Raw genomic sequence first — 56835 nt, 5'->3', positions numbered from 1 at the left:
GGCGGCAGCTCACCCCGGAACAGCTCAACGGTCAGCTCGCCGGCACGCTGGCCGACCTCGCCGACGACGTGCGCGGGCAGGCCGACCGGGCGACGGACCCGCGGATCAGGAAGCTGATCGCCGGCGTCGCCGGGCGGCTCGACGCGGGCGCCGAGGCGGACAGCCCGGCGACCTGGATGCAGACCGGCCTCGTCGACCTGCCGCGCCGGCTGAACCGCGACTGCCACGTCTGACCGCCGGCCACTCCGCCGCGAGGCAACCGTCCGAGGCGCAGCGTCAGCCGAGCCCCGACAGCCGGGCCGCGCGCAGCTCCAGGTAGCGCTGCTCCGGCAGGCTGGTGGTGCGCCGGGCCGCATCCCGGTACGCCGCCCGGGCCGCCACCGGGTCGCCGGCCAGCTCCCACAAGTGCGCCCGGACGGCGGCCAACCGGTGGTGCCCGGCCACCCGCTCGTCGGCGTCGAGCGGGGCGAGCAGCGCCAACCCGGCGCGCGGACCGTCCACCATGGCCACCGCGGCGGCCTGGTTGAGGGTGACCATCGGGTTGGGCGCGATCACCGCGAGCAGCCGGTAGAGCGCCACGATCTGCGGCCAGTCGGTCCCGGCCGCGGTGGGCGCCTCGGCGTGCACCGCGGCGATCGCGGCCTGCAACTGGTACGGCCCCGGCGGTGACCAGGTCAGCGCGGCGGTCACCAGGGCCACCCCCTCGTCGATCGCCGCCCGGTCCCACCGCGACCGGTCCTGCTCGGCCAGCGGCACCAGCTCGCCGGCCGGCCCGGTACGCGCCGGCCGGTGCGCGTCGGTGAGCAGCATCAACGCCAGCAACCCGGCCACCTCGCCATCGGTCGGCAGCGCCCGGTGCAGCTGCCGGGTGAGCCGGATCGCCTCGCCGGTCAGCTCGGCCCGGTGCAGCTGCGCCCCGGCGGAGGCGGTCCACCCCTCGTTGAAGATCAGATAGAGCGCCCGCAGCACGGCCGGCAGCCGGGCCGCCCGCTCGGCCGGCGTGGGCGCCGAGAACCGGGCGCCGGCCGCCTCGATCCGCTGCTTGGCGCGGCGGATCCGCTGGCTCATGGTGGCCTCCGGCACCAGGTACGCCCGGGCGATCTGCGCGGTGCTCAGCCCACCGACCGCCCGCAGGGTGAGCGCCACCTGCGCGGACCGGCCGAGCGCCGGATGGCAGCAGAGCAGCAGCAGGGCGAGGCTGTCGTCCCGTTCGACCGGGGCGGCGTCGGCGGCCGGGGCGACCGTCGCGTACGCCGGCTCGCGCAGCGCCACCGCGACCTCGCGCTGCCGGCGGGCGCGCTCGCTGCGCCACTCGTCGGTCAGCCGGCGGCCCGCCACGGTCAGCAACCAGCCGCGCGGCTGCTCCGGCACGCCGCGCTCCGGCCAGCCGGTGGCCGCCGCGAGCAACGCCTCCTGCACGGCGTCCTCGCACGCGGCGAAGTTGCCGTGCCGGCGGACCAGGGTGCCGAGGACCTGCGGCGCCAGCTCGCGCAGCAGGTCCTCGACCCGACGGTCGGTCACATCTCGGTCCCGGTCTCGTCCATCACCGGCCGCACCTCCAGCACGCCGAGGCCCAGCCGGACGTCCGGCCAGCCGGCGGCGATCTCGGCGGCCCGCTCCGGGCTGTCGCAGTCGACCATCAGGTAGCCGGCGAACTGCTCCTTGCTCTCCAGGAACGGCCCGTCGGTCACCTCCGGCCGGTCGCCGGCCAGCCGGACGGTACGGGTCTGCGACGGATCGGCCAGCGCCTGGCCGCCGACCAGCTCACCGGAGGCGGTCAGCTCCTTCATGATCTGGTCCACCTCGCCGAAGAGCTCGGTGCGGTCCCGCTCGGAGAGCCCTTCCACGAAGCCGGGCCGGTTCCAGATCAGCAGCATGTACTTCACGTCGGTGCTCCTCGGGTACGGCCACGGCGTGGCCTCTCGGCAGGGGATCGGAGCCGACGACGCGGATCCGACCGGCGTACCGGAGAAATTGTGTCCCGGGCGGTCAGCGCCGGCCGGGCAGCGGGCGCGGCGCGCCGCCGGCGCCCAGCGACGCCCGGTCGGCGGCGGAGGTGCCGGAGTGCCAGCCCTCGGCGTCCCGGACGGTCAACCGGCTCCGGGTGACGCCGGGGAAGAGGTCGGTCATCCGCTCCCGCACCGCGTCCGAGCGGGCGGCCAGCACGGGCAGCAGCCGCTCCGGCCCGGCCGACTCGGCGGCCTGCCGGTTCGCCTCGTCGGCGGCGGCCCGCAGCCGCTCGCCGATGCGCAGCGCGAACGCGTTGAGGAACGACTCGTCGTACGCCTTCGTGCGCCGGCCGCGGGCCTTGCGCTCGGCCCGCCCGCGCAGCATCGCCGTGGTGGCCTGCACCAGCAGCGAGGTGTAGAGCAGCTCGACCGCCTCCAGGTCACCGGCGAAGCCGAGCACGGTGGCGAAGCCCAGGTCGTCGGACCAGACCGACTCGCACCGGTTCGCCGCGGCCACCTCCTGCACCAGCAGCGCCTTCGCGCCCGCGTACGGGGCCTCGGTGCCCAGCCGCACCCCGCCGGGCAGGTCGGGGCGCTCGGCGGTCGCCTCGACCAGCGCCCGGTCCAGGCTGTGCCGGGCGATCAGCTCCTGGGCCTTGCCGGTCAGCGCCTCCGCCTCGGCCGGAAAGGTGGTCGACTCGGCCTTGGCCAGCAGCGCCCGGACCCGGTCCAGGATCCGTGAGCCGCTCGGCCCGGCCGGGGCGCGCCGGCCGGTGACCGGCGCGCCGCCGGGCGGCGGGCGCAGCATCGCCACCGGGGGCAGGCCGTCGAGCAGCGCCAGCACCTCGACCGCGTCGCGCAGCGCGGTGATCCGGTCCTCGCCCTCGCGGGCCACCCAGCCGACCAGCCAGCCCGCGTCGGCTTTCCACCACACCCGGGCGGCCAGGCCGTCGAGCTGCTCGTCCCACCAGGCCGGCACGTCGCCGGCCTGCTCCCGCCGCTGGGCGGCGAGCGCGTCGACCACCAGCCGGCCGGCGCGCGGGCCGAGCCGGCGCGGCACGATCCGGGCCACGTCGACCGGCTGCCAGCCGCGCGGCCAGAGCCGGGCCAGGGCGGTGACCAGGCGGCGGAGCAGGGCGGCGTCGACCGCCGCGGTGCCGTCCGCGGCGCCGGTGCCGACCACCAGCCGGTCCAGCTTCCGCTCCGCGTCGGGTACGTCGGTGCCGCGCACCGCCGCGACCGCGGCGGCGATGAGGGCGTCGGCGTCCGGCACGGGTGGTCCTCTCGATCGGGGTTCGACGGAACCGGCGCTGTCCGGATCGCCGGGGATGTCTGCCGGGCAACGGTACCGGGTGCGGAATCGGTGCCTCGATCGTTCATCCTTTCGGGGCCCGCGCCGCGTACTCCACGGCGGAGTTCGGCGACCGGGAACGGAGGCCAGGAGTGGCGAGCGTGACGGTGAGCGGGGTGGCCGGCCGGGGCCGGCACCGCGGACGGCGCCGCGCGGCGGGTCGCGCCGGCACCCTGACCGTGGTGCTGGTGGTGGTCCTCACGCTGGCCGGCGGCGGCGCCCTGGGCGCCACCCGAGACGGCCGCGACCTGGTCGACGAGCTGATCGGCGACGTTCGGCGGGTGCCCGCACCGGCCCGCCCGGCGGCGCCCGCGCCGGTGGTCGCCGCGCCGACCCGCCCGCCCGTCGGGCCGGCCAGCCCGACGCTGCGCTACGCCGAGCGGGGCACCGGCACCTGGCGGACCGCCACCGCCCGTGGCGCGGTCGCCGGCACCGCGGGTCAACTGCTGCGCTACCGGGTGGCGGTGGAGGGCGGCATCGACGGGATCGACGTGGAACGCTTCGGCCGCGAGGTCGCCGTGGTGCTGGCCGACCGCCGGGGCTGGACGGCCGGCGGCCGGTGGCGGCTGCAACGGGTCGGCCCGGACGTGCCGGCCGACTTCACCGTCATGCTGACCACCCCGGTCACCCGGGGCGTGCTGTGCGGGGACCCGACCGACCACTACACCTCCTGCCGCACCGGCGACCGGGTGGTGATCAACGTGGCCCGCTGGGCGCACGCCGTGCCCGGCTACGGCGACCTGGCCACCTACCGGGCGTACGTGCTGAACCACGAGGTGGGGCACCGGCTGGGTCGGGGGCACGAGCTCTGCCCGGCGGCCGGTGGCCCGGCGCCGGTGATGCAGCAGCAGACGCTCGGCCTGCACGGCTGCCGGCCGAACGCCTGGCCGCGGGTCGACGGGGTGCTGCGTACCGGCCCGGCCGGCGAGTACGCCGACCCGGTCCCGGCCACCGGCTGACCGCCCGGGCGCGGGTGAATACTGGGCGGGTGGAGAGCACCCCGCCCCGCCTGCTGCTCGTCGAGGACGATCCCGCGCTCGCCGGCCTGCTCGTCGACCTGCTGCGGGGCGAGGGCTACGTGGTGGAGGTGGCCGCCGACGGGCACCGGGGACTGCACCAGGGGCTGACCCGGGAATACCAGCTGATGGTGGTCGACCGGGGGCTGCCCGCCCTGGACGGCGTGGACCTGGTCGCCCGGTTGCGGGCGCACGGGGTGAGCTGCCCGGTGCTGCTGCTCACCGCCCGGGGCGGGGTCGCCGACCGGGTGGCCGGTCTGGACGCCGGCGCGGAGGACTACCTGGTCAAGCCGTTCGAGGTGGACGAGCTGCTGGCCCGGCTGCGGGCCCTGCGCCGGCGGCACCGGGCCGACGCGCGGTGGCTGCCGGTGGGCGACCGCCGGCTCGACGTGGCCAACCGCCGGGTGCTCGACGGGCCGGACGAGATCCCGCTCTCCGCCCGGGAGTTCGCGCTGCTGCACGCGCTGGCCGTCCGGCCGGGCCGGGTGTTCAGCCGTGCGGAGCTGCTCCGGGACGCCTTCGACGGGGCCGACGCGCCCGGCACCGTGGACGCCTGCGTCCACCACCTGCGCCGCAAGCTCGGCCGGGACGCGGTACGCACCGTGCACGGCCTCGGCTACCGGCTCGGAACGGCCTGAACCCGGTGGACGAGGCCCGCCTCATCCGCGCCCGCCGGCGCAGCGTCGCGCAGACCGCGGGTGCGCTCGGCGCGGTGCTGCTGCTGGTCGGGGCGCTGATGTTCGTGCTGACCAGCCGCCAGCAGTCCCGGGCGCTGGACGACCAGCTGGGCCGGGTCATCGCCGCGGCGGAGGACGTCGACGACCCGCCGCCCGGGCAGTACCTCGCCCGGGAGCGGCCCGGGGGCGCGGTGGAGGTGACCCGGGGGGCGCCGGCCGGCCTGACCCCGCTGCTGACCGGGGCCCTGGGCCGCCCGACCGGCCGGTTCGACGCCTCGGCCGGCGACGACCGGCCGGTCCGGGTGCTGGTCGACCGGCATCCGGACGGCACCCGGTGGGCGGTGGCGGCCGACCTGAGCCCGCTGCGCCGGCAACGGGACCAGCTGGTCGGCGCGCTGCTCGTGGCCGAGCTGGCCGGGCTCGCCGGTGCCCTGGTGGTGGCCGGGCTGCTCGGCCGCCGGGCGGTGGCCCCGCTGGCCGCCGCGCTGGCCGCGCAGCGCCGGTTCGTCGCCGACGCCTCGCACGAGCTGCGCACCCCGTTGACCGTGCTGCACACCCGGGCCCAGCTGCTGGCCCGGCGGGGGCGTACCGAGCCGGCCGCGGCGCTGACCGACCAGCTGGACCAGCTGGTCGCCGACACCCGGGCGCTCGGCGAGGTGGTGGAGGACCTGCTCGTCTCGGCGGCGGCCGAGCACCGGCCGCTGCCGGACGACGTGGTCGACCTGGCCGGGGTGGCCCGCGAGGTGGTCACCAGCATGGCCCCGTACGCGCGCGACCGGGAGGTCGAGCTGGTGCTGGCCGACGCCGGCCCGGCGGACGTGCGGGGAGCGCGTACCGCGTTGCGCCGGGCGCTCACCGCGCTGGTCGACAACGCCGTCGGCCACGTCCCCGCCGGCGGTCGGGTACGGGTGGGGGTACGCGGCGACGCCGGTGAGGTGCGGGCGGAGGTGGCCGACGACGGGGTGGGGCTGGACCCGGCGGAGGCGGAGCGGCTCTTCGACCGGTTCGCGCACGGCAGCTCGGGTGCCGGTCGCCGCTTCGGGCTGGGTCTCGCGCTGGTGCAGCACGTGGCGTGGGCGCACCGCGGCACGGTCGAGGTGGCCGGCGCGCCGGGCGAGGGAGCGACGTTCACCCTGGTGCTGCCGGCCGCGTGACCGGCCGACGGTGGCGGGTGCCACCGGCGCGGCGGGCAAGAATCTCCCAAGAAACGACGGGCACCGTTGCCGCGGAGCGTCGCACCGACACCGAGGAGAAGGCCGTGCCCGACACCATCAACGGACTGCCCCTGCACCCGCTCGTGGTGCACGCCGTGGTCGTCCTGCTGCCGCTGGCCGCGCTCGGCGTGATCGCGCTCGCCGTCCGGCCGTCCTGGCGGGGACGCTTCGGCATCCTGGTGGCCGCGGTGGCCGCGGTGGCCACCGCGGCGGTCCCGCTGGCCACCTCCAGCGGGGAGGGTCTGGAACGGCGGGTCGGCGACCCGGGTCGGCACGCCGAGCTCGGCGACACCGTGCTCTGGTTCGCGTTGCCCCTGCTCGCGGTGGCGGTCGCCCTGGTCTGGCTGCACCGGAGGGCGGCGGCCGCCGAGCGGCCGGCCCCGACCCGACCCGGCGCGGTCGGCGTGGTCGTCGCGGTGCTGGCGGTGCTGATCGGGGTGGCCAACCTGGTGCAGGTCTACCGGGTCGGCGAATCCGGCGCGAAGGCCGTCTGGGGCGACACGCCCGCCGCCGCCGGCCAGCGCTGACGCTCGGCGCGGCCGAGCCCGGCGCCCGGCGCGGCCGGGGGTCAGTCGCCGGCGCCGTGCCAGCGCACCAGCAGCAGGGTGGCGTCGTCGCGGAGCTTGTCGTCCTGGAAGGTGAGGATGGCGTGCACCAGCCGGCGGGCGGTCTCGGGCAGCGGCAGGTCGTCGGCGAGTGAGCGCAGGGTGAAGTCGATCAGCCGGTCCACGCCGAACGGCTCACCCGCCGGGGAGCGCGCCTCGACGATCCCGTCGGTGTAGAAGAGCACGTCGTCCTCGGGCTCCAGCGACTCCTCGACGACCACCGGTTCGCGCAGCGTTCCGAGGGTCACCGGCAGCGCGGTGGGGGTGGGCAGCACGCTGGCCACCCGGCCGTTGCGCAGCACCACCCCGCCCGGGTGGCCGGCCGAGATCATCCGCAACCGGCCGGTCCGCTGGTCCAGCTCCGCGAGCACCCCGGTGATCAGCCCCCGCTGGTCATGGTCGCGAACCGCGGTGTCGATGTGGTGGTAGGTGGTGGCCAGCTCCATCCCGGCCCGCCGGGCGTTGCGGTACGCGGCCAGCGCCAGGCTGGCCAGCATCACCGCCCGCATCCCGCCCTGCGAGCCGTGGCCGACCGCGTCGAAGAGGGCCAGGTGGGCGGTGTCGCCGTTGACCGCGTAGTCGAACGCGTCCCCGCCCACGTCGTAGCTCGGCTCCAGCACCCCGCTGATGGTCAGGCTGCCGGTGGAGAAGGTCAGCGGCGGCAACTGGGCCCGGAGCATCTCGGCGGCCAGCCGCATCGGGGCGCGCCGGCGGACCCGCTCGACGGTGTCGCTGTACAGCGCCCGGGTCACCACCAGCTCGGCCAGCAGCGAGGCGCTGACCTGGAACTCGGTGTAGCGGTGCTCCGGGATCGGCTCGGCCGAGACGACCTCGACGACCCCCATCCGTTCCAGGCCGTCCAGCACCGGCACCCAGAGCCGGGCCGCGCCGGGCCCGCCCTCCGCCGCCAGCGGTCGCATGACCGAGTACGCCCGGCCGGCCATCGTGCCGTCGACGGCGAGCACGTCCCGGTCCGGGGTCCGCCCGTCCCGCATCGGCAGCAGCTCGCGCTGCTCGTGGTCGACCAGGTAGAGGATCATGTCGGTGGCGCCCAGCCGGCCGGCCGTCCGGCGGGCCAGCGCGGGCAGGTCCTCCGGGCGGGCGTGCTGGGACGACAGCAGGAGCCCGCGGAGCGCTTCCCGTTCGGTCATCGGCGCCTCCTCGACGGGCCTCCGCCCGACCCTACGCGGGGGCGACCGGCGAGGGCGACCTCATGTGCGGGGGAACGCCGCCCAGATGTTCTTGGTGGTCTCGGTGGCGTACCAGCCGACGTCGAGGGAGACCGCCATGGCGATCTGCAGGCCCCGGCCACCCGCGCCGAGCGGCCGGGTGTCGGCCAGCTCCGGAACGGTGCTCAGGTCGTGGTCGGCCACGTCGAGGATGAACCGGTCCTCGGCGACCAGCAGACGGACGATGGTCGGTGGCCGGCCGTGCTTGAGCGCGTTGGTGGCCAGCTCGGTGGCGACCAGGACGACCAGGTCGGGGGTCTCGGCCAGCTCCTCGGCCGCGTCGCCGTGCTCGCCGGCCAGCTCCTTCTGCAGGGACGCGCGCAGGCCGCGCAGGTCGGCCGGGTCGGCCAGCTCCCAGCGCCGCAGCTCGGTGGCCTGCGGCGGTGGCGGCGACGTGCGCAGTTGTCCCATGATTCTGGCTTACCCGCCCGCGCGCCGCGCTAAGCAGGGCCGCGACCCGAGGTGACCGGTCCGTGGTGTCGTCGTCGTGCCGGGGTCGGTTGTTCGTGCCTCAGTGCCGCATTATTCATACGGTCGGTGACGAGCCGCTGTCGGGGCGTCACGCCTGCGGTGACGGGCGTCGATCCCCGCTTACCGCCGAGTTCCCGCCCGGGTCCGGTTGAGATACCGTCGGCTTGTGATGGTCGAGAAGCACTGGTGGAACGGGGACACGTCGGCCCGCGGGCGCCGCGACGTGTACATCCGCACCGATGGCAGCCGCTGGGAAGTGCAGGCGCAGATCGGCGGCGCCTACGGGCAGTCGAAGGTGCAGGAGTGCCCGAGCCGCAGCGCGGCGACCATTCTGGCCGGTGCCTGGCGCGGCGGCAGTTCCGCCTGGCGCGAGCTGCCCAGCTGACCGCCCGTCCGATCCCGACGGCTCGACCGCGCACGCGGCGCCCGGCGGCTCAACCGCCGAGGCGCGGCATCGCCGCGGCCGGCCGTGGTGCGCTCGCCCTCGCCCTGAGGTAGCGCTGCTCCGGCGCGCTGGTCGCGCCGCGGGCCGCGGCCAGGTACGCCGCCCGGGCGGCCTCGGCGTCACCGGCCAGGTCGAGCAGGTGCGCCCGGACGGCGTCCAGCCGGTGGTGCCGGCGCAGCCGGTCGTCGGTCGCCAACTCCGCCAGCCGGGCCAGCCCGATGCGGGGGCCGCGCACCATCGCCTCGGCCACCACCCGGTTCAACGCCACCACCGGGTTGCCGGTGAGCGCCTCGAGCAGGTGGTAGAGCCCGAGGATCTGCGGCCAGTCGGTGTCGTCCAGGTCGGCCGCCTCGGAGTGCACCGCGGCGATCGCGGCCTGCAACTGGTACGGGCCCGGCCGGGACCCGCTCATCGCATGGGTCAGCAGGGCGACGCCCTCGTCGATCGCCGCCCGGTCCCAGCGCCGCCGGTCCTGCTCCGCCAGCGGGACCAGGGTGCCGTCCGGCGCGCTGCGGGCGGCCCGCCGGGCGTCGGTGAGCAGCATCAGCGCCAACAGGCCGGTGACCTCACCGTCGTCCGGCAGCAGTCGGTGCGCGAGCCGGGCCAACCGGATCGCCTCGGTGCACAGCTCCGGCCGCCCGGCGCCGGTGTACCCCTCGTTGAAGATCAGGTAGAGCACCTGGAGCACCGCGCCCGACCGTGCCGCCGCCTCCCGCGGCGGCGGCGTGCGGAAGCCCAGCCCGGAGGCGCGGATCCGGCTCTTCGCCCGGCTGATCCGTTGCGCCATCGTGGGCTCGGGGACGAGGAACGCGCGTGCGATCTCGGCGGTGCTCAGCCCACCCACCGCCCGCAGGGTCAGCGCGACCTGGGCCGGGACGGGGAGGGCCGGGTGGCAGCAGAGGAAGAGCAGCAGCAGGGAGTCGTCGACCGGCGGCCCGGTGTCCGCGGCCGGGGCGTACGCCCGGTCGAGCGGGAGCGCGGTCGCCTCGCGCGCCTCGCGGTCGCGCCGGGCCTGCTCGGCGCGGAGCAGGTCGATCAGGCGGCGCGAGGCGACCCGGACGAGCCAGCTGCGCGGGTCGGCCGGCACCCCCTCCCGGGGCCAGCGTTCGGCGGCGACCAGCAGCGCCTCCTGGACGGCGTCCTCGGCCGTCTCGAAGTGCCCGTACCGGCGGACCAGCGCCCCGAGGACCTGCGGCGTCAGTTCCCGCAGCAGGTCCACCGGGGCGTCGGCGCGCACCGTCCTCAGCCGCCGGCCATCTCGCCCGCGGCGCCGCCGGTCAGCACCGGGCGGATCTCCACCGTGTCACCGGTCGCGGCGACGATCCGGGCGGCGATGTCGCTGGCCCGCTCGTGCCCGGTGGTGTCCAGGATGGCGAAGCTGACCAGCACCTCCTTCGCCTCGGCGAACGGGCCGTCCAGGGCGACCGGCGCGGGCGTGTCGGCGGCGGGCCGTACCGTCCGGGTCAGCGAGGGATGGGCCAGCCCCTCGGTCAGCACCAGCTCACCCGAGGCGGTCAGCTCGTCGGTCAGGTCCGCGTAGAAGCGGCACATGTCCTGGAACTCGGCGCTGGTCACGTCGACCGTGTCCCACTCCGCCAGCTGCGTGTACGCCAGCAGCAGGTACTTCATCGCGTCCCACCCCCTTCGGGCACCCGGGCGGCGGTGGTGCGGTAGCCGCCGCCCGGATAGACCCAGCTGCTGGCCATCGTATTGCCGTCGGCGCCGAATTCGGTGCGGCAGAATGCGGGCGAGCCCTTCTCGCCGCCCCAGATCACCAGCACGTCGCCGTCGAACTCGTACACGTAGCTCAGGGTGTCCCCGGTGGAGCCGTAGAACCGGGAGCTGACGACCTCGCCCGGCGGCTGGCCGAACGGGCGGTCGTGCCCGATCACCTCCAGGCCGACCACGTGGTTGCCGCCGTGCACCAGGTCGACGTGCTGGAGCAGGAAGAAGCCGCCGGTCAGCCACTCGTACCGCACGGTGCCCTCGGCCTCGCCGGTCAGCCGCCAGGTGCCGACCAGCCGGCCCAGCCGGCGCAGCTCCTCGCTCGGCGCGACCACGGTGTCGCTGTCGATGTCGTTCATGTCCGTCCTCCGTCTGCCGTCGGCGCGGTCGGCCGACCGGTCACCGGTACCTCGGAGCCAGCCGGCCGATCTCGACACCGGCCGGAAAGGCTCAACCAGATCCTGGCGCTGCTCGGCTGATTCTCTGGTCGAGCTTCTCGGAGCTGACAGGTGGAGGCCGTCGGGACTTCCCGGCGGCCTCCACCACGTCCGGACCACAGTGGACGGGTGCCGACGTGGTGAACCCGGCGCGGGCTCCCGTGTTCCGCGCCGGTCGGGTCGCGATGCCGCCCGGCTACCCCGGCCGACCGGCCCGGGCGACCGCCGGTTGCGGCCGGCCGGCGGTCAGCACCAGCTCGGCGGTCCGCTCCGGCGCGTCCACCTGGACGTAGTGCCCGGCGTCCGGCAGCAGGTGCAGGTCGGCGTGCGGGAAGGCGGCGGCGAACCGACGGGCCACCCCCGGGTTGAGATAGCGGTCCCGGGCGCCGAAGACCACCCGTACCGGACGGTCGAAGCGCCGCAGGTCGGCGACCCGGCGGCGGCGCGCGACGATGGTGCCGAGCAGGTCGTCGTTGAGCCGCTCGAAGGCCGGCCGCGCCGCGTCGAACTGCTCGTAGAGCCGGGCCACCACCGGGCCACGACGGCGGGAGTCGCGGATGAACCGGCCGACCTGCCACTGGAACAGCCGGCGGTTCAGCTCCGGCCAGCGACGCACCGCGGCCCGGGTCAGCACCCGCAGGCCCGGCGTCGAGTAGAGCGCGATCGCCGGCGGCCGGCGCAACCCGGCCATCGGGTGGTAGTAGGTGTTCAGCAGCACCAGCGCCGCCACCCGGTGCGGATGTTCCAGCGCCCAGTCGATCGCGGGTGGGCCGGAGGCGTCGTGGGCGACCAGCACCACCCGGTCGTACCCCAGCTGGTCGACCACGGCCGCCAGGTCGCCGGTCTGGTTGTCCGCGGTGTACGGGTACCCCGCCGGCTTGTCCGACCGCCCCCAGCCGAGGAAGTCGAAGCGCACCACCGGGCGACCGCGCAGCAGCGGGGTCACCTCGTCGTAGAGGCGCAGGCTGTCCGGAAAGCCGTGCATCAGCACGATCGGCACGCCGTCGCCGTCGGTCACCCGGGCGTGCAGCTCGTAACCGGATCGGGGCACCGCCACGACGCGCTCGGCGCCGGTCGCGAAATCGTCGAACATGCCGGCCTCCCTCGGTTCGCCACCGCCGACGCTAGACCGGGACGCCGCCGCCGGGTGGTCGTACACCGGATCGGCACCGGCGCCCCCGGCCCCGGCGGTAGCATCGCCGCCCGCCGGGCGGTCGACGCGCGGTCAGTCCCGGCGGAGCCAGAAGGTCAGGCCCAGCGCGTCGTCGGTGAACGGCGTCGGGTCCGCCCAGGCCGGCTCACCGGCCGCGCAGTCGGCCGCCAGCACCTCCTCGGCGACCAGGTCGTGGTGCTCGGTCAGCGCCAGCGCGGTCTCCTCCCGGTTGGCCCGGTAGCGCAGCACGATCCGGTCGGTCACCTCCAGCCCGCTGGCCTTGCGCGCCTCCTGGACCTGCCGGATCGCGTCCCGGGCCACCCCGGCCCGGCGCAGCTCGGGGGTGAGGTGCAGGTCCAGCGCGAGGGTGGTGCCCGCGTCGCTGGTCACCGCCCACCCTTCGCGGGGCGTCTCGACGATCACCACCTCGTCCGGGCCGAGCGCGATCTGCTCGTCGCCGACCAGCAGGGTCGCCGTGCCGGTGTCCCGCAGGGCCTGCGCCAAGGCGGCGGCGTCCGCCCCGGCGACGGCCGCCGCGACCTGCTGCACCGCCTTGCCGAACCGCCGGCCGAGGGTACGGAAGTTCGCCTTCGCGGTGACGTCCACCAGCGAGCCGCCGGCCGCGTCGACCGCCTCCACCGACCCGACGTTCAGCTCGGCGGCGATCTCGGCGAGCAGCTCCGGGCCGAGCTCCGCGAAGCCGTTCGCCGAGGCCAACGCCCGGGCCAGCGGCTGGCGGACCTTCATCTCCGACTCCGCGCGGGCGGCCCGGCCCAGCTCGACCAGCCGGCGCACCAGCGCCATCCGGGACGACAGCGCCGGATCGATCAGCGCCTCGTCGGCGACCGGGTAGTCGGCCAGGTGCACCGACGGCGGCGCGTCCGGGGTCACCGGCACGACCAGGTCCTGCCACACCCGCTCGGTGATGAACGGGGTCAGCGGCGCCAGCAGCAGGGTGAGCGTGTGCAGCGCCTCGTGCAGGGTGGCCAGCGCCGCCCGGTCACCCCGCCAGAACCGCCGCCGGCTGCGCCGGACGTACCAGTTGGACAGGTCGTCGACGAAGGTGGCGAGCAGCCGGCCGGCCTGGTGGGTGTCGAAGCCGGCCATCGCCGCGTCCACCTGCCGGACCAGGGTGTGCAGCTCGGACAGCAACCACCGGTCCAGCACCGGCCGGTCCGCCGGCGCCGGGTCCGCCGCCGACGGCGACCACCCGGCGGTACGCCCGTACAGGCTCTGGAAGGCGGCCGTGTTCCAGTACGTCAGGAGGACCTTGCGGACCACTTCCTGCAGCGCGGTGTGCCCGACCCGCCGCGCCGACCAGGGCGAGCCGACGGCGGCCATGAACCAGCGCACCGCGTCCGCGCCGTGCTGGTCCATCAGCGGGATCGGCTCCAGGATGTTGCCCAGGTGCTTGGACATCTTCCGGCCGTCCTCGGCCAGGATGTGCCCCAGGCAGACCACCGTCTCGTACGCCGAGCGGTCGAACACCAGCGTGCCGACCGCCATCAGGGTGTAGAACCAGCCCCGGGTCTGGTCGATCGCCTCGGAGATGAACTGCGCCGGGTACCGCCGCTCGAACAGCTCCGCGTTGCGGTACGGGTAGCCGAACTGAGCGAACGGCATCGCGCCCGAGTCGTACCAGGCGTCGATCACCTCGGGCACCCGGCGGGCCTCGGCGCCGCAGTGGCAGGCGAAGGCCACCTCGTCGATGTACGGCCGGTGCGGGTCCAGCCCGGTCACGTCCGTGCCGGTCAGCTCGCTCAGCTCGGCCAGCGAGCCGACGCAGGTCAGGTGCCCCTCGGCGCACCGCCAGATGGGCAGCGGGGTGCCCCAGTAGCGCCGCCGGGACAGCGCCCAGTCGACGTTGTTGGTGAGCCAGTCGCCGAACCGGCCGTGCTTCACGGTCTCCGGTTGCCAGGTGGTGCGCTCGTTCTCGCGCAGCAGCGCGTCCTTCACCGCGGTGGTCCGGACGTACCAGGAGGGCTGGGCGTAGTAGATCAGCGCGGTGTGGCAGCGCCAGCAGTGCGGATAGCTGTGCTCGTACGGGACGTGGCGGAACAGCAGGCCGCGGGCGTCGAGGTCCGCGACGAGCGGACGGTCGGCGTCCTTGAAGAACAGCCCACCGACCAGCGGGACCTCCGGGGCGAACCGGCCGTCGGACCGCACCGGGTTGACCATCGGCAGCCCGTACGCCCGGGCGGTGGCCAGGTCGTCCGCGCCGAATGCCGGCGCCTGGTGCACCAGCCCGGTGCCGCTGTCGGTGGTGACGAACCCGGCCAGCACGACGAGGTGCGCGTCGGCCACCTCGACCAGGTCGAACGGGGCGCGGTAGGCCCAGCGCTCCAGCTCCTTGCCGGCGAACGTCTCGCCGGTCGGCTCCCAGCCCTCGCCGAGCGCCTGGGCCAGCAGCGGCTCGGCCACCACCAGCTGCTCGGTGCCGTCGGTGGCCACCACGTACGTCACGTCCGGGTGCACCGCCACCGCCACGTTCGACGGCAGCGTCCACGGGGTGGTGGTCCAGACCAGCAGGGCCGCCCGGCCGGCCAGCGGGCCGGAGGTGAGCGGGAAGCGGACGTACACGGATGGGTCGACGACTATCTCGTAGCCCTGGGCCAGCTCGTGGTCGGACAGCCCGGTCTCGTCCCGCGGGCACCAGGGCGCCACCCGGAAGTCCTCGACCAGCAGCCCGCGGTCGAAGATCCGCTTCAGCGACCACCAGACCGACTCGACGTACTCCGGATCCATCGTCCGGTACGCGTCGGCCATGTCGACCCAGTAGCCCATCCGCTCGGTGAGCTGGGCGAAGGCGTCGGTGTGCCGGGTGACGGAGGCGCGGCAGCGGGCGTTGAACTCGGCGATGCCGTACCGCTCGATGTCCTGCTTGCCGGTGAAGCCGAGCTCCTTCTCCACGGCCAGCTCGACCGGCAGGCCGTGGCAGTCCCAGCCGGCCTTGCGGGCGACGTGGAAGCCCTTCATCGTCCGGTAGCGCGGGAAGACGTCCTTGAACACCCGCGCCTCGATGTGGTGGGCGCCCGGCATCCCGTTGGCCGTCGGCGGCCCCTCGTAGAACACCCACTCCGGGCGGCCGGCGGACCGCTCCAGGCTGCGGGCGAAGATCCGCTCGGCCTGCCAGAAGTCGAGCACCTGGTGCTCGAGCGCGGGCAGGTCGACCTGGGTCGGCACGGCGCGGTACATCGGTTCCTCCGTCGGACGGGTGGCGCTCCGGCGCAGGGGCGAGACCTGGCGGCCCCGCGATGCCGGGCCCCCGTACGGCGGCATCCGTCCCCAGCCACGCCTCGCGCCGCATCGTAACCGCTGCGGTGCTCTGCTCACACACCGCTTCGCGCCGCCGCCGGGGCCAGCGGGGCGCGAGCTGCGGGCACCGGGAAGCGCATCCGGCAGACCACGGCGTCGCTGTGCCGGCGCACCGCGCGTTCCAGCACGACCCCGCGGTTGTTGCGCAGCAGCCGCTCCCACCGGCGGGCCGGTTCGACCTCGGGGATGATCACGAAGACGTGCCGGCCGGCGTACCGCTCCCGCAGGTGATCGACGAGCGGCCGGCCGAGGTCGCGGTCCGTCGATGCGACCACCGTCAGCGGCACGTCGGGGTGCCACGCCTCCCAGGCGTCCCGGAAGCGGGTCGCGGCCGGGCCCGGGTCGTCGGCGTACGTGACGTGCACGGCGGTGACCTCGTCGCCGAGGGAGAGCGCGGCGTCCAGCGCCCGGCGGGTCAGCTCGGAGACCCCGCCGACCGGTACGACGACCACCGACGGACCGGGCCGGGGCGGCGCGGGGATCCGGCCGAGCCCGAGGGTGGCGCCGAAGCGCCGGTACGCGCGGTGCACCCGCTCGAAGCCCAGCACCAGCAGAGGCAGGGCGATCACGATCAGCCAGGCGCCCTCGGTCAGCTTGCTGGCCGTGGTGACGATGGCGGCGGCGAAGGTGAGCAGGGTGCCGAGCCCGTTGAGCGCGAGCTTCCACCGCCAGCCCCGGCCCCGCGTCTCCAGCCAGTGCCGCACCATGCCGTACTGGGCGATGGTGAAGCCGACGAAGACGCCGATGGCGAAGAGCGGCACCAGCGTGTTCACCTGTCCCCGCGAAGCGGCCAGCAGCACCGCGGCGACCGCGGCGAGCACCAGCACCCCGTACCGGTAGACCTGGCGGCGGGCACGCAGCGCGAATACGTGCGGCAGGTAGTTGTCCTCCGCGAGCAGCTTGGCCAGCGTCGGCAGTCCGCCGAACGACGTGTTGGCGGCCAGCGCCAGCAGCACCATGGTGGCGAACTGCACCAGATAGAAGCCGATGCCGTGGCCGAGGGTGGCATCCGTGAGCTGGGCCAGCACCGTCACGCCCTCGACGGGCCGGATCTGGAACCGGCTGATCAGCGTGGCGAGGCCGATCAGCATCACACCGAGCAGCGCGCCGAGCGCCACCTCCGCCCGCTGCGCCCGGCGGACGGCCGGCTCGCGGAACGACGGCACCGCGTTGGCGATGGCTTCCACCCCGGTCAGCGCGGCGCAACCGTTGGCGAACGCCTTGAGCAGCAGCAGCGCACCGACCGCCTGGATCGGGCCGGCAGCCGGGGCGGCCGTGTCGGCGACCGGCGGCGCGTCACTGAGCAGGCCGACCGCGATCACGGTGAGGATGGCGCCGACGAAGATCGCCGTCGGCACGACGAACACCCGCGCGCTCGCCGCGATGCCGCGCAGGTTCACCGCGGTGATCAGCGCGAGCACCGCCAGGCACAGCTCGACGGTGTACGGCAGCAGCGCCGGGAACGCCGAGGTCAGCGCGGCCACCCCGGCGGCGACGGAGACGGCCACGTTGAGCACGTAGTCCACCACCAGCGAGGCTGCGGCCACCAGGCTGGTCCGTCGGGACAGGTGCCGTTTCGCCACCGCGTACGCGCCGCCGCCGTCGGGGAAGGCTGCGATGACCTGGCGGTAGGAGAGCACCAGCACGGCGAGGAGCCCGGCGATGCTCAGCGTGACCGGCAACGTGAACCCCAGGCCCACCCCGCCCGCGGCGGCCAGCACCAGGACGATCGCCTCCGGTCCGTAGGCCACCGAGGCCATCGCGTCCAGAGAGAGGGCGGCCAGGCCGCCGAGCACGGTCAGCCGGTCCGTGCCGGAACCGGAGCGGGCGGTCCGCCGGGGCCGGGGTCGGCGGGGTGGCCGGGCGTACCAGGCGACGCGTTCGTCGGGCTCCGGATCGACCGGGTCGATGACAGCAGGCATGGGCCCGAATGTGCGCCTCCGCCGTTCGGGTCAGCGGCTCCGCTACGCGACGTTGACGCGCGCCGGCGCAATTGTGACGCGTCCTTGACGCGGGGCCGGACGGCCGGAGACCGACCGCCCGCCCGGGCGGCGTGAAAATGCTGTCAAGGTCGCGTCAAGAATCGCCCGCCCCTCGTAGCGACTGCGTGAAAGTCATCGACGGGCAGGGCCGGGCAGAGCTGATATGGCCTCGGGAGGCCCGAGGTGCGGGCCTCGCGTCGCCGGAGGCGTGCCGTGACTGTCGTACGAGATCAGCGAACCGCGAGGTACGGGGAGCCGACCCCGACCGGGGTCAGCGTGGCGGTCGGCTGGGTGGTGGTGGCCGGCACGGCGCTGCTGGCGGCGGCGGCCGTCCCGGCCGGTGACCTGCCGACGCGGGCGCTCCTCGTCGCGGTCGCCGCCGGGGTGTATGCGGCGCGGGTGGCGGACCTGCGGGCGGTCGTCGCGGTGACGGCACTGGCCATGGCCACCTACGTCGGGTTCCTGGCGCACCGGTTCGGTGAGCTGACCGGCGGCGGCGAGGCCTGGTCGTACGCGATGGTGATCCCGTTCGCGGCGGCCCTCGGTGCCGGTTATCGGTACATGGCCGGGGCGACCCGTCCCGATGGCCCGATGGCCCAGGACGGCGCCGTGGTGGCACCGCCGGACGACCCGGCCGGCGGCACCCGTGTGGAGTGAGCCGGACGGTACGACCGCACCCACCGACGGCCAGCGGGGCGGCACCGGCCCGGCTGGCCCGGCCGGCGTGCCCGGCCCGGCCGGCGGAACGGCCGGCGGGGCCGGTCTGGCGGTGACGGTAGAGCTGGTGACCGGGCGTGGCCAGGACTGGTGGCCGCGCCCGGGTCGCGTATTCGCGGCCGGTGCCGCACACACCTTCGCCGAGCTGGCCGAGGCGATCGACGTCGCCTTCGGCCGCTGGGACCTGGGCCACCTGCGGATGTTCGTGCTGCCCGGTCAGGTGGAGCTGAGCTGGTCGGCGTGGCGCGACGGTCCGGCGTTCCCCGGCACCCTCGACGGCCGGTCCTGTCGGCTGGACCTGCTGCGCCCCGGTGACTCGTTCGCCTACCTGTTCGACCTCGGCGCGGACTGGACCCACCTGTGCACGGTCCGTCCGGCTGACGAGGCATGCCCGGTGGCGCCCGGGGCCCCGCGCCCGCTGCGCGGTTGGGGCCTCCTGCCGGACCAGTACGGACGCCGTCTGCCGGACGAGCCGGCCCGGCCCGGCCAGGCTCGGCGGTCGGCGGCGATGCTGGCGGATCTTCCGCCGATCCTGCCGTCCTGGGGCTCCGGCGGCTGAACGCCCCGCTGTGACCCCGTTCACCCGATTGGTCGACCCCTGTTAAAGGCGCGTCAAGAAACGACGGGTCCCCGTCATGGTCGCGTTATAGCCCCTGTCCTTCCGGCAGCGGCGGAGCTTTGATTGCCCGGCGCGGCCGGCAGGCGGTCGTGACGACTGGTCGGTAAGGGGAGTCAGCGGTGTCTGACGTGGTGTTCGTGCTGGTGACGGTGGGGCTGTTCGCGGTCCTCGCCCTCGTGGTGAGGGGCGTGGAGAAGCTGTGAGCGCCGTCAACGCCGTCGGCCTGGTGCTGGCGATCGGCCTGGGTGTGTTCCTGGTCGTGGCCCTGCTCTTCCCGGAGCGCTTCTGATGACCATGACGACAGCCGGTGTCATCTTCGTCCTGTCCCTGATCGTGGCCCTGGTCGCGGTCTACAAGCCCTTCGGCGACTACATGTTCCGGGTGGTCTCCGGCACCCGGCAGTCCCGGGTCGAGCGGGGCATCTACCGCCTGGTCGGCGTCAACCCCGCGGCCGAGCAGTCCTGGGGCGTGTACGCCCGCAGCGTGCTGGCCTTCTCGGCCGTCTCCATCCTGTTTCTGTACGCGTTCCAGCGCCTGCAGAATCACCTCTGGCTCTCCCTGGGCTTCGACCCCGTCGTGCCGCACGGCGCCTGGAACACGGCGGTGTCGTTCGTGACCAACACGAACTGGCAGTGGTACTCGGGTGAGTCGACCATGGGCCACCTGGTGCAGATGGCCGGCCTGGCGGTGCAGAACTTCGCCTCCGCCGCGGTCGGCATCGCCGTGGCGGTGGCCCTCGTGCGGGGCTTCGCCCGCAGCCGCACCGGCGAGCTGGGCAATTTCTGGGTCGACCTGACCCGGATCACGCTGCGGATCCTGCTGCCGATCGCGGTGCTCGGCGCCCTGGCACTCATGATCGGCGGCGCGGTGCAGAACCTCTCGGCCGGCACCGACGTGACCACCCTGACCGGCGGCACCCAGACCATCACCGGCGGGCCGGTCGCCAGCCAAGAGGTGATCAAGGAGCTGGGCACCAACGGCGGCGGCTTCTACAACGTCAACAGCGCCCACCCGTTCGAGAACCCGACGACCTGGACGAACTGGCTGGAGATCTTCCTGATCCTGCTCATCCCGTTCAGCCTGCCCCGGCTCTTCGGCCGGATGGTCGGCCAGCACCGGCAGGGCTACGCGATCGCCGCGGTCATGGCGATCCTCGCCCTGGCCAGCATCACCCTGACCAACGTCTTCGAGCTGGCCGGGCACGGCACGGTGCCGCAGGCGGTCGGCGCGGCCCTCGAGGGCAAGGAGGTGCGGTTCGACGTGTCGAACTCGGCCACCTTCGCCGCGGCCACCACGCTCACTTCCACCGGCGCGGTCAACTCGTTCCACGACTCGTACACCGCGCTCGGCGGCGGGATGCTGCTGGGCAACATGATGCTCGGCGAGGTCGCGCCCGGTGGTGTCGGATCCGGCCTCTACGGCCTGCTGATCCTGGCGGTGATCACCGTCTTCGTGGCCGGCCTGATGGTCGGGCGGACCCCGGAGTACCTGGGCAAGAAGATCGGCTCCCGCGAGATCAAGTTCGCCTCGCTGTACTTCCTGATCACGCCGACGCTGGTGCTGGCCGGCACGGCGGCGGCGTTCGCGACCGGGAACAACTCCACCGCGCTGAACACCGGCCCGCACGGCCTCTCCGAGGTGCTCTACGCGTTCACCTCGGCGAGCAACAACAACGGCTCCGCGTTCGCCGGCATCACCGTGAACACGCCCTGGTGGAACACCGCGCTCGGCCTGTGCATGCTGCTCGGCCGGTTCCTGCCGATCATCTTCGTGCTCGCCCTGGCCGGTTCGCTCGCCCGCCAGCGGCCCACCCCGGCCTCCGAGGGCACCCTGCCGACCCATCGACCGCTCTTCGTCGGCATGGTCGTCGGCGTCACGGTGATCCTCGTCGCGCTGACCTTCCTGCCCGCCCTCGCGCTCGGCCCCCTCGCTGAGGGGCTGTGACCACCATGAGGAAGAACGACATGACCGTCACGTCCGTGACACCCGGCGACGGCGAAGCGCCCACCGCCGGCACCCCCGCCACCCAGGGCAACCGCGTCGGCGGCGGGCTGCTCGACCCGAAGCAGCTGCTCCGGTCCCTGCCGGACGCGCTACGCAAGCTCGACCCGCGCACCCTGTGGCGCAACCCGGTGATGCTGATCGTCGAGATCGGCGCCGCCTTCACCACCGTCCTCGCGGTGACCGACCCCTCGGTCTTCGCCTGGTTGATCGCGATCTGGCTCTGGCTGACCGTGCTCTTCGCCAACCTGGCCGAGGCGGTTGCCGAGGGCCGGGGCAAGGCGCAGGCCGCCACGTTGCGGCAGGCGAAGAAGGACACCATCGCCACCCGGCTGGTCGGCTGGACGCCGGGCGCCGCCGCGAACAGGTACCGCGACGAGGCGGTCCCCGCGCCGGCGCTCAAGCAGGGCGACTTCGTGCTGGTCGAGGCCGGCAACATCATCCCGGGCGACGGCGACGTGGTCGAGGGCATCGCCAGCGTGGACGAGTCGGCCATCACCGGTGAATCCGCGCCGGTGATCCGGGAGTCCGGCGGCGACCGCAGCGCGGTCACCGGCGGTACGAAGGTGCTCTCCGACCGGATCGTCGTGAAGATCACCCAGAAGCCGGGGGAGAGCTTCATCGACCGGATGATCGCCCTGGTCGAGGGCGCCAACCGGCAGAAGACCCCGAACGAGATCGCGCTGAACATCCTGCTCGCCGCGCTGACCATCATCTTCCTGCTGGCCGTGGTCACGCTCCAGCCATTGGCGATCTTTTCCAAGGGCTACCAGGCGGCCGCACCGGACAGCGGGGCGATCACCGACGCCGGCGTCACCGGTGTGGTGCTGGTGTCGCTGCTGGTCTGCCTGATCCCGACCACCATCGGGGCGCTGCTGTCGGCGATCGGCATCGCCGGCATGGACCGCCTGGTGCAGCGCAACGTGCTGGCCATGAGCGGTCGGGCGGTCGAGGCGGCCGGGGACGTCAACACGCTGCTGCTCGACAAGACCGGCACGATCACCCTGGGCAACCGGCAGGCCGCCGAGTTCGTCCCGGTGGAGGGGCTGACCGCGGCCGACGTCGCCGACGCCGCGCAGCTGTCCAGCCTCGCCGACGAGACCCCCGAGGGCCGTTCGGTCGTGGTGCTCGCCAAGAACGAGTTCGGGCTGCGCGAGCGCGAGCCCGGGCTCATGCCGCACGCCACCTTCGTGCCGTTCACCGCCCAGACCCGGATGAGCGGTGTCGACCTGACGGCCGACGACGGGTCGGCCCGGCAGGTCCGCAAGGGCGCCGCGGCCGCGGTCATGAAGTGGGTACGCGAGAACGGCGGCCACCCCACCGAGCAGGTCGGGCAGATCGTCGACGAGATCAGCGGCATCGGCGGCACCCCGCTGGTGGTCGCCGAGCACGTCGCCGGCGAGCCGGCCCGCGCGCTCGGCGTGATCCACCTGAAGGACGTGGTCAAGTCCGGCATGCGGGAGCGGTTCGACGAGATGCGCCGGATGGGCATCCGGACCGTGATGATCACCGGTGACAACCCGCGTACCGCCAAGGCGATCGCGGACGAGGCCGGCGTCGACGACTTCCTCGCCGAGGCCACCCCGGAGGACAAGCTCGCCCTGATCCGCAAGGAGCAGGAGGGCGGCCGGCTGGTCGCGATGACCGGCGACGGCACCAACGACGCTCCGGCGCTCGCCCAGGCCGACGTCGGAGTCGCCATGAACACCGGCACGTCGGCCGCCAAGGAGGCCGGCAACATGGTCGACCTCGACTCCGACCCGACCAAGCTGATCGAGATCGTGGAGATCGGCAAGCAGCTCCTGATCACCCGGGGCGCGCTGACGACGTTCTCCATCGCCAACGACATCGCGAAGTACTTCGCGATCATCCCGGCGATGTTCGCCGGGATCTACCCGAGCCTGGACGCGCTGAACGTCATGCGGCTGGCCAGCCCGGAGTCGGCGATCCTCGCCGCGGTCATCTTCAACGCGATCGTCATCGTCGCGCTGATCCCGCTCGCCCTGCGAGGCGTGCGGTACCGGCCGGCCAGCGCCTCCAAGCTGTTGAGCCGCAACCTGCTGCTCTACGGGCTCGGCGGCATCATCGTGCCGTTCGTCGGCATCAAGCTCATCGACCTCCTCATCCAGTTCATCCCGGGGATCTGACATGCGCCTTCCCAGCTGGCTCTCCCAACACCTCGCCGCGCTGCGCGCGGTGCTGGTCTTCACCGTGCTGCTCGGGCTGGCCTACCCGCTCGCCCTGGTCGCCGTCGGCAAGCTGCCCGGCCTCTCCGGAAAGGCGGACGGCTCCCTGGTCACCGTGGACGGCAGGACCGTCGGCAGCGCGTTGATCGGCCAGAACTTCACCGACGCGGACGGCAACCCCGTCCCGCGCTACTTCCAGTCCCGCCCCTCGGCCGCCGGCGACGGCTACGACCCGACCGCCACCTCGGCCAGCAACCTCGGCCCGGAGAGCGTCGTCGACACCCTCTCCACCGACCCGGAGAGCGCCTCCGAGAGCCTGCTCACCCAGGTCTGCGCCCGCAGCAAGGCGGTCGGCGAGCTGGACGGCGTGGACGGGCGCCGGCCGTACTGCACCCCCGAGGGGGTGGGTGCGGTGCTCGCCGTGTTCCGCGCCGACGGGCTGACCGGCCAGGTCACCCGGGTGGTCAGCGTCAACCAGGTCGCCCCGGCCACGCCGTTCGTCACCTCGTGGCAGGGCGTGCCGGTCGAGGTGGCCAAGCCGGACGAGGACTACGTCGCCGCCGGCGGCCTGATCGTGCCGGTCCGGGGCGACGCCCCGGCGGAGCCGGCCGTACCGGCCGACGCGGTCACCGCCAGCGGCAGCGGCCTCGACCCGCACATCAGTCCGGCGTACGCCGAGATCCAGGTGGCCCGGGTGGCGCGCGAGCGCGGCGCGGACCCGGCCGCGGTCCGGGCCCTCGTCGAGGAGCACACGACCGGCCGGTCGCTGGGCTTCATGGGCGAGCCGGGGGTGAACGTCCTCGAGCTCAACCTCGCCCTGGACGAGAAGTTCCCGAAGAGCTGACCCCCCTTCCGACGGGCGGGCCCACCGCAGGTGGTCCCGCCCGCGCGGCTCGAACCGCCCGATGGCCGGTGGCCGGTGGAAATCAGAGAGGATGTCTCCGTGCCCAGGGGAGAACTCCGCATCTACCTCGGGGCCGCCCCCGGCGTCGGGAAGACCTACGCGATGCTGGAGGAGGCCCAGCGGCGGGCCGAACGCGGCACCGACGTGGTGATCGGCTTCGTCGAGACGCACGGTCGTCCGCACACCGCCGCGATGATCGGCGACCTGGAACAGGTCCCGCGCCGCGCGCTCGACTACCGGGGCGCCCACTTCACCGAGATGGACCTCGACGCGCTGCTCGCCCGACGCCCCGAGGTGGCGGTGGTGGACGAGCTGGCGCACACCAACGTCCCCGGTTCCCGACACGAGAAGCGCTGGCAGGACATCCAGGACCTGCTCGACGCCGGCATCAGCGTGCTGTCGACCGTCAACGTGCAGCACCTAGAGTCGGTCAACGACGTGGTCGCCCAGATCACCGGCACCACGCAGCGGGAGACCGTCCCGGACCAGATCGTCCGCGCGGCCGAACAGGTCGAGCTGGTCGACATGACCCCGGAGGCGCTGCGCCGCCGGATGGCGCACGGCAACATCTACCGCCCCGACAAGATCGACGCCGCGCTCGGCAACTACTTCCGGGTCGGCAACCTCACCGCGCTGCGGGAACTGGCCCTGCTCTGGCTGGCCGACAAGGTCGACGACCAGCTCGACCGGTACCGCGCCCAGCAGGGTATCTCGGCCACCTGGGAGGCCCGGGAACGGGTCGTCGTGGCGCTCACCGGCGGCCCGGAGGGCGACACCCTGATCCGCCGGGCGGGCCGGATCGCCGCCCGCAGCAAGGGCGCCGACCTGCTCGCCGTGCACGTCACCCGCAGCGACGGCCTGGCCGGCGCCGACCCCGCCCAGCTCGCCCGGCAGCGGATCCTGGTGGAGAGCCTCGGCGGGACGTACCACCAAGTGCTCGGCACCGGCGTGCCGAAGGCGCTGCTGGACTTCGCCCAGGGCGTCAACGCCACCCAACTCGTACTCGGTGCGAGCCGGCGCGGCCGGTTCGCGCAGCTGTTCGCCCGAGGCGTCGGGGTGACCACCACGGCGCTGTCCGGGCCGATCGACGTGCACCTGGTCACCCATCAGCAGGCGGGGCGCGGACGGCGGACGGTCGGCGTCCCGGCAGCGCTGTCCCGGCGCCGCCGGCTGCTCGGCTTCGCGCTCGCCGGGCTGGGCATGCCGCTGCTCACCCTGCTGCTCCTGGCGCTGCCCGACCTCACCCTCACCAACGACATCCTGCTCTTCCTGGCCGGCGTGGTCGGCGTCGCGCTGCTCGGCGGGCTGTGGCCCGCGCTGGTCGCCGCGCTGGGCGGCTCCCTGCTGCTGAACTGGTTCTTCACCCCGCCCTTCTACACGCTGACCATCGCCGAGGCGGACAACCTCCTTGCCCTCGGCGTCTTCGTCGGCGTCGCCCTCGCGGTCAGCTGGGTGGTCGACGTCGCGGCACGGCGGACCCGGGAGGCGGCCCGGGCGTCCGCCGACGCGCAGACCCTGGCCATCGTCGCCGGCGGCGTACTGCGTGGCGAACGGCCGCTGCCGGCGCTGCTGGACCGGCTCCGGGAGACCTTCGGGCTGCGCGCGGTGAGCGTGCTGGAGTTGGCCGCGGACGCCGAGGGGCGGCCCGATCGGGCCCGTGAGGAGGGTGCCTGGCGGCTGGTGGCCAGCGACGGGGAACGTCCGGCGTGCAGCCCCAGCGCGGGGGAGACCGCGGTACCGGTGGATGACCGGCTCACCGTCGTGCTCAGCGGCCGGCGGTTGGAGGCCGCCGACCGGCGCCTCGTGGAGGCGTTCGCCGCCCAGGCCGCCGTCGCCCTCCGGCAGGAGCGCCTCGCCGAGGAGGCCGCCACCGCCCGGCCGCTGGCCGAGGCCGACCGGATGCGCACCGCGCTGCTCGCCGCGGTCAGCCACGATCTGCGTACGCCGCTGGCGTCGGCGAAGGCCGCGGTGAGCAGCCTGCGCAGCCACGACGTCGAGTTCGACGCCGACGACCGGGAGGAGTTGCTGGCCACCGCCGACGAGTCGCTGGACCGGCTGGCCCGGCTGGTGGCGAACCTGCTCGACATGAGTCGGCTGCAGGCCGGCGCGCTCGGCGTCGCGGCCACCGCGATCGGCCTGGAGGACGCCGTACCCCGGGCGCTGGACGAGCTGGGGCCGTCGGCGGCCGACGTCACCACCGACATCCCCGCCGACCTGCCCGCCGCCACCGCGGACCCGGGTCTGCTGGAACGGGTGCTGGTCAACATCGTGGCCAACGCGCTGCGCCACAGCCCGGCCGGGCAGCCGCCCACCATCACCGCGAGTGCCCACGCCGGGCAGGTCGAGCTGCGGGTCATCGACACCGGCCCGGGCATCCCCGAGGACCAGTGGGAGCACGTCTTCCTGCCGTTTCAGCGCCTCGGCGACCGGGACAACCAGACCGGGGTGGGGCTGGGGCTTGCGCTGTCCCGTGGGCTGGTCGAGGCGATGGGTGGCAGCATCACCCCGGAGACCACCCCCGGCGGAGGGCTGACCATGGTGCTGCGGCTGCCCGCGGCCCCGGAGCGGGCGCAGCGGTGACCCGCGTCCTGGTCGTCGACGACGAACCGCAGATCCTGCGCGCCCTGCGGATCAACCTGCGCGCCCGCGGGTACGACGTCGCGGTCGCCGACACCGGCCGGGCCGCGCTGAAGACCGCCGCCGCACACCCGCCGGACCTGGTGGTGCTCGACCTCGGCCTGCCCGACATCGACGGCGTCGAGGTGATCCGGGGGCTGCGGGGCTGGACCGCCGTGCCGATCATCGTGCTCTCCGGTCGGGCCGGCAGCGAGGACAAGGTGGCCGCCCTAGACGCCGGCGCCGACGACTACGTCACCAAGCCGTTCGGCGTCGACGAGCTGCTCGCCCGGATCCGTGCCGTCACCCGCCGCCTCGCTGTCACGTCGGGCGAGGGCGCCGGGGCGGGTACGGCGTCGGCGCGGATCGGCCGACACACCGTCGACCTCGCCGACCGGACGGTCACCCGCGACGACGGGGTGGAGGTCAAGCTGACCCCCACCCAGTGGGCCGTGCTGGAGAAGCTGCTGCGCCACCCGGGCAAGCTGGTCAGCCAGCGGCAGCTGCTGCACGACGTGTGGGGGCCGGAGTACCAGCACGAGACGAACTACCTGCGGCAGTACATGGCCCAGCTGCGGCGCAAGCTGGAGGACGATCCGGCCCGACCTCGGCACCTGATCACCGAGCCGGGCATGGGCTACCGCTACCGCCCCTGACCGGCCGGCCCGCCCGGTCGCCGCCGGCCGGTGGGGACGGTCGGCTGTCCGTGCCGGTCAGGAGCCGCCCTCCGGCGCCAGGTCGATCACCAGCACCTGATCGTCGAGGCCGACCGGCACGCCGTGCCGCCGGGTGTACGCCTCCGCAGCCGCCCGGAACGCCGGATCGGGCGACGGCAGCACCCGGCCGATCCCGGCGCGGGTCCGGCCACCCCGGCGCACCTCCACCGGCCCCGGTCGGCGGAAGTGCCGCCACCAGTGCTTGTCCGAGGCGTCGCCGACGAGCACGATCCACCGGTCGTCCGCCGGCGCGTACAGGACGGGCAGGCTGATCGACCGGCCGTCGGCGGCGCGGTAGCGCAGCTCGCAGAGCTGGCCGTCCAGCAGGCGGTGCCAGCGCCGGGACCGCAGGATCGCCAGCATCGCCCGGTTGACCAGGGTCGGCGGCCGGTGGGCGTGCCGGTGCCGCCGGGTGGGGCCCTTGTCGGTGTCCACCACTGCTCGCCTCCTCGCCACCGTGGGTCGCTGCCCGCGTACCCCCTTGATCGTCGCCCGGGCCAGCGGCCCGGCGCAGGGCCATCCGGCCCGTTCAGCCGGCGTGCACGTGCGGGCGGCGGGCGCGGTGCGGCTCCTGGCGGCGGAGGATCTCCCGGGTGACCGGGGCGATCTCGCCCTGACCGAAGATCAGGTAGCGCAGGAAGTTGCCGGCCGGATTCCCCTCGGTCCACTCGAAGTAGATGTGCGGCCGCCGGTGGGTCAGGTCGCGGATGTGCAGCAGCAGCGCGGCCAGCGCGTTCGGCACCGAGGAACTCGCCAGCCGTAGCACCCGGTAGCGGCCGTGCAGCACGGCGCCGGTGACGTGCAGTTCGGTCTCGAAGTCGGACGGGTCGGTGACGGTCACCTCGACGAAGATCACGTCGCTGTCCGCGGGGAAGTCGTTGTCGGCGATGATCTGTGCCAGCTTGTCGCGGTACTCGGCGGCGTCGTGGCTGGCCGACTCGTGGGCGATCAGCCGGATCCGCCGCCGGGCGCAGTCGGTGACGAAGCGCTGCGCGGTCGGGTCCAGTTCGACCGTGTTCACCCGCAGCTCGAACGCCCGGGAGAGCCGGGACAGCAGCGAGACGGCGAGGATCCCGCCGATGAAGCAGACGGCGATCTTCACCCCGTCCGGCCGTTCGACGACGTTCGCGATGGTGGTGTAGACGAAGACCACCGCGATGATCCCGAAGGCGACGGTGAGCCCGTGCTGCCGGCGGTGCCGGGCGGACAGCGTCACCGCGGTCGCCGCCGAGGTGATCAGCACCAGCACACCGGTGGCGTACGCGCCGCCCTGGGCGTCGACGCTGGCCTTGAAGACGACGGTGATCAGGAACGCGACGGCGGTGAACACCAGTACCAGGGGGCGCACGGCCCGCGCCCAGTCCGGGGCCATGCCGTACCGGGGGAGGTAGCGGGGCACGAGGTTGAGCAGGCCGGCCATGGCCGAGGCGCCGGCGAACCACAGGATGAAGATCGTCGACAGGTCGTAGATGGTGCCGAACGCCTCGCCGAGGTTCTGGTGCGCCAGGAAGGCCAGCGCCCGCCCGTTGGCCGGTCCGCCCGCCTGGAACGCCTCGGCGGGAATGAGCACCGTGGTGGCGACGCTGCTGGTGACGAGGAAGATGCTCATGATGACGGCGGCGGTGGTGAGCAGCCGCCGGGCACCGCGGATCCGCCCGGTCGGCTTGTCCTCCGTGTCGTCCGGGTCGCCCTTGATGTGCGGCATCACCGCGACCCCGGTCTCGAAGCCGGAGAGGCCGAGCGCGAGCTTGGGAAAGACCAGCAGCGCGATCGCCACCATCATCAACGGGTCACCGTGCTGGGTGGTCAGCGCCGTCGTCCAGTCCTCGACCGTGCTCGGGTGGCTGACCACCCGCCAGAGCGCGTCGACCACCACCACCGCGTTCAGCGCGAGGTAGACCCCGACCAGCCCGACCGCGATCCCGATCGCCTCGCCGAAGCCCTTCAGGAACACCGCCCCCAGCAGCGCCACCAGTACCAGCGTGACGATCACCTCGTGACCCTTGAGGCTCTCCGGCCAGAACGGGTTCTCGTCGATGTGGGCGGTGGCGTCGGCCGCCGAGAGGGTGATGGTGATGATGAAGTCGGTGGCGGCGAAGCCCAGCAGCACCAGCACGAACAGCTTGCCCTGCCAGTAGGTCAGCAGCTTCACCAGCATGGCGATCGAGCCCTCGCCGTGCGGGCTGTCGTGCGCCACCCGCCGGTAGACCGGCAGCGCGCCGAGGAGGGTGACCAGCACCAGCACCAGCGTGGCGACCGGGGAGAGCACCCCGGCGGCCAGTGCGGCGATGCCCGGCTGGTAGCCGAGGGTGGAGAAGTAGTCCACCCCGGTCAGGCACATCACCTTCCACCACGAGTGGTGGCGCTGCTCGGGAGGGCGCGCGTACGGCCCCTCGGTGCGGGTGGGCCGCTCGGACATGTCGGAAAGCAGCCAGTCCCGCAGGCCGTGTTTCTTACGGGCCCGGTTGCGGGTGTTGGTGCTCATGGTCGCCTCCGCGGGTCCCGGACTTGGTCAACGCGAGTATGCGGCCCCCGACCGATCGGCGGTGCGGCAGTACCCGGTCCGCGTTGGCTGACGCCTCGGCGCTCCGCGTGACCGCGTGTTTCAGGGCGCCGGGGCGGGGGATTCGCCGCCGGGGCGTCGCGGGTGCGGCGAGAGCACGAGATGTGGGAGGGCGATGGGCGACAGCGACCGGTCCACCTCCACCGGCGGTTTCGGCCGCACGCTCGACGAGCACGAAGACGGCGGGCGGCGGTCGCCGGGCCCGGGTGGGCTGGTGGACAGCGCCGTCTACCGCCACGGGCGCCGGCATGCCTCCCCCGTCACGCTCGGCGACACCTTTCACTGCCTGCAGGAAATCGACCACGCGATGGCCTGGATCGGTCTCTACCGGCCTGACACCGGGCAGATCCGGTCGCTGGCCCGGGAGTTCCAGCTGCACGACTTGGCCGTCGAGGACGCGATCAACGCCCACCAGCGGCCCAAGCTGGAACGCTACGGGGAAACCCTGTTCCTGGTGCTGCGCGCCGCCCGGTACGTCGACGAGCGCGAGGAGGTCGAGTTCAGCGAGGTGCACCTGTTCATCGGGCCGGGCTTCGTGATCACCGTCCGGCACGGCGAGGCGCCGGACCTGGCCGCCACCCGCCGCCGGCTGGAGGGCGACCCGCAGGTCCTCGCCCTCGGCCCGGAGGCCGTGCTGTACGCCGTGCTGGACCAGGTGGTGGACGGCTACGCCCCGGTGGTGGCGGGCCTGGAGAACGACATCGACGAGATCGAGACCGAGGTCTTCGGCGGCGATCCCAACGCCAGCCGCCGGATCTACGCGCTCAGCCGCGAGGTGATCGAGTTCCAGCGGGCGGCCCGCCCGCTGCTCAAGGTGCTCGGGGCGCTCAGCGGCGGCTTCGAGACGTACGGCACGCACGAGGAGCTGCGGCGGAGGCTGCGCGACGTGACCGACCACCTGACCCAGGTGGTCGAGCGGGTGGACGGGTTCCGGCACCTGCTGCAGAACATCCTCACGGTGAACTCCACCCTGGTCAGCCAGGCGCAGAACGAGGAGATGCGCAGCCTGACCGCCGCCAGCTACGCGCAGAACGAGGAGCTCAAGCGGATCTCCTCCTGGGCGGCGATCCTGTTCGCGCCGACCCTGATCGGCACCGTGTACGGGATGAACTTCACCCACATGCCGGAGCTGAACTGGCGGTACGGCTACCCGGTGGCGCTCGCCCTGATGGCGCTCGTCTGCGCGGCCCTCTATCTGGCCTTCAAGCGACGCGGGTGGTTGTGAGACGCCGGCTACCTGCACGTTCCCGGCAGTCGTCCACTGTCGAAACGTTCCCTTAACTCGACGTTAGTGTTCACAGAACGTGCCGGTCCTGGTGGATCCGGGTGACCTCGGCCTAGCGTGACGACGCCGTCAAGAACGCCGTTAACCGGGGGAGAAGGCGTCGTGCCGCCGTATCGGAACAGCGTCCGGCCATCGTGATCAGGGCCCGCTATCAGTGTTACCGCGCCGATCGCGAGCTCATTGCCTGGCGTCTGCTGGCCGGCAACAACCGGGTCCTCGGGGTGTCCTCCCATCGGTACCGGGCGCTGGAGCAGGCGGTGGCCGCGATTCGCCATGTGCATCACGCGGTCGAGCGGGGAGAGTTCGCCATCGAGCGACAGGCCGGCGGGTTGTGGTGGTGGGATCTCACCGCTCGATCCGGCCCGCTGGCCCATTCGCCACAAGGCTTCGCGCGCCGGGTGGACGCGCGACTCGCCGCGGACCGGTTCCGCTCGAACGCGACCGTCGCCGAGATCGAGCAGGGGTTGTCGCTGTTCGAGTCGGGGCGGCGGGGTCGGACGCTGAGCGGTGGCCGGTCGGCGCGTCCGGAGCTCCCGCGGCCGAGGTCCCAAGACTAAGTGTCGCCGCAGCACCACGTTTGGTGACTGTTAACAATTTTCGATTTCGCTGCCACTGGCACCTCGCACCACCCGCCAATCACGACTGTCCGAAAGAGGCGTCCCGTGCACTCCTCCGCAGAGGCCGATTCCGACGAGGTCGATCCGGTGCAGGATGACCGACCCCTGGTCGGCGACGACACCGTGGGCGCACCCTCCACAGCCGACAGTCCTCGCCGGATCAGCGCCGCCGTACCGGTGACCGACCGGATCTTCCGGGGCGCCGCCGCGCTCTCCGGCATCCTGGTGCTCGTCGTCATGGGCGGCATCGGCCTGTTCCTGGCGTACCAGTCGGTGCCGACGCTGCGGGTGCTGGGGTGGAGCTTCTTCACCGAGCGGCAGTGGCTGCCCGAGCAGAACAAGCTCGGCATCGCCGCCGTGCTGGCCGGCACGGTCCAGGTGGCCACCGTCGCGATCGTGATCGCGTTCCCGCTGGCGCTGGGCGTGGCGCTGTTCATCTCCGAGTACGCCCCGCGCCGCTGGCGCCGTACGCTGATCGCGCTGCTGGATCTGATGGCCGCGATCCCTAGTGTGGTCTACGGCCTCTGGGGGTTCTTCTTCCTCCAGCCGCAGATCATCTACCTGTCCCGCTGGCTCGGTGACCACCTCGGGTTCATCCCGTTCTTCCACGTGCGGACCGACCCGGCCTTTCCCGGCTGGGAACAGAACCTCTACACCTCGTCGGCGTTCATCGCCGGCGTCGTGGTGGCCCTGATGGTGATGCCGTTCGCCGCCTCGGTGATGCGGGAGGTCTTCTCCCAGGCCCCGCTCTCCGAGCGGGAGGGCGCGCTGGCACTGGGCAGCACCCGTTGGGGGGTCATCCGCGCGGTCGTGCTGCCCTTCGGTCGGGGCGGCATCATCGGCGGCACGATGCTCGCGCTCGGCCGGGCACTCGGCGAGACGATCGCGGTGCTGCTGATCATCTCGCCGGCCTTCGACCTCAAGTGGTCCGTCGTGGAGCGCGGCACGATCACCGTCTCCACCCTGATCGCCGGCCGGTTCGGCGACGCCGTCGGCTTCCAGATCTCCGCGCTGCTCGCCGCCGGCCTGGTGCTGTTCCTGTTCACCCTGCTGATCAACACGCTCGCCTCGCTGCTGGTCACCCGGGCCCGCAGCGGCGCCGCGACGGAAATCTGAGGTTCCGATGACCGCCACCCTCCCCGCACCCCGGGGGTCGAGCGTCGACGAGGCCACACCCGTGCCGACGTCGGGGCCCGACCGCCCGGCCACCGACCGTGGTCGGCCGCGACGCGACCTGCCGCGGCTGTTGCGCACCACCACGGTGGACGACGTCCTGGCCGTGCTCGGCTCCGCCGTCGGCGCGGTCGCGCTGGTCTGGCTGCTCTACGGCAACCTGATGCCGGTGGCCGGCACGCTCGGCTTCGTGGTCTGCTCCTTCCTGGCCTTCCTGCTGCTCTACGCGGCGGTGAGTGCCCTGCGCCACCGCGGCCCGACGATCGCCGACCGGCTCGCCGCCGCCACCGTCTGGTCGGTGGCGGCGGTCGTCGGGGCGGCGCTGGCGCTGATCGTGGGGTACACCTTCTGGCGCGGCCGGGAGGCGCTCAGCCACCCCAACCTCTTCACCCAGGACCTCGGCCTGGCCGGCCCGCTGGACCCGCTCACCCGCGGCGGCATGCTGCACGCCATCGTCGGCTCGCTGATCCAGATCACCATCGCCGTCACGATCACGCTGCCGCTCGGCGTCGGCTGCGCGATCTTCCTCAACGAGGTGCGCGGGCCGCTGGCCCGGCCGGTGCGCACCGTGGTCGAGGCGATGACCGCGCTGCCGTCCATCGTCGCCGGCCTGTTCATCTACGCCACCGTGCTGGTCGCGGCGGGCTTCCAGCGCAGCGGTCTGGCCGCCGGGCTGGCGATCAGCGTGATGATGCTGCCGATCATCGCCCGGGCCGCCGAGGTGGTGCTGCGGGTGGTGCCCAACGGGCTGCGCGAGGCGAGCCTCGCGCTCGGCGCCTCCCAGTGGAGCACGGTCTGGAAGGTGGTGCTGCCCACCGCCCGGCCCTCGCTGGTCACCGCGATGATCCTCGGCGTCGCCCGGGGCATCGGTGAGACCTCACCGGTGCTGCTCACCGCCGGATACACCACCTATCTCAACGCGGACCCGACCAGCGGCCCGATGGTGTCGCTGCCGCTGGTCACCTTCACGCTGGCGAAGTCGTCCGAGGAGACCGACCACGCCCGCGCGTTCGGCGCCGCCGCGATCCTGTTCTTCGTCGTACTGGTGCTCTTCGTGGTGGCCAGGGCGGTCGCCACCCGGATGGATCGAGGAGGGCGGCGATGACCGCGCGACGTACCCGAGGCCTGGCCGGCGCGCTGCGGGCGGCCGCCGCCGGCGCGCTGGCCGTCCTGCTCGGCGCCACCGGATCCCTGGGGACGGCGGCGCCGGCGCTGGCGGCGGAGGCGCCGATCTACGGCTCCGGCTCGACCTGGAGCGCGAACGCGATCGCCCAGTGGATCGCCGACGTCGGCGTGAACGGCCAGAAGGTCAGCTTCACCGCCAACGGGTCCAGCGCCGGCCGGCTGGACTTCGCCAACCGGCAGTCCGACTTCGGCGTCTCGGAGATCCCCTACCAGGGCGTCGACCCGTCAACCGGCACCAGCGACACGAGTAGCCGGCCGTACGCCTACATGCCCATCGTCGCCGGTGGCACCTCGTTCATGTACCACCTGACCGTCGGCGGGCAGCTCTACCGCGACCTGCGCCTCTCGGGTGAGACGATCACGAAGATCTTCACCGGCCAGATCACCAACTGGGCCGACCCGGCGATCACCCGGGACAACAACGGCAAGAAGCTGCCCAGCAAGCGGATCGTCCCGGTGGTCCGGTCGGACGGCTCCGGCACGACCGCCCAGTTCACGCTCTGGATGGCCAAGCAGCACGGCAACCTCTGGTGCCCGTTCTTCGCGGCGAAGGTGACGAACAGCCGCGCCTGCGGGCTCACGTCCTACTACCCGCAGTTCGGCAACTCGGTGGCGCAGAGCGGTTCGGTGCAGATGGCCGGCTACATCTCCGCCAGCTACGGCGAGGGCACGATCGGGTACGTCGAGTACTCGTACGCGCGGAACAAGAACTACCCGGTGGCCAAGGTGCGCAACGCCGCCGGGTACTACGCGCTGCCGACCGAGTACAACGTGGCCGTCGCGTTGCGCCGGGCCCGGATCAACACCAACCGCGACCCGAAGGTCTACCTCACCCAGGTGCTGGACGACGTCTATCGGGACGGCGACAAGCGCACCTATCCGCTGTCGTCGTACTCGTACATGATCCTGCCGACCTCCCTGGACGGCCGGATCACCGCCGAGAAGGGGCGGGCGCTCAGCATCTTCGGGCAGTACTTCCTCTGTCAGGGGCAGCAGAAGGCGGGGCCGTTGGGCTATTCGCCGTTGCCACTGAACTTGGTCAGTGCCGGTTTCGACCAGCTGCGCCGAGTGCCCGGCGCGGTCACCACGACGTTGCGCCCCGAGGGCTGCCAGAACCCCACGTTCGATGCAGGCAACCCGAACAGCAACCGGCTGGCGCGCATCGCCCCGCAGCCGCCCGAGTGCGACCGCGACGGCCAGGGCCCGTGTAGCGGCGGCGGCAGCCAGGGTCCGGGTGGCGGCCCCGCAGGGGGCGGCACCAACGGCGGCGGTTCCACTGGTGGCGGTTCTACCCGCGGCGGTCCCGTCGGCGGCGGCGGTCCCGTCGGCGGCGGCGGGACGGGCCCGGGGGGCACCGCCACCGGGGGCACCGCGAGCGGGGGAACGGGACCCGGCGGCACGCCGGGAGCCACCCCGGGCACCCGGGTCGACCCGGTCACCGGCGAGGTGATCGCCCAGGGGCAGGCCACCGAGGACGCCGTCCCCGGAGCGGCGGGCGGCTCGGGCGGCACCATCGAGCTGGCCGCCACCTCGGCCGGCACCACCAAGGCGCTCGGCGCGCTGGCGGTCGCCGAGCTCGGGCTCGTGTTGCTGCTGCCGATCCTGGTGGCCCGGATGCTGCGCCGCCGCTCCGCCGGCCACGACGGCGAGGACTGACGAATGTTCTCCCACTCCACCCCCACCTTGAGGAGCAGAACGATGAGGCGCAGTCCTGTCGCCGACCGCCGGTGGCGGCGGCCCACTGCCGGCGGCACCGCGCTCGGCGTGCTGGCGACGATGATCGCGGTGCCGGGGCTGCTGCTCGGCACCGCCGCGCCGGCCGCCGCCGACGGTCCGGTGATCGGCCCGGACACCGGCACCGCTGGGCCGATGAGCCTGACCCAAACCATGGACGACCGCTACGGCGCCGACCTGGGGCAGACCTTCACCGGCACGGTCACGGTCTCCCAGACCACCGGCCTGACCCGTCAGCGGATCAACGTCTCCTGGTCCGGCCTGCGGCCAGGCACCGATCAGGTAACCGCAGTGGTCGTCATGCAGTGCTGGGGGGCGCCGGCCGAGGTGACACCACAACGTTGCTGGTTCGACACCCGCACGTCCGACATTGTGGGACTGGGTATGGACCCGAAACTGACGCCCGGTTCGATCCCCGACCCGGCCGTGTGGGGTAAATTGACCGAGTCCGACCCGCTCAGCAACAACTACATCATGCCGTTCACCTCGCGTAGTGGTAAGTCGCACGCCGCGATGCAGGCGGTCTATGAGACGGGTGGGCTCTGGCCGGAAAACTTCCCGCCGGGCGGCCGTTACGGCCCTGGCGTTTATAAGGATCCGCCGGCGGATCGGTCCTTGGAAACCACCAACGAGGTGCTGGCGGGCGGCAACTCCGATGGCGCCGGAAGCCGACCCTTCGAGACGCTGCCTGCAGAGGACGTGCCGAGCCTTGGCTGCGGTGCGACGAAGGTCTGCTCCCTCGTGGTCATCCCCATCGGACCGACGGGCTGCCGCACGAATGAGGAACTGCCGCCCCTCTATCAGAACTTGGCGAACGATCTGGGTCTGGATCTGCCCGGCATCTGCGCCGGAGCGGACGGACTTCGGGGAGCGGAAAGCTGGCTCATGCCGAGCCAATGGGATCGACGCTTCGTGTTCCCGCTGAGCTTCAGACCTACCGCAGCCGTTTGTGCTGCGGACAACCGGCCGGAAAGCGGCACGCTCGGGTCACCGCTGCTGGCACCTGTCATGGCTAGTTGGCGGCCCAAGTTCTGTCAGGACCGCGCTCTGTTCAAACTCGGCTACACCGACCTCCCGGAGGGCGACGCCCGGCGGCAGTTCGCCGCGGCTCTTGCCGAGGATCGCAGCGACGGTCCCAAGGCACTGCTCACCTCCCGCCCTCTGCCCGAGGCGCCAACCCGTCCGCTGGCCTATGCTCCGGTCGCCGTTGACGCTTTTACCGTCGCCTACATCATCGACGCACCGGACGAAACCGGAGTGGGTCGAGAGGTGACAAAGCTCAGGCTCAACGCCCGGTTGGTCGCCAAGTTGGTCACGCAGTCCTACCACGGCTACAGCCTTGGTTACGAGTCGCCGTTGAAGGATAATCCGAGCTGGTGGGGTGCGGATCCCGAGTTCATCGAGTTGAACCCTGGGCTCAACCTGCCCGGAGAGGCTCCTCCGGGAGGCACCTTTCCGCTGCTCCTGCAGGGCGATCAGGACCTTGTGAACGCGGTGACCGCGTACATCGCGAACGATCCGGCTGCCGTAGCGTGGCTCCGAGGTGCCGCCGATGAGTGGGGCATGCGGGTCAACCGCAAGTTCCGCGACTGGTCGGTCCCGGCGGACCAGTTTGAGTTGCGCGAAGACTGGGTGACCCCGGGCAAGAAGACCAGCGTCAACGGTGCCGTTCTGTGGTTCAACCAGTTGGCGAATTCGGCAGGCGCTTTGCGGGATGCCGCACTGGCGATGGTCAAGGCCCGACCCACCAGCACGGAGAATCCAACCATCTTCAACGACCCTGTCACGAATGAGTCGACTGTGCAGGGTTACAGCCGCACGACCGCTCAGCAGCCGGGATCGCGAGGCCTGCTGGCCATCATGGACTCGGGGAACACGGCTCAATTCGGCCTACGATCGGCGGAGCTGGAGAACCCGGCTGGGCAGTTCGTCGCGCCGACCACGGCCGCCATGAGCTACGCCATGCAGACCCTGCGCACCGACAAGTCAAGTGGGGTCTCCTCGGTCGACTTGACCAGGTTGGACCGTCGAGGCTACCCCGGCACGATGCCCATCTATGCCGCAGTGCCGACCGCCGGGCTGAACAAGACGGATGCGGCGAACTACGCGACCTTCCTCGACTACGCGGCCGGAAAGGGCCAGCAGGTCGGGCTCGAAGCCGGTGACCTGCCCACAGGCTACCTGCCGCTGCCGGCCGACCTGGCCAGGCAGACCGTCGCCGCAGCCGCGGCCGTGCGCGACCAGACGGGTGCCACCGCCGCTCCCGGTGGGACGCCCCCGTCCGCGGGCGGAAAGCCGGCCGGCGGGGCGAGTTCGGCCGGCGGTAGCGGCACATCCGGTGGTGGCGGGACGACCGGTGGTGGCACTACCGGTGGAGGCACCGGAAGTGCCGGCGCGGGCAACGGTGCTCCCGGCTCGGTCCCGACGCCCGGGGCCGTGCCGAAGCCCGGCGCTGCCGGCACGCCGAGCCCGGCGCCCGCGGTGGCTCCGGCCAACGTGGCCACCACCAGCACCGACGACTCGCAGAGCGGCCGGTGGACGCTGCCGGTGCTGATCGCGCTGGGGCTGCTCGCCGGGATGCTCGCCCCGGTGGCCGCCGTGGCCAGCCGGCCGGGCCATCCGCTCAACAAATGGGTCGGCCGGGTCGGCGGGGCCCTGCCCTGGCGACGCTCCTGAACGTTCGCTGATCACCCTTACACGACCCCGATCCCGGGTGGCGGGCCACCGGCCCGCCACCCGGTCCCCTTGTTGGAGGCCACCGTGACGACGACCACCCTTCCCGTGGTGACGGCCGATCCCGCCGTCGACCTCCCGCCCCCACCTCCGACCTCGAAGCCGGCTCCGAGGCGGATCTTCTGGGCCGACGCGGCCAGCCGCGTCCTCGCCGCCCTGGCCGTCGCCGCCCTGGCCTTCGTCGGCTATCTGCTGGGGATCAGCCCGTTGCAGCACGACCGGGCCCAGTCGGTGCTGCGGGACGCGCTCGCCGACCAGCTCGCCGCGCAGACCGCCCCGGCGGGCGGCGCGATCGCCACCGGCAGCCCGGTCGCACTGTTGCGCATACCGGCCCTGAAGGTCGACGAGGTGGTGGTGGAGGGCACCGGCGGCGGCCAGCTCGACGACGGCCCGGGGCACCGGCCGGCGAGCCCGCTGCCCGGTCAGCCGGGAACGGCGGTGATCTTCGGCCGGTCGCTGACGTTCGGCGCGCCGTTCCGCCACCTCGACCGGCTCAAGCCGGGGGACGTGGTCACGGTGAGCACCGTGCAGGGCGAACACTCGTACCTGATCACGGGTGTACGCCGGGCCGGCGCGCCGCTCCCGCCGCCGCTGCGGCCCGGCGAAGGGCGGATGACGCTCGTCGGCATGGAGGGTGGCGGACGGTTCGGCGGCGACCGGCTCGGCGCCGACCGCACCGTCTACGTGGACGGCAGCCTGACCACCCCGGCGCAGGAGGCGCCACCCGGGCGGAGCCGGGTGCAGTGGGCGCAGGAGGCCCCGCTGGCCGCGGACGACACCGGCTTCATTCCGCTGGTGCTCTGGCTGCAGCTGCTGGCCCTCGCCGTCGCCGGTCTCACCTGGGCCCTGCACCGGTGGGGCCGCCTGGAGACCTGGATGATCGGCCTCCCGGTGGTGCTCGCCCTCGGTGTGCAGGTGTTCCACCTGGCGACCGTCACCCTGCTGCCCAACCTGCTGTAGCGCCTCCGAAAAGGCCGAGGGCCCGGCACCCGTCGCGGGTGCCGGGCCCTCGCCCGTACGTCGGAACCTCAGGACAGCGTGACGCCCAGGGCGACCACCTGGGTGGGCGTGCTGGCCGCGAACCCGTTGTCGGAGACGAAGACCAGGCTGCGCCGACCGTCGGCGAGCTGCGGGCCCCAGGTCATGCCCTGCAGGTTCTGCACGGTGCCGATGCCCAGCGTGGAGAAGTCCAGCAGCAGCCGCTTCTGCAACGGGGTGTAGTCGGCGCCGGCCAGGGCGGCCGGGGCCTCCTCGCTCAGCAGGTTGGTCGCGCCCAGCGTCGGGTCGACCTCGTAGAGCCGAACAGAGTTGCCGCCGTCGGCCAGCGGGGCCTGCTCCAGCACCAGGATGCGGGTCTCGTCGACCGACAGCACCTCGGCCACCCCGTTGCCCGCCAGCGTGTCCAGCGGGTAGGCGAACTGCACCACCGGCTGGCCCGACTCGCGCTCGCGGTAGGTCACCCGGACGGCGGTGTCGCCGTCCTGCAGCAGCGGCCGGCGCAGCGCGGAGATGACGAACGCACCGTCCGTGCTCACCGCCAGGCCGCTGTACCCGCCGCCCGCCCGCGGGCCGGTGGTGGCGGCCACCTGCTCGTTCGGCGTACGCGGCAGCTCGGCGACGAAGCCGCCGGTGGTCGTGGCCCGGCGGATCACCGGGTCGACCGACTTGGCCCTGTCCCCGGCCGAGGCCCAGAGCACGTTGCCGGCCGCGGCGTCGTACCGGATGGCCTGCGGGTCGACCAGGTCCTGCCCGGCGACGGACGACTTCGGGTAAGGCGTGCCGTCCGGGCGCTTGAGCGTGTTGACGCCGGCCGAGACGCTGATCTTGCACCCGGTCGGCGACACGGCCAGCGACGCCGAGTAGAACCGGGCCGGTTGCCGGTCCGACCGGTCGCCGCTGAGCAGGAAGGCCCGGTTGCTGGCCGGGTCGAAGTCGATGCCGGTGAAGCCAGCCACCCCGGTGTAGCTCAGCGAGCCGGGCAGGTTGGTGGTGCCGAGCAGGTCGAACTGGTAACCGGGCACGGTCACGACGGGCGCGGCCAGCGCCGGCGTACCGGCCAGGGTGGTGGCCGCGACGGCGGCCGCGGCCACGGCCAGCAGATTTCTGCGGGTGAGCACTGATTCCTCCAGGAATCGAACCGGATGAAAGATCTGGCGACGTGAATTTCATCGGCGGTGGGTGACGGCCGGTTGACCGGGCCGTGGTCGCCACACGTCGGTGCCACTGCGGAGCCATCGACACGGGCCGGGGCCCGGCACGATGCCGGGCCCCGGTTGGTGCGGGTTGTGCTGCGGTCAGCTGTTGGCGCCGCAGTTGGCCGAGCGGCGGAAGCCGGCGGCCTCGATGTCGGCCTTGGCGGTGGCGTTGGTGCAGATCCAGCCGAGGTTGCTGAAGGCGGCGTCGAGGCGGGCCTTGTAGGCGCTGCCGGTGGCCAGGTCGGCGGTGCGGAACACGTTGAACAGCGGCCGGTCGTAGATGGTGACCGCGTTGGTCGCGGTGGAGACCTTGCCGGTCACCGGGTCGACCTTGACGGTGGCGTTGGCGGCCAGGCCGGTCGGCCGGACGCTGTCGTTGATGTTGCGGAAGATGACGGTGCTGTAGGCACCCTTGCGACCGGCCGAGAACGGCACCAGGGCGTTGGTGTTGTTCGCGATCGGGGCCGGGTCGTGCTCCTGCACCGGGACCTCGGGGGTGGCGGCGTTGCCGTCGTTGTCCCAGGTGTCCTTGGCGCAGCTGCCCTTGGTGGTCTCGGTCAGGCCGATGAAGGCCAGGAAGGTGGCCCGGGTGCCCGAGCCGGCCTGCGGCAGGTAGGCGGTGCGGTTGCAGGCGCTGGTGCCGGCGGCCGCCTTGTAGAGGTTGTTCAGGTCCAGCGTGGTCAGGGTGCTGGGCACGGTGCTGCCGCTGGCCTTGACCGCGACGCCCAGGCCGTCCCGGGCGAACTCGCGGAAGGTCAGGGTCGACTCGGTGCCGTCGGTCTTCTTCGCGCGGGAGGACCGGGCGAAGTCGATGCAGTGGCTGGCGTCGGCCTTGAGCGCCGAGATGCCCGCCGACGAACCGTTCGGGCGGGTGATCGCGGTGCAGCCCGGCTTGAGGGAGATGGTCGCGGAGCCGGTGGCGTCGTACGAGAACAGCTTGTTGGTCGGCGCCGGGGACTTGACGTTGTAGTCGGCCGCGAGCTTGGCGACGACGTACTCCGTGGTGTCGGAGCCGACGCCGACGACGTCCGACGCCGCCGGGGTGCCGGGGCTGTCCGCGTACGCGGTGCCGGTCACGGCCATCAGCAGGGCGGCCGAGCTGGCAAAGGCCAGGCCCGCCGAGCGGAGAACTGAGCGCATCTGAAGATCCTCCTTGTAAGGGCGCTCGGATCGGCTCCACGGTCCGTGGAGCCGCCACGAACCTTGCCGTCCGCCACCGTCGCACTCCACTACGTGACATCGAAGGTTGTGCTCTCGCGGGCACCCTTGCCGGTTAACGCCCAACCAACGGGCTCGCCCGTCGGCCGGGCGGAGCTGGACGGCTCGGGGCGCGGCCAGAGCGAGCGCCGTGGCGTGGTGCATGTCCCGTGAACCGGACGTTCACCCGACGCCGCGCGGACCTGACTAGCGTCGATCCCGGCCGGCGCGGGGGCTCCGGCGTCCAGGGTGACGAGAGGGGGTGGCCGCGGTGTCCGTCCACGGAATCCAGGCCGAGCACGATGGGGTCGACGGTACGGCCGCGACGGCCGTGCTGCCCGCGGTCGAGACCACGCAGCACCACCCCGTGCACGCGGCCGGTGGAGCGACCCTGCGGGCCGAGGCGGTCTCCGCGTGGTTCGGCTCGCACAAGGTCCTCGACCAGGTCTCGCTGACGATGGCCGCCGGCACGGTCACCGCCCTGATCGGCCCGTCCGGCTGTGGCAAGTCCACCTTCCTGCGGATCCTCAACCGGATGCACGAGCTGGTGCCGTCGGCGGCGCTGGCCGGCGAGGTCCGGTTGGACGGTCGGGACATCTACCAGCACGGCCGGCCGGTCATCGAGACCCGCCGCCGGATCGGGATGGTCTTCCAGAAGCCGAACCCGTTCCCGGCCATGTCGATCGCCGACAACGTGCTGGCCGGCCTGCGGCTCACCGGCACGACCGTGTCCCGGCGGGACCGGGACGCCCTGATCGAGGAGTGCCTGACCAAGGCGGGCCTGTGGCGCGAGGTGCGCGACCGGCTCAGCCAACCCGGCGGCGCCCTCTCGGGTGGTCAGCAGCAGCGCCTGTGCATCGCTCGCTCCCTGGCCGTGCGCCCCGACGTGCTGCTGATGGACGAGCCGTGCTCCGCGCTCGACCCCACGTCGACCCGCCGGATCGAGGAGACGATCGAGGCGCTGCGGCACGACGTGACCATCGTGATCGTCACGCACAACATGCAGCAGGCCGCCCGGGTGTCCCAGTACTGCGCCTTCTTCCTCGCCGAGGAGGGCCGGCCGGGGCAGATCGTGGAGGCCGACGACACCGGGACGATGTTCGGCGCGCCCCGGGACCACCGCACCGCCGACTACGTGCACGGTCGCTTCGGCTGACGAGCCCACCCGGCCCTGCCACCCCGCCCGCGAGCGGCGCTGCCCCGGTCATCGGGCATTCACCGGTCCGCCACCGGCGCGGGACACCATCGGAGACGATGTACATCGACTCGTACTGGGAGCGGACCGCGCCGGGGTTGTGGGGCGAGCCGGCGAACGCCGTCACCAACGTCGCGTTCCTGCTCGCCTCCGGGGTGCTGATCTGGCTGCTCGCCGGGCAGCGCCGGGCGGTGCCGGCGAGCCTGCGGCTGCTGCCGTATCTGCTCGGGGTGGTGGGGTTGTGCAGCCTGGCTTTCCACCTGCTGGCCACCCGCGCCACCGCCGCGCTGGACTCGCTGTCGATCCTGCTGTTCATCCTGGCCGCCGTGGTGTTGCTGGCGCACCACATGTGGGGGCTGCCGTGGCGCCGGGCGTGGTGGGCCGCGCCCGGGTACGTCGCCTTCGCGATCGGGACGACCGCGGCCCTGGCGGCCGTCGGCGGGGAACGCGCCGTTCTCGGCGGCTACGTTCCCGCGTTGGTCAGCCTCCTCGTCCTCGCCGGTCTGCTGCGGTGGACGGCACCTGCCCCGGCCCGCCGGTACGCCGGTTGGCTGCTCGTCGCGGCCGGGATCTTCACCGTGTCGCTGACCCTGCGCACACTGGACGGGCCGCTGTGCGGCCGGCTGCCGATCGGCACGCACTTCCCCTGGCACTGTCTGAACGCGGCGGTGCTGTTCATCGTCGCGTACGCGGTGGTGCACCGCTGGCAGTGGAACCGCACCGGCTGAGACTCCCTCCTGACTGACCACTCAGTCTGAACGTCTCGGGCTGACTGACAACTCAGTTGGTACGGTGGGCCGACAGTCGATCCAACTGTGGCCCGGTGCACCCCTCCGCCGGGCCCATCCCTTGCGTGGAGAGTTGATGGCAACCACCCCGAACGGCACGATCACTCAGGCGTCCGCCGCGGACGCGGAGGCCGTGACGTCGATCCTGGCCGAGGCGTTCATGCAGGATCCGGTCAGCGGCTGGATCTTCCCGGACGAGGCCGAGCGACGCCGGTACCACCGGGACTTCTTCGCCCCGTTCGTCAAGCTGGCCCTCGAGGGCGGGCACATCGACGTGTTCGGCGACAACATGGGTGCGGCGCTCTGGCTCCCCGTGGACGGTGCCGAGCACGCCGAGGGCGAGGACGACGCTGTGCTGACCGCGCTCGCCGAGACCATCCCGGGTGACCCGCTGAAGCGCTTCGAGGCCCTCGGCGAGAAGATGGACGCGGCCCACCCGCAGGACCCGCACGCGTACCTGCCCTTCATCGGGGTCGACCCGCGCTACCACGGCCAGGGCGTGGGCGGCGCGCTGATCCGGTACCAGCTGGCCGAGCTGGACAAGTCCGGCCGGGCGGCCTACCTGGAGGCGAGCTGCCTGCGTAACGCGGCGCTCTACGAGCGGCTCGGCTTCCGCCCGATCAACGAGCCGATCACCCCGGCAGACGGGCCGAGCCTCTACCCCATGTGGCGCGACCCCGCCTGAGCAGGGAATCCCGCGTTCGCGCGGAGCGTCAGCTGAACACGCAGGTGGCCCGGTCGAACGATCGACCGGGCCACCTGGCGTCGGGAAGTGGTTACCTGCCGCCGACGTACGGGGCGTCCTGCCGGTGCGCCGGCTGCGGCGTCGGGTGCAGCCCGGGCTCGTGCAGGTCGTCCTCGGCGATCCGCCCGATGTTGGCGTACACCTGGGGGCGGGAGCTCTTCAGCGCCAGGCCCCACAGCAGACCGATGAGGCCGGCCACCAGCGGCAGCGCGATCAGCGTCCAGTGGATGTAGGCCGCGGTCCCCGGAGCCAGCAGCGACTCGAAGTTGATCAGCACACCCAGCAGCACCGCGGCCAGCAGGATCGTGCCCAGGGCGGGCGCGATCGCCCGCCGCCAGGTGGACTCCCGCAGGTCGGGACGCTTGCGGAAGAAGCCCAGCACGGCGGCCGAGGTGAGCGTCATCAGCAGCACGACGCCGACCGCGGACGAGCCGGACAGCCAGGTGAACAGGTCGACGACCGGGTCCCGGCCGGCGAAGGCGAAGGCCAGGAAGACCACCACCGCCAGGGCCGACTGGAGCAGCGAGCCGACGATCGGCGCGTCGGTACGCCGGGACGTGGTGGCCAGGAAGGCCGGCAGCACGCCCTCGCGGCCCAGCGCGAACAGGTACCGCGCGACACCGTTGTGGAAGCTCAGCAGCGCGGCGAACACGCTGGTGATGAAGAGGACGTTGGCGATGTCGGCGACCGCGTTGCCGGCGTACTGCGCCAGGGTGCCGAAGACCAGGCCGGGGCCGGCCTCGGCGGCGGCGGCCGGCGTGTTGGCCGGACCGGTGACGATGGTCATCGCCCACGCGGAGAAGCCGTAGAACAGGCCGGTGAAGGCGACCGCGATGAAGGTGGCCCGGGCGACCGTACGCTTCGGGTCACGCACCTCCTCGCTGTAGATGGCGCCGGACTCGAAGCCGGTGAAGGAGGCGATGCCGAGCGCGAGCACCGCGCCGAACCCGTTGGAGAACAGGTTGGTGGGCAGGAACCCGTCGGCGGTCACGCCGTCGGCCGGGTGGCCGATGGCGACGAAGTCGAAGATCAGCACGGCGACGCACTCGGCGACGAGCAGCACGGCGAGCACGGTCGCGTTGAGGTCCACCCGGAGCAGGCCGAGGATGGCGACCACGACCCAGGCGGCCAGCGCCCACGCCCACCACTGCAGGTCGATGTCCGCCTTGGCCTTCATGAAGTCGGCGAGGATCGCACCGAACAGCCCGTACAGGCCGATCTGGATGGTGTTGTAGGCCACCATGGCGATCGCCGAGCCGGCGACGCCGCCGGCCCGGCCGAGCCCGTTGGCGATGTAGGAGTAGAAGGCGCCGGCGTTGGTGACGTAGCGGCTCATCGCGGCGTAGCCGATGGCGAACACGCCGAGCACGGCGGCCAGGAGCAGGAAGCTCAGGCCGGCGCCGATGTTGCCGCTGACCGCGTACATGGTGGTGACGCCGCCGCCGAGAACGGTCAGCGGCGCGGACGCGGCCACGACGAAGAACACCAGGTGCATGGTGCCGAGGCGACCCCGGCGCAGACCGGCATCCTCGGTGAAGTAGCTGTCGCTGGACAAGGGTCTCCCCCAGTGGGCGAGTAGAGAGGTGGACGTTGATCGTTGATTGAGCATGAGCAGACTAGGGGCAATCTCACCGGCCAACAAGCTCGGGCCGGGGCCGCCCGCTGAGTCACGGCTCAGCAGAAGTTGAGCTGTGGGTGTGCATGCCGTACCGTCGCGTACCGACAGTGCCCCCGCTGCACGCTCGCCAAAGGGTTCACCTAGACAATGAGTGCCGGCCCGATGCTACGGATAGCAGACGCCCTGTTTTTGATCGGTCATGACGAGTTCACCGGAAAACCACATTCCTCACTGGACCGGTTCGAGTCGGCCCTGGCCGGCGCCGCCCTCGCGGAGCTGCTCTTCGACGGCCGGATCGCCGTGGACAACAACTCCGTTGCCTGCCTGGACCCGCGCCCCTGGAACGAGGCGCTGACCGACCTGGTCATCGCGGAGCTGCAGGGCCGGGGCAACAAGCACTCGGTCAAGGTCTGGGTGCGCTACCTGCGCGAGGTGCACCAGATCCGGGAACGCGTCGGCGGCCGGCTGACCCACACCGGCATCGTGCGGCGCGAGGAGGGCGGCATGCTGCGCCGGGTCGTCCGGTGGCCGGCGACCGACCCGAACGAGGCCGCCCGGCCACGGGTGGTGCTCGCGGCCAACCTCCGGGCGACGAACGCCCCCATCGACCTGCAGACCGCCACCCTGGCGACGCTCGCCGACGTCGGCGGCCTGCGCGGCGTCATCGCCCTGGAGCGGGCCACCGGCGACCGGATCGACGACTGCCGGCGACAGCTGCCGGCGCCGCTGGCGGCGCTGCTCACCGGCATCGCCTCCGCCGTCGACGCCGCCACCATCACGGTACGGCGGTAGGTACCGGCCGACCGCCGCCGTGCCCGTGCTCAGCGGTGGGCCAGCTCCGACTCGAGCCGCCGGATGAGCGTCGTGCGTCCCTTGCCCGCGCGCTCCGCCCGCAGGGCCGCCCGCAGTTGCCGGTCGTCCAGGTCGCGGACGTGCCGGGTCGCCTCGGCCACGGTCAGCTCGGTGAGCGAGCCGCCCGTCACCGCACCGCGTCGCGCGCGCTTGGCCGGCCCGGTGTTGGCGACGTACTGCCGACCGGACGTCGAGGCCTTGCGCTTCTTGACGTCGGTGGCCCGTCGCTGCTCGGGGGAGAGCTTCTTCCACGCCTGATCGGGCAGGTAACGGGCGGTCTCGGCGCCGTGGCGGGCCCGGTTGGTGCCCTCCCGGGTGCGCCACTTCTGGTCACCCCACTGCCGTAGGGACCGCTGGCGCTCGTCCCGCGGGCCCCGGTAGCCACCGCCGCGCTTCTGGTACTCGTTGGTGAGCAGCTGGGACTTGCGCGCCGACCACTGTCCGGGCCGGCCACCCCGGTCGGACGCCCGGATCTCCTCCTTGAGCTGCTCCCGCAGCTCGGGCTTCGTGTAGCGCGCCATGTGCCCGGGGTACCCGCGGGCGCGCGCCCTACACGGCCGGCCGGCCGCCGTCAGCTGCCCCGCACGGCCGCGGCGGTCATGACAGTTCCGTGAAGAAATCTCGTACCCGGTTGGATCGCCGGCCGACCGGGGCACCTATTCAGACGTCACGACATCGACAAGACAGGGACGGCTCTCGTGGAAGTTACCGGCTTCTTCACCGCGATCATCATCGGTCTGATCATCGGGGCGCTCGGTCGCCTGGTGGTACCGGGCAAGCAGAACATCCCGATCTGGCTCACCCTGCTCATCGGTGTGGTGGCCGCGATCCTCGGCACCTTCGTCGCCGGAATCTTCGGCTGGGACGACACCCGTGGCATCGACTGGCTCGAGCTGGCCCTGCAGGTCGCCTTCGCCGCGATCGGCGTGGCCATCGCGGCCGGCACCTCCGGCCGTCGCCGGGTCGGCTGATCGCGACGACCTGAACCACCGTGACTCCCGCGATGGGCGGGCCCGGCCGAGGCCGGGCCCGCCCATCGGCGTGACCGGTGCCGCGGGAAGCGGTCACGATGAGCGCGCTGGCATCGACACGCCTGCATGAGCTGCGAACGAGGTCGGGCGCGCGGGGTGGACCGGGAAGCCCGGGGTGGCGTCCTCTTCGGTGCGCCGTCCGGCCACCCGGGCGACGTAGGCTCGGAGCTCGTGGAACTGGTGTCAGCCGCGTCCCTCGACCCGGAATCGGCGCGTTGGCTGCGCGCGCTCACCGCCGCCGGCCGCGGCCGCGACGACGCGCACCGCCGACTGCACGAGCTGCTGGTCCGGGTGGCCCGGGCGGAGACGTACCGGCGGGCCGCGCGGTCACCGGTGACCGGAGTGGAGCTGGACGACCTGGCCCACCAGGCGGCGGCCGACGCGATGGTCGCCATCCTCGCCAAGCTCGCCCGGTTCCGCGGCGAGAGCCGCTTCACCACCTGGGCCTACCGGTTCGTGATGATCGAGGTCTCGACCAAGCTCGGCCGGCACTTCTGGCGCCACCCCTCGGTCTCGCTGGACGCGGACTCCTGGGAGCGGTTGCCGGACCGGTTCGGGCTGCAACCCGAGCGGGAGTCCGAGTGGCGGGACCTGCTCGACGCGCTGCGGCGGGCGGTCGACCGGGAGCTGACCGAGCGCCAGCGGGCCGTGTTCGTCGCGATCGTCCTCGACGGGGTGCCGCTCGACGCGTTGGTGATCCAGCTGAACTCGAACCGCAACGCCATCTACAAGACCATGTTCGACGCCCGGCGTAAGTTACGGGCGGCGCTCGTCGCCGACGGGCAGCTGACCGACGAGGAAAGGGGTGAGGCGTGACCGACCGGTCGCGGCTCGACCGCTTCCTGCGGACCGACCCGCGCGACGTCGGCTGCGCCGAGGCGCTGGAGCTGCTGCACGTGTACGCGGAACTGATCGCCCGGGACGCGCCGGCGGCCGCCACCCGCTACCCCGGCATCGCCGCTCACCTGGCCGCCTGCGGGCCCTGCGCGGAGGACCTCACCGGCCTGCTCGCGGCGATCACCGGCCCGCTCGGCGGAGATATTACGAACCGCTGACCAGCGACGATGCAAGGTAAGACGCCCCGACGGCAGGACGCAGACAACAGGTCAGACTCCTTCCGTTCCTGATCGGAGCGTCATGCAGACAGCAACCCGGCTCACCGCGATCACCGGCCTGGTGCTCGCCGCCACGGCCACCCTCGCCGCCCCGGCTTCGGCCGCCCCGGACACCCGGCACCACGGCGCCGCCGTCTTCGTGCAGAGCGACGACCCGGCCGGCAACACCGTCGCCGCGTACGACCGCTGGCCGGACGGCACGCTGCGCCCCGCCGCCACGTACGCCACCGGTGGCCTGGGCGGCGTGCTCACCGGCGCGGTGGTCGACCACCTCGCCTCGCAGGGCTCGCTGACCCTCGACCGCTCCCGCCGGCACCTGTTCGCCGTCAACGCCGGCAGCGACACCGTCACCGTCTTCGGGGTGCGCGGCGACCGGCTCGACCGCCGCCAGGTGGTCACCTCGGGCGGATCCTTCCCGGTCAGCGTGGCGGTGCACGGCCGCCTGGTCTACGTGCTCAACGCCCGCGACGGCGGCTCGGTGCAGGGCTACCGCTGGGACGACGGGGTGCTGCGACCGGTCCCCGCCTGGCACCGCTCGCTCGGGCTGGACCCGACCCAGACGCCCGAGTTCACCCACACCCCCGGGCAGGTCGCGTTCAGCCCGGACGGCCGGCAGCTGGTGGTCACCACGAAGGCCGGCGCCAACAGCGTCGTGGTGTTCGGCCTCGACCGCTCCGGGGCGCCGGCCGGTACGCCGGTGACCACGGTGCTGGCCGGCGCCGTGCCGTTCGCCGTCGACTTCGACCGGTACGGCCACCTGCTGGTGGCCGAGGCCGGGCCGAGCGCGGTGGCCACCTTCGCGCTGCGCCGCGACGGCACGCTGACCGCCCTCGACCAGGTCGCCACCGGCCAGGCGGCGACCTGCTGGATCGCCGGCGCGGGTGGCTACTTCTACGCCTCGAACGCCGGTAGCGCCAGCGTCTCCGGCTTCCGTACCGACCGTCGGGGCGCGCTGGACGCGCGCGGCAACACCGGCACCGACCCGGGCACGATCGACGCCGCGTCCACCCGCGACGGCCGGTACCTCTACGTCCAGACCGGTCGGGAGGGCACCGTGAACGGGTTCCGGGTGGGCGCCGACGGCAGCCTCGTCCCGGTCGGCACGGTCACCGTGCCCGGCGGCGTGGGCGGCGAGGGCATCGCGGCCAGCTGACCGGCGCGGCAGCGGGCGGCGCGGTGGGAGCAGCCTCCCCCCGCGCCGCGCGTCGTCGTTCCGCCGCGTTCCCGGGAGTCGCGGCGGGGTCGCCGGACCGTCGCCTACGCTTCGGTCGTGTACCGGGACGTGGTGGCCAGCCTGGCCACCCTGCACGGCAAGCGGGCGGCGCTGGGGCCGCCGCTGCGGCGCCGGCTCGGCCTGCGGCTGCGGGTCGCGGCGGTGGACACCGACGCCCTGGGCACCTTCACCGGTGAGGTGCCCCGCCCCGGCCCGGCGACCGAGGTGGTGGTGGCCAAGGCCCGGCTCGGGATGGCCGCGACGGGCTGCCCGGTCGGGGTCGCCAGCGAGGGCAGCTTCGGCCCCGACCCGTCGCTGCCCTGGTGCACCCTGCAGGTCGAGCACGTCGCGCTGGTCGACGACCGGCTCGGCCTGGTGCTGGTCGAGCGGGCCACCAGCAGCGCCAGCAACCACGGTGAGCTGGTCACCGACGGGGCCGACCGGCGGGAGTTGCTGGCCTTCGCCCGATCCGTGGGGCTGCCCGGGCACGCGCTGACGGTGCGCCCGGTCGACGCGCCGTACCCGGTGGTGAAGGGGATCGTCCGGGTGTCGGCGTTGCTGACCGCGGTGGCGGAGGCGGTGTCGGCGAGCGCGGCCGGGCGGGCCCGGGTGGCGGCGGACCTGCGGGCGCACCACAATCCGCGCCGGATGTCGGTGATCGCCGAGGCCGGGCAGCGGCTCGCCGCGCGACTGGCCACCCCCTGCCCGGCCTGCGGTGCGCCCGGGTTCGGCCCGGTCGGCACCGAGCCGGGCCTGCCGTGCCGGGTCTGCCGCACGCCGACCGAGCTCGCCGCCAGGCAGCTGCTCGGTTGCGCCCGGTGCCCGCACCGGCTCACCCGGGAGGCGGCGGCGCCCGCCGATCCGCAGTGGTGCCCGTACTGCAACCCCTGACGGGTCGGGGCCGGGTCAGCGCGCCCGGGCCGTCCGCAGCGTCGGCGGGCGTGACCGGTCGAGCCGGCGTACCGGTGGCGGGTCGGTGCAGCGGACGGACCGCAGCGCCTGCCGGGTGTGCTGCCACGACATGCCGTGGATCGCGCACCGGCCCGAGCGGACGGCCTCGTCCAGCAGGCCGGACCGTTGCCGCAGCGTGGCGATGACGGCGCGGACCCGCCCGTCGCCGCTGCCGCACGGCAGCCCGCACGCGTCGTGACCGAGGACGACCACCAGCGGCAGCCGCAGCTGTCCCACCGCGTACTCCAGGGTGCCGAGCACGGCCGGGCCGACGGCCAGGCCGGCCGTCCGCACGGTGAGCAGGTTGCTGCCGCCGAACAGGGTGGCGGGCTCGGGTTGCGGATCGGCGCAGGCGAAGACCGCCGCGAGCGGAGCGTCGCCCGGCGGCGCGACGGGGCCGCCGGCCCGGAACCGGTGGTGGCCGGCGCGCAGCGCGGCGAGGGCGGCGCCGGGGCTCCGGCAAGCCGCGCGATCGGTGGAATCGGGACCCTGCATCGCCGCTCCTCCGGCTCGGATCAGCTGTTGCATGACTCACGATACACGAATCTCAAATCGTGTTCTAGAGTGCGTGTATCTGAGGGAGGTGGCGATGTCCGTCGCACTGGTCACAGGAGTTCTCGTCGCGACCGCGTCCGCAGCGGTGTGCGCGCTGGTCGTACCGGATCGGCGGCGGGCCGCCCGGGTCACCGGGTTGCTGCTCGCCCTGGCCGCCGTGGGCGCGGTGGGGCTGCTGGCGAGCGTCGCCGCCGGCGCCCCGGCGGTCGGCGTGGCGGCCCACCCGGAGGTCGCCGGGGCGCCGCTCCCCGTCGGGGTACGCGTCGACCGGTTCGGCGCCGTCTTCGTGCTGCTGGTCAGCGGGATCGCCGCGGTGGTCGCCGGGTACGCCCGGCGCTACCTCGACGGCGAACCGGGGCTGGCCGGCTTCCAGGCCCGGGTGGCCGGTGCCGCGCTGGCCACGCTGGTGATGGCCACCGCCGCCAACCTGGTGCAGTTCGCCGCCGGGTGGATCGGCGCCGGCTGGCTGCTGCTCGGCCTGATCGGATACCACCGCGGCCAACCCCGGGTCCGGGCCGCGCTCCGCCGTACCCGGCGGTTGTTCCTGGTCGGCGACGTCGCCCTGCTGGCCGGCTTCGCCCTGCTGGTCGCCGCCGCGGGCAGCGCCGACCTGGTCGCCGTCCGGGCGGCCGCCGGCGACGCTCCCGGCTGGCTGCCGGCCGCCGCCGGCGGGCTCTTGCTGGTGGCCGGCATGGTCCGCTCGGCGCAGGTGCCGTTCTCCGGCTGGCTGCCGACCACGCTGGACGCCCCCACCCCGGTCTCCGCCTTCCTGCACGCCGGAATGGTCAACGTGGCCGGGTTCCTGATGATCACGTTCGCGCCGGTGGTGGCGACCGCCCCGGTGGTGCTGCCGGTGATGCTGGTGGTGGGCCTGGCCACGGCCGTCGCCGGCGCGCTCTTCGCCGCCGTACGCACCGACGTCAAGGGGGCGCTGGCCCGCTCCACCGTGGCGCAGATGGGGTTCATGCTGGCCCAGTGCGGGATGGGCGCCTTCGGGCTGGCCGCCGTGCACCTGGTCGGGCACGGCGTCTACAAGGCGTACGCGTTCCTGTCCGCCGGCGGCGCCGTGCAGGCCCAGGCCCGGGCCGCGGAGGCGCCCCAACCCGTGGGACCGGCCCCGGTGCGGCGCCTCGTCACCGCGACCGCCGTCCTGGTTGCCGCCGTGGTGCTCACCGAGACGCTGCTCGGCGCCACCGCGACCGGGCTGCTCGGCGCGGCGCTGGCCGGCGCGGCCGGGTTCGCCGCGCTGCGGGCCGCGCTGGCCGACCGGCGCCTGCCGGTGACCACCGCGCTCGCGGTCACCGGTGCGGTGGTCGGGCTGGCCGTCGGCTACCTGGTCGCCGGGCGGGCGGCCACCGAATGGCTGGCCCTGCCCGACGCGGTGCCGCCGCTCGCCGTCGCGGTCACCGCCGTGGCCATGGGCCTCGTCGCGCTGCTGGCCGCGCCCGCGCTGCGCCGCCGGGCGGTGGGGCTGTGGTGGTGGGCCTGGCGGGACGGCCCGCTGCCGCGCCGCCGCGACCGCCTCCGGCCGGCGGGACGGGCCGCCGGTGACTTCCCGACGAGCCCGCTCGACCGGGCCACGTCGGCCCGCGCGGCCGCCGCCGCGGTGGCCGCCGCCGACCACGTGGCCGCGACCTGGCCGCTGGACAGCTTCGTCGCGGTCAACCCGCTGGCCGGGCTGGAGCGTACGCCGTTCCCGCAGGCCACCGCCCGGCTGCGCGAGCTCGGCGGGATCCGCACCCACCTGCCGGCGGCACACTGGCGGCAACGGCTGCGCGACGGTGAGATCGGCGAGGCGGACCTGGTCGCCGCCCTGCCACCGGCATCGACCGGGACCCTCCCGGTGCCGCTGGACGGGCGGCTGGTCGACGGAACGGACCTGCGGATGCTGGTGCTGCGCAACCCGGTGCACGACGGGCCGCAGCCGCCGTCCGACCTGCTCGCCGCCGTCCGCCGCCGGCTCGTCACCGGATCCACCGGGTCGCCCCCCGCTCCGGGGGAGCGCACCCTGGCCGAGGCGCTCGACGACACCCTGGGCACCCGGATCGGCGCGGCGGTCGACGACCTGGTGGCCGGCTGGTGCGCCGCGCACTGCGGCCGGCCGGGCGCCTCCTGGCCGGTGCCGGGCGACGAGGACGAGGGCTGCTGGCCGCGCTGGCGGCGGGTGGCCGGCCTCGACCCCGCACCGGGCCGGCTCGGCGCCGACCACTTCGCCGAGCTGGTCGCCGCTCTGCCCGCGGCGCCCGAACCGGCGCTCGCCGCGCTGCTGCGCGCCCTCGGCGTCCCGCCGCAGCAGTGGGCTGCCTACCTGTCCCGGTCGCTGCTGCGCCTGCCCGGCTGGGCCGGCTACGCCCGCTGGTCGGCGGAGCATCCGGGGCAGCGGCCGGCGCTCACCGTGGTCGACCTGCTCGCGGTGCGGCTCGGCTACGAATTCGCCCTGTGTGCCGCCGCCGCCCACCGCCACCTCGGAGTCGAGCCGTCCGCCGCGCTGGCCACCGCGACGGCGCGTACCGGGTCAGGAGTCGACGGCGCCGAGGCGGCCGCCGTCGCCCGGCTGGCGGCGGTCCTCGGGCTGGACGCCGTCGCGGTCGACGCGCTGCCCGGGGGAGTCCTCGACGCGCTGCACGCGGCGGTGACCGAGCTGCCTCCGCAGCGGCAGGCGGAGGTGTGGTTGACGGCCGCGGAGCACGCCTACCGGCGGCGGCTGCGGGAGCGCCTCGACCACCGTGGGCCCGGGCGGGTCCCGCCCGGCGCCCCGCTCGCCCAGGCGGTGTTCTGCATCGACGTCCGCAGCGAGGGGTTGCGCCGCCACCTGGAGGCGGTCGGGGACGTGCGCACCTTCGGGTTCGCCGGCTTCTTCGGCCTGCCGCTGCGCACCCTGGCGGCCGGTGCCCGTCGGGGTCGGGACCGCTGCCCGGTGCTGATGGCGCCGGTCGGCACCGTCACCGAGCCGCCGGCCCGGACCGAACCCGGCCGGGTACGGCAGGCCTGGCGGCGGGCCTTCGCCGGTGCCAAGGCCGGGCCGGTCGGCGCGTTCGCCTTCGTCGAGATCGCCGGTCTGCTCGCCACGACCGCCCTGCTGCTGCGGGCGGCGACGCCGCGCCGGCTCGCCCTCCCCACGCCGGACAGCGCGGCCACGGCGGCCGACCTCGACGCCGCGCTGACCCTGGACGAGCAGGTCTACTACGCCGAGGCGACCCTGCGCACGATCGGCCTCACCACCGACTTCGCCCCGATCGTGCTGCTCTGCGGCCACGGCGCGACCAGCACCAATAACCCGTACGCCGCCGCACTGGACTGCGGCGCCTGCGGCGGCAACCGCGGCGGGGTCAGCGCCCAGTTGGCCGCCACCGTGCTCAACAACCCACGGGTACGCGCCGCCCTCGCCACCCGCGGCCTCGACCTGCCCGACCACACCCTGGTGCTGGCCGCCGAGCACGACACCGTCACCGACGAGGTGCGCCTGCTCGCCCCCGGCGGTGTACCGGCCGCGCACCGGCCGGTGGTCGACGCCCTGGTGGCCCGGCTGGCGGAGGCGGGGTCGGCGCTGCGCGCCGAGCGCGCCAGCCGGTTGCCCGGCCAGCCCGCGCCGGACCGGTTGCCCGGCCGGGCCGCCGACTGGGCGCAGGTCCGGCCGGAGTGGGCGCTCGCCGGCAACGCGGCCTTCATCGCCGCGCCGCGCGAGCTCACCGCCGGCCTCGACCTGGGCTGCCGCACCTTCCTGCACTCGTACGACTGGTCGACCGACCCGGGCGCCGCCGCCCTGGAGGCGATCATGACCGGGCCACTGGTGGTGGCCACCTGGATCAACCTGCAGTACTACTTCTCCACGGTGGACCCGGAGCGGCTCGGCGCCGGCACCAAGACCGTGCACACCGTGCTCGGTGACGGGCTGGGCGTCCTGCCCGGCACCGGCGGCGACCTGCGCACCGGCCTGCCCTGGCAGTCCGTTGGCGTGGGCGGCACGCTGGTTCACGAGCCGTTGCGACTGCTCGCGGTGGTGCAGGCCCCCCGGTCGCTGGTGGACGCCGTGCTGGACCGCAACCCCGACCTGCGCCAACTCGTCCGCGGCGACTGGCTGTCGCTGACCGTCCGCGACCCGGGGACCGGCGACTGGTCGGAGCCCGAGCCGGAGGGCGGCTGGCGAACCGTGCCCGCGCCCACCCGTACCACCCCCGCCCGCCCGGAACCGCCCCGGCGGCTGCTGGTCACCGAGCCGGCGGGCGCCACCCCCACCCTCGCAACGAAGGAGCCGACGGCATGAACGAGCTGGGACTCACCCGGATGGTCAAGGTCGAGGTCGTCACCCGCGCGGCGGACGCCGACGCCGTCCGCGGCCTGCTGCACGCCTCCGGGGTGAGCGGCTGGACCAGCCTCAGCGGCGTCTCGGGCTTCGGTCACCACGGCACGCACGAGGGCCGGCTGCTCTTCAACGACCGCGCCGGGCTCGTCATGGTCATCGTCGTGCTGCCGTACGACCGGGCCGCCGCCGTCGTCACCGGCCTGCGCGACATCCTCGACCAGCGGCCGGGGGTGATGTTCGTCAGCGAGGCGTGGGTCAGCCGGCCGGACTACTTCGGCGCGGGCGGGTCGAGCGGCGCGGACGAACTGCCCGGCGTGACCGGCTGAGCGACCGGCCCGGGGGTGGGGGGGGCGGGCGGGGGCGCCCCCCCCCGGGGGGCCGCGGCGCCCCCCGGGGGGGGGGAGGTTTTTATTCGCCCCGCGGCCCGCGCGCGCGGCGCGCCCCGCGCCCCCCCACCCC

Annotated in this window: 50 protein-coding genes (1 of these 50 only partly in view); 32 read left to right on the top strand and 18 right to left on the bottom strand. The window is 73.7% G+C overall.

Features of this window, described 5'->3' with window-relative positions:
- Positions 1-233: the 3' end of a hypothetical protein gene (locus ACFY3U_RS25375; protein ID WP_387206077.1), read on the top strand. Its footprint begins 322 nt before the window's first position; 233 of the gene's 555 nt are visible here — the last part of the coding sequence; its start codon lies beyond the left edge, outside the window; it ends in the stop codon at positions 231-233.
- A 43-nt stretch (positions 234-276) separates the two neighbouring features.
- Here the strand turns inward: ACFY3U_RS25375 and ACFY3U_RS25370 are convergent, their stop codons facing one another.
- The 3 genes from ACFY3U_RS25370 to ACFY3U_RS25360 form a co-directional block, all read right to left on the bottom strand.
- Positions 277-1521: an RNA polymerase sigma factor gene (locus ACFY3U_RS25370; RefSeq protein ID WP_387206075.1), complete on the bottom strand. Its 1245-nt coding sequence runs from the start codon at positions 1519-1521 to the stop codon at positions 277-279.
- Positions 1518-1877, bottom strand: coding sequence for a YciI family protein (locus ACFY3U_RS25365; protein ID WP_387206170.1), 360 nt, complete (start codon positions 1875-1877; stop codon positions 1518-1520). Before ACFY3U_RS25365 ends, ACFY3U_RS25370 begins: the two co-directional genes overlap by 4 nt.
- Positions 1878-1989: 112 nt before the next feature.
- Positions 1990-3222, bottom strand: coding sequence for a DUF2786 domain-containing protein (locus ACFY3U_RS25360; RefSeq protein ID WP_387206073.1), 1233 nt, complete (start codon positions 3220-3222; stop codon positions 1990-1992).
- A 170-nt stretch (positions 3223-3392) separates the two neighbouring features.
- Here ACFY3U_RS25360 and ACFY3U_RS25355 point away from each other — a divergent pair, with 170 nt between their 5' ends.
- The 4 genes from ACFY3U_RS25355 to ACFY3U_RS25340 all read left to right on the top strand — a co-directional run bounded on the left by ACFY3U_RS25355 (position 3393) and on the right by ACFY3U_RS25340 (position 6734).
- Positions 3393-4259: a DUF3152 domain-containing protein gene (locus ACFY3U_RS25355; RefSeq protein ID WP_387206072.1), complete on the top strand. Its 867-nt coding sequence runs from the start codon at positions 3393-3395 to the stop codon at positions 4257-4259.
- Between the two features lie 29 nt (positions 4260-4288).
- Entirely contained in the window at positions 4289-4954 is a 666-nt protein-coding gene (locus ACFY3U_RS25350; protein WP_387206070.1) for a response regulator transcription factor, read from the top strand.
- A gap of 5 nt (positions 4955-4959) precedes the next feature.
- Positions 4960-6147 carry a sensor histidine kinase gene (locus ACFY3U_RS25345; RefSeq protein ID WP_387206068.1) on the top strand — a complete coding sequence of 396 codons (1188 nt, stop codon included), beginning with the start codon at positions 4960-4962 and terminating at the stop codon, positions 6145-6147.
- A 104-nt stretch (positions 6148-6251) separates the two neighbouring features.
- A complete protein-coding gene (locus ACFY3U_RS25340; RefSeq protein WP_387206066.1) occupies positions 6252-6734 on the top strand; it encodes a DUF2231 domain-containing protein in 483 nt (160 codons plus the stop codon).
- Positions 6735-6775: 41 nt separating this feature from the next.
- Here ACFY3U_RS25340 and ACFY3U_RS25335 read toward each other — a convergent pair whose 3' ends face one another.
- Both ACFY3U_RS25335 and ACFY3U_RS25330 read right to left on the bottom strand, forming a co-directional pair.
- The gene (locus ACFY3U_RS25335; RefSeq protein ID WP_387206064.1) at positions 6776-7963 is read right to left on the bottom strand and encodes a PP2C family protein-serine/threonine phosphatase; all 1188 of its coding nucleotides are present in this window, start codon (positions 7961-7963) and stop codon (positions 6776-6778) included.
- Positions 7964-8023: 60 nt separating this feature from the next.
- Positions 8024-8452 (bottom strand): ATP-binding protein, encoded by a 429-nt coding sequence (locus ACFY3U_RS25330; RefSeq protein ID WP_387206062.1) that lies wholly within the window; start codon positions 8450-8452, stop codon positions 8024-8026.
- A gap of 229 nt (positions 8453-8681) precedes the next feature.
- Between ACFY3U_RS25330 and ACFY3U_RS25325 the strand changes: the two genes are divergently transcribed.
- Complete coding sequence (locus ACFY3U_RS25325; protein ID WP_387206168.1) at positions 8682-8897, top strand: hypothetical protein; 216 nt, start codon at positions 8682-8684, stop codon at positions 8895-8897.
- A gap of 49 nt (positions 8898-8946) precedes the next feature.
- Here the strand turns inward: ACFY3U_RS25325 and ACFY3U_RS25320 are convergent, their stop codons facing one another.
- From ACFY3U_RS25320 to ACFY3U_RS25295, 6 genes are all read right to left on the bottom strand, one after another.
- Positions 8947-10203: an RNA polymerase sigma factor gene (locus ACFY3U_RS25320; RefSeq protein ID WP_387206166.1), complete on the bottom strand. Its 1257-nt coding sequence runs from the start codon at positions 10201-10203 to the stop codon at positions 8947-8949.
- Positions 10200-10586, bottom strand: coding sequence for a YciI family protein (locus ACFY3U_RS25315; RefSeq protein ID WP_387206060.1), 387 nt, complete (start codon positions 10584-10586; stop codon positions 10200-10202). Before ACFY3U_RS25315 ends, ACFY3U_RS25320 begins: the two co-directional genes overlap by 4 nt.
- The gene (locus ACFY3U_RS25310) at positions 10583-11041 is read right to left on the bottom strand and encodes a hypothetical protein (RefSeq protein ID WP_387206058.1); all 459 of its coding nucleotides are present in this window, start codon (positions 11039-11041) and stop codon (positions 10583-10585) included. The genes ACFY3U_RS25315 and ACFY3U_RS25310 overlap by 4 nt, the downstream gene beginning before the upstream one ends.
- Before the next feature lie 274 nt (positions 11042-11315).
- Positions 11316-12212 (bottom strand): alpha/beta fold hydrolase, encoded by an 897-nt coding sequence (locus ACFY3U_RS25305; protein ID WP_387206056.1) that lies wholly within the window; start codon positions 12210-12212, stop codon positions 11316-11318.
- A 132-nt stretch (positions 12213-12344) separates the two neighbouring features.
- The gene (gene ileS, locus ACFY3U_RS25300; RefSeq protein ID WP_387206054.1) at positions 12345-15467 is read right to left on the bottom strand and encodes an isoleucine--tRNA ligase; all 3123 of its coding nucleotides are present in this window, start codon (positions 15465-15467) and stop codon (positions 12345-12347) included.
- Positions 15468-15601: 134 nt separating this feature from the next.
- Positions 15602-17509 carry an APC family permease gene (locus ACFY3U_RS25295; protein WP_387206052.1) on the bottom strand — a complete coding sequence of 636 codons (1908 nt, stop codon included), beginning with the start codon at positions 17507-17509 and terminating at the stop codon, positions 15602-15604.
- A 273-nt stretch (positions 17510-17782) separates the two neighbouring features.
- Here ACFY3U_RS25295 and ACFY3U_RS25290 point away from each other — a divergent pair, with 273 nt between their 5' ends.
- The 8 genes from ACFY3U_RS25290 (at position 17783) to ACFY3U_RS25255 (ending at position 27268) form a co-directional block, all read left to right on the top strand.
- Positions 17783-18226, top strand: coding sequence for a hypothetical protein (locus ACFY3U_RS25290; RefSeq protein ID WP_387206051.1), 444 nt, complete (start codon positions 17783-17785; stop codon positions 18224-18226).
- A gap of 127 nt (positions 18227-18353) precedes the next feature.
- Positions 18354-18845 carry a hypothetical protein gene (locus tag ACFY3U_RS25285; protein ID WP_387206049.1) on the top strand — a complete coding sequence of 164 codons (492 nt, stop codon included), beginning with the start codon at positions 18354-18356 and terminating at the stop codon, positions 18843-18845.
- 259 nt (positions 18846-19104) lie between these two features.
- Entirely contained in the window at positions 19105-19194 is a 90-nt protein-coding gene (gene kdpF, locus ACFY3U_RS25280; protein WP_036343797.1) for a K(+)-transporting ATPase subunit F, read from the top strand.
- Positions 19194-20849 carry a potassium-transporting ATPase subunit KdpA gene (gene kdpA / locus ACFY3U_RS25275; RefSeq protein ID WP_387206047.1) on the top strand — a complete coding sequence of 552 codons (1656 nt, stop codon included), beginning with the start codon at positions 19194-19196 and terminating at the stop codon, positions 20847-20849. The genes kdpF and kdpA overlap by 1 nt, the downstream gene beginning before the upstream one ends.
- Before the next feature lie 20 nt (positions 20850-20869).
- Positions 20870-23053, top strand: a complete 2184-nt coding sequence (gene kdpB / locus ACFY3U_RS25270; RefSeq protein WP_387206045.1) for a potassium-transporting ATPase subunit KdpB — start codon at positions 20870-20872, stop codon at positions 23051-23053.
- A 1-nt stretch (position 23054) separates the two neighbouring features.
- Complete coding sequence (locus ACFY3U_RS25265) at positions 23055-23936, top strand: potassium-transporting ATPase subunit C (RefSeq protein WP_387206043.1); 882 nt, start codon at positions 23055-23057, stop codon at positions 23934-23936.
- Between the two features lie 99 nt (positions 23937-24035).
- The gene (locus tag ACFY3U_RS25260; protein ID WP_387206042.1) at positions 24036-26576 is read left to right on the top strand and encodes a DUF4118 domain-containing protein; all 2541 of its coding nucleotides are present in this window, start codon (positions 24036-24038) and stop codon (positions 26574-26576) included.
- The gene (locus tag ACFY3U_RS25255) at positions 26573-27268 is read left to right on the top strand and encodes a response regulator (RefSeq protein ID WP_387206040.1); all 696 of its coding nucleotides are present in this window, start codon (positions 26573-26575) and stop codon (positions 27266-27268) included. The genes ACFY3U_RS25260 and ACFY3U_RS25255 overlap by 4 nt, the downstream gene beginning before the upstream one ends.
- A gap of 57 nt (positions 27269-27325) precedes the next feature.
- Here ACFY3U_RS25255 and ACFY3U_RS25250 read toward each other — a convergent pair whose 3' ends face one another.
- Together ACFY3U_RS25250 and ACFY3U_RS25245 are read right to left on the bottom strand one after the other, a co-directional pair.
- A complete protein-coding gene (locus ACFY3U_RS25250) occupies positions 27326-27763 on the bottom strand; it encodes a hypothetical protein (protein ID WP_387206038.1) in 438 nt (145 codons plus the stop codon).
- A gap of 94 nt (positions 27764-27857) precedes the next feature.
- Positions 27858-29813, bottom strand: coding sequence for an amino acid transporter (locus ACFY3U_RS25245; RefSeq protein ID WP_387206036.1), 1956 nt, complete (start codon positions 29811-29813; stop codon positions 27858-27860).
- Positions 29814-30006: 193 nt separating this feature from the next.
- On the opposite strand from ACFY3U_RS25245, the gene corA reads away from it, so the two are divergent.
- The 7 genes from corA (at position 30007) to ACFY3U_RS25210 (ending at position 39578) form a co-directional block, all read left to right on the top strand.
- Positions 30007-31116 carry a magnesium/cobalt transporter CorA gene (gene corA / locus ACFY3U_RS25240; RefSeq protein WP_387206034.1) on the top strand — a complete coding sequence of 370 codons (1110 nt, stop codon included), beginning with the start codon at positions 30007-30009 and terminating at the stop codon, positions 31114-31116.
- Positions 31117-31310: 194 nt separating this feature from the next.
- A complete protein-coding gene (locus ACFY3U_RS25235; protein ID WP_387206032.1) occupies positions 31311-31733 on the top strand; it encodes a hypothetical protein in 423 nt (140 codons plus the stop codon).
- Positions 31734-31838: 105 nt separating this feature from the next.
- The gene (gene pstC, locus ACFY3U_RS25230) at positions 31839-32909 is read left to right on the top strand and encodes a phosphate ABC transporter permease subunit PstC (protein ID WP_387206031.1); all 1071 of its coding nucleotides are present in this window, start codon (positions 31839-31841) and stop codon (positions 32907-32909) included.
- A 7-nt stretch (positions 32910-32916) separates the two neighbouring features.
- A complete protein-coding gene (pstA, locus tag ACFY3U_RS25225; protein ID WP_387206029.1) occupies positions 32917-34071 on the top strand; it encodes a phosphate ABC transporter permease PstA in 1155 nt (384 codons plus the stop codon).
- Positions 34068-35807: a phosphate ABC transporter substrate-binding protein PstS gene (locus ACFY3U_RS25220; protein ID WP_387206027.1), complete on the top strand. Its 1740-nt coding sequence runs from the start codon at positions 34068-34070 to the stop codon at positions 35805-35807. The genes pstA and ACFY3U_RS25220 overlap by 4 nt, the downstream gene beginning before the upstream one ends.
- A 42-nt stretch (positions 35808-35849) precedes the next feature.
- Positions 35850-38561, top strand: a complete 2712-nt coding sequence (locus ACFY3U_RS25215) for a hypothetical protein (protein ID WP_387206025.1) — start codon at positions 35850-35852, stop codon at positions 38559-38561.
- Between the two features lie 84 nt (positions 38562-38645).
- A complete protein-coding gene (locus tag ACFY3U_RS25210; RefSeq protein ID WP_387206023.1) occupies positions 38646-39578 on the top strand; it encodes a sortase in 933 nt (310 codons plus the stop codon).
- 68 nt (positions 39579-39646) lie between these two features.
- Here ACFY3U_RS25210 and ACFY3U_RS25205 read toward each other — a convergent pair whose 3' ends face one another.
- Positions 39647-40735, bottom strand: coding sequence for an esterase-like activity of phytase family protein (locus ACFY3U_RS25205; RefSeq protein ID WP_387206021.1), 1089 nt, complete (start codon positions 40733-40735; stop codon positions 39647-39649).
- Positions 40736-40912: 177 nt separating this feature from the next.
- Positions 40913-41953, bottom strand: a complete 1041-nt coding sequence (locus ACFY3U_RS25200; RefSeq protein WP_387206019.1) for a hypothetical protein — start codon at positions 41951-41953, stop codon at positions 40913-40915.
- 448 nt (positions 41954-42401) lie between these two features.
- Between ACFY3U_RS25200 and ACFY3U_RS25195 the strand changes: the two genes are divergently transcribed.
- The 3 genes from ACFY3U_RS25195 to ACFY3U_RS25185 all read left to right on the top strand — a co-directional run bounded on the left by ACFY3U_RS25195 (position 42402) and on the right by ACFY3U_RS25185 (position 44678).
- Entirely contained in the window at positions 42402-43166 is a 765-nt protein-coding gene (locus ACFY3U_RS25195) for a phosphate ABC transporter ATP-binding protein (RefSeq protein WP_387206164.1), read from the top strand.
- Between the two features lie 98 nt (positions 43167-43264).
- On the top strand, positions 43265-43933 hold the full coding sequence (locus ACFY3U_RS25190; protein ID WP_387206017.1) for a ceramidase domain-containing protein: 669 nt from the start codon (positions 43265-43267) through the stop codon (positions 43931-43933).
- A 136-nt stretch (positions 43934-44069) separates the two neighbouring features.
- Positions 44070-44678, top strand: coding sequence for a GNAT family N-acetyltransferase (locus ACFY3U_RS25185; RefSeq protein ID WP_387206015.1), 609 nt, complete (start codon positions 44070-44072; stop codon positions 44676-44678).
- A gap of 91 nt (positions 44679-44769) precedes the next feature.
- Here the strand turns inward: ACFY3U_RS25185 and ACFY3U_RS25180 are convergent, their stop codons facing one another.
- On the bottom strand, positions 44770-46293 hold the full coding sequence (locus ACFY3U_RS25180; protein ID WP_387206013.1) for an APC family permease: 1524 nt from the start codon (positions 46291-46293) through the stop codon (positions 44770-44772).
- A 210-nt stretch (positions 46294-46503) separates the two neighbouring features.
- Between ACFY3U_RS25180 and ACFY3U_RS25175 the strand changes: the two genes are divergently transcribed.
- Positions 46504-47148: a GPP34 family phosphoprotein gene (locus ACFY3U_RS25175; RefSeq protein WP_387206011.1), complete on the top strand. Its 645-nt coding sequence runs from the start codon at positions 46504-46506 to the stop codon at positions 47146-47148.
- Positions 47149-47177: 29 nt separating this feature from the next.
- On the opposite strand, the gene ACFY3U_RS25170 is transcribed toward ACFY3U_RS25175, so the two are convergent.
- Entirely contained in the window at positions 47178-47729 is a 552-nt protein-coding gene (locus ACFY3U_RS25170; protein WP_387206009.1) for a hypothetical protein, read from the bottom strand.
- A 177-nt stretch (positions 47730-47906) separates the two neighbouring features.
- Between ACFY3U_RS25170 and ACFY3U_RS25165 the strand changes: the two genes are divergently transcribed.
- The 5 genes from ACFY3U_RS25165 (at position 47907) to ACFY3U_RS25145 (ending at position 51458) form a co-directional block, all read left to right on the top strand.
- A complete protein-coding gene (locus tag ACFY3U_RS25165; RefSeq protein WP_387206007.1) occupies positions 47907-48179 on the top strand; it encodes a GlsB/YeaQ/YmgE family stress response membrane protein in 273 nt (90 codons plus the stop codon).
- 231 nt (positions 48180-48410) lie between these two features.
- Positions 48411-49055 (top strand): sigma-70 family RNA polymerase sigma factor, encoded by a 645-nt coding sequence (locus ACFY3U_RS25160; RefSeq protein ID WP_387206005.1) that lies wholly within the window; start codon positions 48411-48413, stop codon positions 49053-49055.
- Positions 49052-49294 (top strand): hypothetical protein, encoded by a 243-nt coding sequence (locus tag ACFY3U_RS25155; protein WP_387206003.1) that lies wholly within the window; start codon positions 49052-49054, stop codon positions 49292-49294. Before ACFY3U_RS25160 ends, ACFY3U_RS25155 begins: the two co-directional genes overlap by 4 nt.
- Before the next feature lie 82 nt (positions 49295-49376).
- A complete protein-coding gene (locus tag ACFY3U_RS25150) occupies positions 49377-50507 on the top strand; it encodes a lactonase family protein (protein ID WP_387206001.1) in 1131 nt (376 codons plus the stop codon).
- Between the two features lie 117 nt (positions 50508-50624).
- Positions 50625-51458: a DUF6671 family protein gene (locus tag ACFY3U_RS25145; RefSeq protein ID WP_387205999.1), complete on the top strand. Its 834-nt coding sequence runs from the start codon at positions 50625-50627 to the stop codon at positions 51456-51458.
- A 15-nt stretch (positions 51459-51473) separates the two neighbouring features.
- Here the strand turns inward: ACFY3U_RS25145 and ACFY3U_RS25140 are convergent, their stop codons facing one another.
- Positions 51474-52013, bottom strand: a complete 540-nt coding sequence (locus ACFY3U_RS25140; RefSeq protein WP_387205997.1) for a carbonic anhydrase — start codon at positions 52011-52013, stop codon at positions 51474-51476.
- A gap of 94 nt (positions 52014-52107) precedes the next feature.
- Here ACFY3U_RS25140 and ACFY3U_RS25135 point away from each other — a divergent pair, with 94 nt between their 5' ends.
- The gene (locus ACFY3U_RS25135) at positions 52108-56337 is read left to right on the top strand and encodes a putative inorganic carbon transporter subunit DabA (protein ID WP_387205995.1); all 4230 of its coding nucleotides are present in this window, start codon (positions 52108-52110) and stop codon (positions 56335-56337) included.
- Positions 56334-56702 (top strand): DUF190 domain-containing protein, encoded by a 369-nt coding sequence (locus ACFY3U_RS25130; RefSeq protein ID WP_387205993.1) that lies wholly within the window; start codon positions 56334-56336, stop codon positions 56700-56702. The genes ACFY3U_RS25135 and ACFY3U_RS25130 overlap by 4 nt, the downstream gene beginning before the upstream one ends.
- The last annotated feature ends 133 nt before the right edge of the window (positions 56703-56835 follow it).

Origin of the sequence: Micromonospora sp. NPDC000089 (genome assembly GCF_042899365.1) — a bacterium.
Classification (GTDB): Bacteria; Actinomycetota; Actinomycetes; order Mycobacteriales; family Micromonosporaceae; genus Micromonospora.
This window is presented reverse-complemented; position numbering and strand designations above follow the sequence as displayed.

What these genes read in the sequence shown, in the direction of transcription:
- pstA (WP_387206029.1), top strand. Translation starts at nt 32,917, where the DNA reads ATGACCGCCACCCTCCCCGCACCCCGGGGGTCGAGCGTCGACGAGGCC.
- ACFY3U_RS25140 (WP_387205997.1), bottom strand. Translation starts at nt 52,013, where the DNA reads ATGCAGGGTCCCGATTCCACCGATCGCGCGGCTTGCCGGAGCCCCGGC.
- ACFY3U_RS25175 (WP_387206011.1), top strand. Translation starts at nt 46,504, where the DNA reads ATGAGTGCCGGCCCGATGCTACGGATAGCAGACGCCCTGTTTTTGATC.
- ACFY3U_RS25305 (WP_387206056.1), bottom strand. Translation starts at nt 12,212, where the DNA reads ATGTTCGACGATTTCGCGACCGGCGCCGAGCGCGTCGTGGCGGTGCCC.
- ACFY3U_RS25325 (WP_387206168.1), top strand. Translation starts at nt 8,682, where the DNA reads ATGGTCGAGAAGCACTGGTGGAACGGGGACACGTCGGCCCGCGGGCGC.
- ACFY3U_RS25245 (WP_387206036.1), bottom strand. Translation starts at nt 29,813, where the DNA reads ATGAGCACCAACACCCGCAACCGGGCCCGTAAGAAACACGGCCTGCGG.
- ACFY3U_RS25135 (WP_387205995.1), top strand. Translation starts at nt 52,108, where the DNA reads ATGTCCGTCGCACTGGTCACAGGAGTTCTCGTCGCGACCGCGTCCGCA.
- ACFY3U_RS25265 (WP_387206043.1), top strand. Translation starts at nt 23,055, where the DNA reads ATGCGCCTTCCCAGCTGGCTCTCCCAACACCTCGCCGCGCTGCGCGCG.
- ACFY3U_RS25185 (WP_387206015.1), top strand. Translation starts at nt 44,070, where the DNA reads ATGGCAACCACCCCGAACGGCACGATCACTCAGGCGTCCGCCGCGGAC.
- ACFY3U_RS25150 (WP_387206001.1), top strand. Translation starts at nt 49,377, where the DNA reads ATGCAGACAGCAACCCGGCTCACCGCGATCACCGGCCTGGTGCTCGCC.
- ACFY3U_RS25365 (WP_387206170.1), bottom strand. Translation starts at nt 1,877, where the DNA reads ATGCTGCTGATCTGGAACCGGCCCGGCTTCGTGGAAGGGCTCTCCGAG.
- ACFY3U_RS25335 (WP_387206064.1), bottom strand. Translation starts at nt 7,963, where the DNA reads ATGACCGAACGGGAAGCGCTCCGCGGGCTCCTGCTGTCGTCCCAGCAC.
- kdpB (WP_387206045.1), top strand. Translation starts at nt 20,870, where the DNA reads ATGACCGTCACGTCCGTGACACCCGGCGACGGCGAAGCGCCCACCGCC.
- corA (WP_387206034.1), top strand. Translation starts at nt 30,007, where the DNA reads ATGGGCGACAGCGACCGGTCCACCTCCACCGGCGGTTTCGGCCGCACG.
- ACFY3U_RS25130 (WP_387205993.1), top strand. Translation starts at nt 56,334, where the DNA reads ATGAACGAGCTGGGACTCACCCGGATGGTCAAGGTCGAGGTCGTCACC.
- ACFY3U_RS25330 (WP_387206062.1), bottom strand. Translation starts at nt 8,452, where the DNA reads ATGGGACAACTGCGCACGTCGCCGCCACCGCCGCAGGCCACCGAGCTG.
- ileS (WP_387206054.1), bottom strand. Translation starts at nt 15,467, where the DNA reads ATGTACCGCGCCGTGCCGACCCAGGTCGACCTGCCCGCGCTCGAGCAC.
- ACFY3U_RS25295 (WP_387206052.1), bottom strand. Translation starts at nt 17,509, where the DNA reads ATGCCTGCTGTCATCGACCCGGTCGATCCGGAGCCCGACGAACGCGTC.
- ACFY3U_RS25315 (WP_387206060.1), bottom strand. Translation starts at nt 10,586, where the DNA reads ATGAAGTACCTGCTGCTGGCGTACACGCAGCTGGCGGAGTGGGACACG.
- ACFY3U_RS25215 (WP_387206025.1), top strand. Translation starts at nt 35,850, where the DNA reads ATGAGGCGCAGTCCTGTCGCCGACCGCCGGTGGCGGCGGCCCACTGCC.
- kdpA (WP_387206047.1), top strand. Translation starts at nt 19,194, where the DNA reads ATGACCATGACGACAGCCGGTGTCATCTTCGTCCTGTCCCTGATCGTG.
- ACFY3U_RS25170 (WP_387206009.1), bottom strand. Translation starts at nt 47,729, where the DNA reads ATGGCGCGCTACACGAAGCCCGAGCTGCGGGAGCAGCTCAAGGAGGAG.
- ACFY3U_RS25220 (WP_387206027.1), top strand. Translation starts at nt 34,068, where the DNA reads ATGACCGCGCGACGTACCCGAGGCCTGGCCGGCGCGCTGCGGGCGGCC.
- ACFY3U_RS25310 (WP_387206058.1), bottom strand. Translation starts at nt 11,041, where the DNA reads ATGAACGACATCGACAGCGACACCGTGGTCGCGCCGAGCGAGGAGCTG.
- ACFY3U_RS25200 (WP_387206019.1), bottom strand. Translation starts at nt 41,953, where the DNA reads ATGCGCTCAGTTCTCCGCTCGGCGGGCCTGGCCTTTGCCAGCTCGGCC.
- ACFY3U_RS25190 (WP_387206017.1), top strand. Translation starts at nt 43,265, where the DNA reads ATGTACATCGACTCGTACTGGGAGCGGACCGCGCCGGGGTTGTGGGGC.